Below are 44,419 nucleotides of genomic sequence, written 5' to 3'. Positions count from 1 at the left end.
GCCGCGCTGGCATCGGGCGCCCTGCCGCTGCAGGCGGCAGGCGTGCGGCTGCAGCGCCTGGCGGCCATGGCCGCGCGCTACCCGGCCGGCAGCGGCATCTATGCGCAGGAGGCGGCCGACCGCATCATCATGGCCGAGGCCAGGCGGCGCTGCCATTGAACGCCGCCTTTGTTCCCAACGTGACACCCGACTTTCAAGACGACCCGAGGAAGCATCCATGAACGACAAGCACATCAGCAGCAACAGTAGCAAGGGCGGCGTCCGCAGCCCGATTTCGTGGGTGCCCACCTTGTACTTCGCCCAGGGCCTGCCGTTTTACGCCGTGGCCCTGGTGGCCGGCCTGATGTTCAAGAGCATGGGCGTGCCGAACGACCAGATCGCCCGCTGGACGGGCCTGATCGGCTTTGCCTGGGTCTTCAAGTCGCTGTGGAGCCCCTTCCTGGAACTGGCGTCGAGCAAGAAGACCATGGTGGTGCTGTTCCAGTTCCTCGGTGGCCTGAGCCTGGGCCTGATCGCGCTGGCCCTGCAAACGCCGCTGTGGTTTGCCGCCTGCATCGCCGTGCTGTTCGTCGCCGCGCTGGCGTCGTCGACGCACGACATCGTCTGCGACGGCCTGTACATCGCCAGCCTGTCCGACAAGCAGCAGGCCGCCTACGCGGGCTGGCAGGGCGCCTTCTTCAACGCGGGCAAGTTCATCTCGCTGGGCGGCCTGGTGATCCTGGCCGGCTACCTGGAAAAGAATATCGGCGTCAAGCCTGCCTGGTCCGTGATTTTCCTGATCATCGGCGCCATGATGCTGTCGCTGGCCGCGTATCACCTGTGGGCGCTGCCGCAGGTGCGCAACGCTGCCGTGGCCGACAAGAGCGTGGCCGGCATCAGCCGCACCCTGTGGGACGTGCTGGTGGACTTCCTGAAAAAGCCCGGCATCTGGGGCATGATCGCCTTCATCATCCTGTTCCGCGCCGGCGAGGCGCAAGTGCAGACCATCGGCCCGCTGTTCCTGCGCGAAGCGCGCGAACTGGGCGGCCTGGGCCTGTCGACGACGGAAGTGGGCGCCGTGTACGGCACGGCCGGCACCGTCGCTTTCCTGCTGGGCAGCATAGGCGGCGGCTATTTCACTTCCTGGCTGGGCCTCAAGCGCGCCATGCTGTTCCTGATCCTGGCCATGAACTTGCCGAACCTGGTGTTCTACTACCTGAGCCACAGCCTGCCCACCGACCTGACCCTGATCACGGCCGCGCTCAGCGCGGAAATGTTCGGCTACGGCTTCGGCTTCGTCGGCCTGATCCTGTTCATGATGCAGGTGGTCTCCGTCGGCAAGTACCAGACGGCCCACTATGCGTTCGCCACGGGGGTGATGCAGCTCGGTTTCGTGCTGTTCAAGATGATCAGCGGCGACATCCAGACGGCGCTCGGCTACAAGACCTTTTTCCTGTGGGTGCTGGTGTCGGCCGTGCCCGTACTGATCCTGTCGCGCTTCATGCGCATCGGGCCCAAGGACACCGCCGTCCAACCCGACCTGACCAAGGCCGAGTCACCACAAGCGCCAGCCAGCGCCAGCTAGGATAGAACCACTTCATGGCACACATCGTTTTAAAGAATATCGTCAAGCTGTACGACGACAAGCATCCCGTCATCCACGGCATCGACCTCGACATCCGCGACGGCGAATTCGTCGTCTTCGTGGGCCCGTCCGGTTGCGGCAAATCCACCCTGCTGCGCATGATCGCGGGACTGGAAGACATCACGGACGGCGAGCTGCATATCGGCGGCCAGCTGGCCAACGACATCGCGCCGGCCGAGCGGGGCCTGGCCATGGTCTTCCAGAGCTACGCGCTGTACCCGCACATGACGGTGTACGAAAACATGGCCTTCGCCCTGAGCCTGGCCGGACATAAGAAAGCCGAGGTGCGCGCCGCCGTCGAGCGCGCGGCCGAGATCCTGCAGATCACGCCTCTGCTCAAGCGCAAGCCGAAGGACCTGTCGGGCGGCCAGCGCCAGCGCGTGGCCATCGGCCGCGCCATCGTGCGCAAGCCCAAGGTGTTCCTGTTTGACGAGCCGCTGTCGAATCTCGACGCGTCGCTGCGCGTGCAGATGCGCGTGGAAATCTCGCGCCTGCACCAGGAATTGAAGACCACCATGATCTACGTCACGCACGACCAGGTCGAGGCCATGACCTTGGGCGAACGCATCGTCGTGTTCAACGGCGGGCGCATCGAACAGGTGGGCAGTCCGCACGAACTGTATAACAATCCCGGCAACCTGTTCGTGGCCGGTTTCCTGGGCGCGCCGAAGATGAACTTCATCGCCTGCGAAGCCGTCGCCTGCGGCCCCGGCACGGTGACCGTGCGCCTGCCCGGCGGCGCCGTGATCGAGGTCGCGGCGCAGGGCGATGCCGTGGCGCCGGGCGGCCGGCTGACCCTGGGCGTGCGGGCCGAGCATGTGAGCCTGCAGGACGGGGGCGCAGCGGGCGACAACGCGGTCGATGTCACCGTCAGCCATGTCGAATATCTGGGCGACGTGGCCATCGTGTACGCCAGCATGCCAGCCGTGGCCGGGATGCCGGCCGAGATACTGGCCGTCAAGCTGCCGGCCGAGGATGGCTTGCGCCAGGCGGGCGACGCCATGCGCCTGCATCTGCCGCCGCAGCGCTGCCTGCTGTTCGATGCCGCAGGGCAAGCCCTGGCGCGCACGTTTGCCGCACCCGCTCAGCCGTTTATGTGACAATAGCCGCTTAGTATCATGCCGCTTCTGTTTGACTTATGCAGGCAGACTGGCAGAATGTGTGTTTTTTCGAGCTTCCTTGCCCCTCTGGCAATGCCACTGCACGATGTTGCGGCTGCCAGTGCCGGTGCGTATTTTTGTTATTGATTGAAGGATTGACCATGTCCCAATTCCGTCTTGCCCGTCTCAGCCTGCTCCTGGCCGCCATCGGCCTGAACTTCCTGCCATCCCTGTCGCACGCGCAGGATGCCAAGCCAGCTGCCGCCGCAGCTGCCGCTCCGGCAGATTCGGTGCGTCCAGAAGTGTTCAAGCTGCTCGATCCGACTGCCGTGAAGGCATCGATGGATGCCAAAAACTACGCCGACGTGCAAAGCCGCATCGACCAGGCTGCCGCCATACCGGCCCTGACGCCGTATGAAACGTTCGTGCTGAACCGCCTGCGCGTGGCGCTGGCCTCCACCACCAACAATGCGCCCATGGCCATGACGGCGCTGGAAGCGGTGATCGAATCGGGCAAGCTGGACAAGAAATCGGAAGGCGATTTCATCCAGGCACTGGCCAACTACCACTACAACGCCAAGGATTACCCGAACGCCATCAAATGGTTCACCCGCTACCAGACGGCAACGGGCGACGCGACTACCATGCGTCCCTACATCATCCGCTCCTATTACTTCAGCAACGATTTCGCGCGCGCGAAACAGGAGCTGATGGCCGACCTGACGGCCAAGCAGCAAGCGGGCAAGACGCCGACCATCGAGGAACTGCAATTGCTGGCCAATACGGGCTCGAAGAGCAAGGATCCGGCCACCTACCTGGTAGCCATGGAAAACCTGGTGCGCTACTACCCGTCGGACGACTACTGGAGCGACCTGCTGGGCCGCCTGCAGGGCAAGGCCGGCTACTCGGACCGCTTCGCGCTGGACGTGCTGCGCCTGCAATTCAAGGCCGTCGACACCATGCCGCCGCAGGACTACAGCGACATGGCTGAAATTGCCTTGCAAAACGCCTTCCCGACGGAAGCGAAAAAAGTCATCGACGCCGGCTTTGCCAAAGGCGTGCTGGGCACGGGCGCGAATGCCGCCAAGCACAAGAAACTGCGCGACCAGGCCGCCAAGGCCGCTGCCGACGATGCGAAAAACATCGCCAGCGGCGAAGCGTCGGCCATGAAGAGCAAGGATGGCACGGGTTTGATCAACCTGGGCTACGCCTTCGTGACGATGGACCAGTTCGACAAAGGTATCGACCTGATCCAGAAAGGCATCGCCAAGGGCGGCCTGAAGCGCGTTGAAGATGCCAAGCTGCGCCTCGGCTATTCCTACGCCATGGCAGGCAAGAAAGATGAAGCCATCAAGGTCCTGGAAACGGTCAAGGGCGGCGACGGCGTGGGCGACCTGGCCCGCTACTGGATCCTGTGGCTGAACCGTCCTGCCACGGCAGCGGCAGCACCGGCAGCAGCGGCACAGTAATTCCTACTCCCGGCCATATGCGCAAAGCGGTTCCCGGCTCAGGCCGGGGCTGCTTTTTTTTCGACCTTTTCCATCCTTCCATGCCGCCAGCCATCGCCCCCGCCACCGAACGCCTGATCAGCCTGGACGCCTTCCGCGGCTTCGTGATCGTCACCATGATCTGGGTCAACTACCTGGCCGGCATGCCCGGCATAGCCTGGTGGCTCGAACATGCGGGTCCCCGCGCCGACGGCATCACTCTGCCCGACCTGGTCTTTCCCGGCTTTCTGTTCATGGTGGGCATGGCCATTCCGTTGGCCTTGCAGCGCCATTGCGGCCAGGTCACGCCAGCCTTGCTGGGACGCCTGCTGTGGCGCTCCGCCAGCCTGATGCTGGCCGGCGTGGTGCTGGCGAATGCCTACCGCTACGATGCACAGGCGGCGCTGCTGCCGCACGCCGTGTATTTCCTGCTGTTTTATGGGGCCATGATACTGCTGTGGCGCCAGGGTGCGGGCAAGCTGGAGCTGGCCGCAGGCGGCGCGCTGATGCTGTTCCTGCTGGCGACGTTCCGCGGAGAACTGAACAGCGAGTTTTCCAGCACCTGGCTGCAACCGTCCTGGTGGGGCATCCTCGGCATGATAGGCTGGGCGTATCTGCTGTGCAGCCTGCTGTACCTGGCGTGCCACGGCAGCGGCACGGCGCTGATGGGTACGCTTGCCTTGCTGATCGTGCTGTACATGGGGGGCACGGCCGGCAGCCTCGATTTCCTGCCGGCAGGCGTGAACGCCTTCGTCAACGTGCCGCAGGTACTGGGTTCGACGGCGGCCAATGTGCTGGCCGGCACCCTGGTGGGCCAGCTGTTCCTGCGTGGCGCGGCCCTGAACCATGGCCAGAGGATACGTTTCATGGCGTGGTTCGCGCTGGGCCTGCTGCTGGCTGGCCTGCTGCTGCGGCCGTATCACCACATCAACAAGATTGCGGCGACGGAATCCTACACCCTGGTCTGCAGCGCCATCATCCTGGCCCTGTTCCTGGCGTTCTACGTCGTCATCGACGTGTGGCGCTGGCGCGCCTGGGCAGTGCTGCTGCTGCCCGCCGGCACCAATGCCCTGTTCGCCTACATCGTGCCCGACCTGTGGCAGCAGCTGGCGGCCGTGCTGCACCTGCCCCGCTTCTGGTGGCCTTACCTGGAAACGGGCGGCGCGGCCGGCCTGTGGAATGCCGCCGCCGTCACCGCCCTGATGATGCTGTTGACCGCCCTGGCAACCCGGTACGGCCTGAAGCTGAAGTTCTAGACTTTGATATAGATCTTGCGCTTGTCCATGCCGTAAGCGATCAGCCAGCACAGCAGCATGAAGCTGACGGCAAACAGCAGCGATCCCACCTGTGCCGGCGCCCACCCCGTGAACCCGTGCCGGTACAGCCACTGGTACAGGTTGCCGTCGCCGATGCGCACGGTAAACGCGATGATCACCAGCACTTCCGACACCAGGTAGATGAACAGGGTGTTCTTGCCGAACACTTCAAAGAAGTAGGTCCAGCCCGTCATTTGACGTACGTCAATGATGAACATCAGCAGGGCCAGCAGCAACAAGTCCAGGCCGATGCCCAGCATCACGTAAGAGCTGGTCCACAGCTTTTTGTTGATCGGAAACACCTCGTTCCAGCACAGGGCCACGGCCACGCAGATGACGCCGGCCACGGCCAGCTGAACCAGGCTGGCGCGCAGCCGCGCCGGCGCCGCCTGGCGCAGAAAACTGCCCGCCAGGTAGCCGGCGATGACGTTGACGATAGCTGGCAAGGTGCCCAGGATGCCTTCCGGGTCGAAGGCAATGCCTTCGCCGTGGTACAGGTGGCTGTCCCCCAGCAGGATCAAATCCAGCTTGGCCGGCGCATTGCCGTGCAAGCTGTAGTCGCCAAAGCATGCGAGGATGGCCCAGTAGCCGAGCAAGGCGCAGGCGCTGAAGAGCAGCGCGCCCCGTGTCTTCCAGTAATGCAGGATCAGGGCGGCGGCCAGGTAACACACGGCGATGCGCTGCAGCACGCCGGGAATGCGCGTGTGCGACAGGGACGACCAGGCAAACTGGCCCGCATCGTCGATCTTGAAGAAGGGGAACCAGTACAGCAGGAAGCCCAGCAAGAAGATCAGCGCGCTGCGCTTGCACAGCTTGGCCAGCACGGCGCCATGTCCCAGGTTTTCATACTTGCCCAGCGCAAAGGCCAGCGCATTGCCGACGACAAACAAAAAGCTGGGGAAGACCAGGTCCGTCAAGGTAAAACCATGCCATTCGGCATGCAGGAACGGCGCATACACGCTGCCCCAGTCGCCAGGCGTATTGACGACGATCATCAGGGCCACGGTCAGGCCCCGCAGGACGTCGAGGGCGAGATAGCGCTGGCTCATGGCTGCTTCTCCGTCAGGACGGGTGCCAGGGCCGTGCCCAGCACATGTTGCGCATCGCCGCTCAATTCCCAGAACATGCCACCGCGCAAGCCCTTGTCGCGGATATAGCGCACTTTTCCGGCCACCGATTGCGCATCCTCATAGCTGATGAAGACGCCGCTGTCGCGGTTGTACAGATACGGCACTTGCGACGCGCTGTTCCAGTAGCGCTGGAAGCCCCGCGCGCCTTTGCCATCGACCAGGTAGCCCTGTTCAAGCAGGTGCCGGTAAGTGAATGTCGGCGAGCCGTCATTGCCGCTGGCCGCACCCTGGCACGCCTGGTACAGGCCATCGCCGCGGGGACCGGCAGCGCACTGCTTCCAGCCATAGCCATAGAAGGGCACGCCCAGCACCAGCTTGGCGGCAGGCACGCCGGCGCGCAGGAAGCGCGTCACGGTCGCGTCCGCATGCAGGGCCTTGTCGCGCTGCGGGTCGGCAGGGTCGGCATACAGGGGCGCCAGCTGGCCATTCTCGGCATCCCACACGCCGCGGTAGTCATAGGTCATCAGGTTGATCCAGTCCAGCTGCGTGGCCAGGCGGGCCATCCAGCCGGGCGAGGCGTCGCTGTCGTCGGTCAGGCTGGCATGCGCGCCGGCGGCGATGGTGATCAGGTAATGGCGGCCGGCAGCCTGCTTGCCGGCGCGGTCGAATGCGCTGCGCAGCTCGCTGGCCAGGCGCACATAGTTTTCCTTGTCGTCGCTGCGGTGGCAAACCTTGCCTTCGATGCAGGGAATCCCTCCCGTGGCTGGATGTTCCCAGTCGATATCGACGCCATCGAGGCCATGCCGGCGCACCAGCTCCAGCGCGGAAGCGATAAACGCCTGGCGCGCAGCCGGCGTGGCGGCCACGTCCGAGAAACGGTTGGACCAGATCCAGCCCCCCACCGACAGCAGGACGCGCAGCCGTGGATTACTGTGCTTGAGCGCATTGAGCTTGCGCAAGTTCTCGGCATCGGCTTGCGGTGCCGGCAGCACGATGCTGCCATTGGCCGGCCGCGACGGCTTGCCGTCCGCATCCAGACAGGCGCTCACGCCGCCGCCATCGGGCGCGGGATTGCCGTGTTCGCCATCCCAGCAAATATCGGCAAACGCATACTGGATCAGGCTGACGTTGCCGGCGCGAATATTGTGCCCGTTAACGGGAAAATCGGCCGATTTCCAGCCGGGATAATAGGCCACCACTTCCGGCGCCAGGAGAGGCGCTGCGGGGACGGCGGTGGCTGCCAACGGCAGCGCGCAGGCGAAGCAAGCCAGCATTGCGTGTAATGTCATCGGATGTATCCCACCATATAAAGAAAACCATCTTGCAATAAAAAAATGGCGGAGCCAGCTGCGCTCCGCCATTGTCATGCCATCCCGGGTGTCCGCCGGGAGGCATTAACCAAGTAAAACGTCTTACATCTTGCCACGCAGGCCGAAGAATACCTGGCGACCGTTCTTGTAGAACGCGCGCGGCTGGTCTTTGGTCGATGCATACGACTTCAACAGCGGATCGTTCAAGTCCTTGCCTTCCAGCGACAGGGTCAGGAACTCGTTGATGTTGTAGTTGATGGAAGCGGAAACGGTGCCGACATCATCCTGGTAAATGGCGCTCTTGCGATCCAGGCCATTCAGGAAGGAGGAGCGGAAGCTGTAGTTCAGGCGTGCGCTCCATTTGGCGTTTTCAAAGAAGCCCGACAGATTGTACGAGTTCTTCGACGTGCCGACCATGTCGCAGTTGCCGTCTTCGGCGCAAGCCGATTTTGGCGCTGCTTCCGTTTCCTTGCCATCAGCATAGGTGTAGTTGGCGCTGAAGCCGAAACCATTGCTCAGATCCTGGGTGTACTGCAGTTCCACGCCACGCACGCGCGCCTTGGTATTGATGGCGGCGCTCATGTTGTAGTCGGTCACGCGACGCAGGGTCTGGTTGTAGAACTGCGCCACCGACGAACCGTAGGTCACATACGAAGCCAGTTTCATCTGATACAGGTTCACCGCGATCAGCGACTTCGGCATGAAGTACCATTCCACGCCCGCATCGACGTTGTTCGACATGATCGGCTTCAGGTTCGGATTGCCGCCGGAACCGGACATCGTCAAGTCGTTCAGGCTCAAGGCACCCAGGGCGCCGAAGTCAGGACGCGCCATGGTGCGGCTGGCCGCGCCGCGCAGCACGACATTCTTCGCCAGGTCCGTGCGCAAGTTCACGCTCGGCAGGAAGTTGTTGTAAGTGTTCGAGCTGAGGGTCGGTTTCCACACGTCGTTCGGCGAAGCATTGGCCACGTCGATCTTGGTGTTGACATAACGCACGCCGAAGTTACCTTGCACGTTAGCAAAGTTCAGATCGCCCATCACGTAGGCGGCGTTTGCCTTTTCCGTGATCTGGAATTCGCTCTGGTAAGCATGCTTGTTGAAGGTAACGTACTTGTCGCCCCATTCCTTCATCGAAGGACCGCTGAAGGTCCAGCCATTCTGCAGCACATTCGACAACGGGCTGGTCGGATAATTCGTCAAACCCTTCGGTGCATTCGCCAGCAGGCCGGCGGCCGGTGCTACCGCGCCATCGAGCCAGGTCAGCGAACGGTCATGCTTGGCAGTACGCACGCCGAAACGGATGGTCGGCACGGCCTCCCAAGTGGTGCTGTAGGCGCCATCGGCCTGGCCGTAGTTTTCCTTGTCGCGCGTGGTCGTGTCCGATGCCCAACCCGAGAAGAAATCGGCGCCCGTACGTGGATTGAACGTCGTGGCATTGTCGACGACGACAGTGGCCGGCGCATCGATGCCGTGCATGGTCAGGCTATTGCCCGCATATGCCAGCCACGCTTCATACGCGTAATCGCGGGCGTGGCCCGTACCGCGCGTGGTACCAACCTGGCCGGTAAACCGCAGGTCGGCGCTGGCGCGGTACTTGAAGTTAAAGTCGACAAATTTCGAATCGCTGTAGGAACCTGGACGGGCAATGATGTCTTGCACCGAGGCACCCATGGCCGAGCAGTCGGCGACCGGGCACTTCGACGGGAAGGCGATCGAGGTAATCGTGTTGCCCTTGACCGTGTACGACGACGGGATGGCGCCGCCTACGTTGGTCCAGTTGTTCGACAGGACTTGATACGGCGCCAGCATGAAGTTGGTGTTGACGTTGTCGGCATCGAGGCGGGTGTAGAAGCCGTTGACGTTGAAGCTCAGGTCGTTCGACACCTTGTATTCGACGTCGAGCGAGCCGCCCTTGCGCTGGCGCTTTTGCTCGAACAGCGAGGAACCCGTCAGGAAAGACAGGTACTTGCCTTCAACGGACGGGTCCGCAGCGATCCAGGCGGCAGCGGCACCTTTGTCAACTTTTTCCCACCACAGGAATTCCTGGCCCTGGCGACGCAGGGTGCGTTTCTCGTTAAACACCTGCAGCAAGATGCCCAGGTCGTTCGTTTCGTTTTTCCAGTTAATCAAGCCGCTGATCTGCGCATCGGTTTTCTTGGACGATTCCGTGTAAGCGCCTTCGATCGAACCCATCAGGGTCAGATTTTTCTTGAAGCTCAGGGGCTTGCGGGTTTCGATATTGACATTGCCGGCGGCGCCGCCTTCGATCAGGTCCGCTTGCGAGCTCTTGTGAACAGTCACGCGGCCGATCAGCTCGGATGGGAACATGGTATAGCTGACGCTGCGGCCACCGCCCGTGATATTCGAAATGTACCAGTCGCCGCTGGACACGGTGTGGCCGTTAAGCGTGGTCAAGGTCAGGTTCGATGGCGTACCTTTGAGGCTGACACGGTCATTGTCGCCAAAGCCGCCTTCGGAGCCGCCTGCCGTGGCGACGGACACGCCAGGGATGCGCTGCAGCGAATCGGCAACGCTCTTGTCCGGCATCTTGCCCACGTCTTCGGCCGTGACGACTTCGACCAGGGAGTCGGAATTACGCTTTTGATTGAGCGATTGGGCCAATGCGGCGCGCACGCCGGTTACCACCACAACACTTGAATCCGGCTGCACTGCTTCCTGCGCCTGGGCGGCAAAACTCGCACCCAGTACCATCAACCCCACGGCTGCCGCGATAGGCGTCAGGCGCGTTACACCGCTTGGTTTCAAATTGCGTTTCATGTACTCCCCCTTGATTTAGGCTCCAGGATTGGAACCTTTTCATTTTTAACGTAGGTCTTCTTTCCAGCCCGCCCACTCTTGCCGGCATGCTGCAGACCCTTCGGCACAACCACTTACAAAACCAATTCAACGCCAATATACTACTATCCAATACCAGAATACTACCAGTTAGAACTTTTTTTTTATAACGTTGTTTGCATCACACAGACCACTTCACCTGAATCAAACTGTAGCCCGTATGAGCGGCCTAAATACCAGCGAGGCCAGTCCTAAATTGCTGGCCGGATAATTCAAATTGGTTTTATAACGGTCTTTTTTGGTATTATCCAGCGACACAAAACAGATACAGAGCGCGTCTGCAACGCGCCGTAACGGAGACCCTCAGCGTATGACAACCCTGGCTCACATCATGCAAGGCCTGGGGCAGACGAGTAGCCTGCCCCTGTACCAGCAACTGCAGCGCGCGCTGCGCGAAGCGATCGACAAGCGCATCCTCGGACCCGACGAAGCCCTGCCGGCCGAGCGCCAGCTGGCCAGCGACCTGTCCGTTTCGCGCATCACCGTGCGCAAGGCCATCGATGGCCTCGTCAACGAGGGCTTGCTGGTGCGGCGCCCCGGCTCGGGCAATTTCATCAATACGCGCATCGAAAAGAATTTCGCCAAGCTGACCTCGTTTTCCGAGGACATGCGGGCGCGCGGACGCACGCCCCGCAGCGTGTGGCTCAAGCGCGCTGAAGGTACCGTCACGCCGGAGGAAGCCTTGCGCCTGCGGCTGTCGCCGGGGGCGCCCGTGTACCGCTTCCACCGCATCCGCTATGCGGACGAAGTGCCGATGTGCCTGGAATACGCGACCATCGTCGCCAGCTGCCTGCCCAACCTCGACGCCGTCGATATCTCCATGTATGACGCGCTGGAACAGGCGGGCAACCGCCCCGTGCGCGCCTTGCAGCGCCTCAGCGCACTGCTGCTGACGGGGGAGCAGGCCAGCCTGCTGCAGGCGGAGGAAGGCGACGCGGGCCTGTCGGTGGAAAGGCTGGGCTTTTTGCGCGATGGCCGCGCCGTGGAATTCTGCCGCTCCTACTTCCGCGGCGATATGTATGACTTCGTGGCCGAATTAAGTACCAATTAATACCGGATACGCGCATTTATGAATACCAGATAAAACCAATTATTGCAGTGCAATATATATGCAGGCATCGCGCCTGTATATGCACGGCAATGGTGCAATAATCGGCGCCGATTATGTAGCCGTCGTGCGGAACATATAAAAAAGACGGTGCAATGCGGCTTTGCGCGTTGCAGCAAAACGTGGTGTTTCCCGTCAGGAAGCGGGCGCGGCGCGGCGTCCCGCGCACAGCATGACGAGGCTTAGCGCCACGCACAGCCAGCCAAACAGCGGCCCCAGCCATCCCGCCCACGTGGCAACGGACGGGGGCGCCGGCAGCGGCGCCAGCAGGGTGCTGCCCGGCATGGCGCTGCTGGCCCGCTCCGCCAGTACGCGCCCATACGCATCGCTGACCGTCAGCACGCCCTCGCGCGCCGCGCGCAGCACCGCGTAGCCGTTTTCCACGCCGCGCACCACGGTCATGCGCGCCCCCATCCAGGCATCGAGCTGGAAATCCCAGGCCGGTACCAGCATCGTTTGCGCGCCGGCCCTGCCATATGCCTGCCCCAGGGGCGCGAAATGCATGTCCTTGCAGATGGCCAGGCCCATGGCGAGACCCGCCACGGGCTGCACGGCATACGCGCTGCCGGCAAGAAAATCGCGCTCGGGCGGCGCCAGATGATGTTTCTGGTAGCGGACGGGCGCGGCGCCGTCGGGCGCAAACAGCCAGGCCAGGTTGCGCCGGCCGGCCCCATCTTCCACGCCGATGCCCAGCACAATCCACACGCCCGCGCTGCGCGCCAGCGCCTGGAAACGCTGCTGCACGGCGTCCGCCTGCGCGGGCGCCAGCACGGCTATCTTTTCCGGCAACAGCACCAGAGTGGCGCCCTGCCCGGCCAGCTGCACCACGTGGCGCGCGTACTGGTCCCAGACGGCTTGCGCACGCGCGGGCGGCGTGGCCGGGCCGATGAAGTCATCGATGGCCACCAGTCCCGCCAGCGGCCTTGCCGGCGCCGGCGAACGCGGCGGCCAGCAGCAGCGCGGCGGCACCGGCCGCTGGCGCATATGGGCGCCCGCCCGCCAGCAGCAAGGCCAGCACGGATGGCAGCAGGCACAGCAAAAACAGCAGGCCAGGCACGCCTGCCAGCGCTGCCACTTGCAAAATGGCAAGGTTATCGGCCTGCGAATACGCGAGACTGCCCCAGTTACCATCGGGCAGCAGGGCCGCCATCAGGGTATCGATGGCCACCCACAGCACGGGATACGCGAGCACCGTCCAGCCGGAACGGTAGCGCAGCACGAGGCGCAGCGTGGCCAGCACCACCAGCAGCCACAGCAGAGCTTTGACGGCGATCACGACCAGCACAGCCGGCAAGGGCATGAGCAGGCGGAAATAGGCAAAGTTGGCCGACAGGCCCAGCACGGCTGCCACGAGCGTCATCCAGGCCGCATCGCCACGCGAGGAGCGCAGGGCCAGCCACAGCACGGGCAGCGGCGCGCACCAGGCCAGCCAGCCCAGCGGCTGCGGCCCCAGCACCCAGTACAGGGGCAGGCCCGCCGCCAGCGCGGCGGCGATTTGGGACAGGCGCTGGCGCAGCGCGGTACTGCCGGCAGCCGGCGCAGGCAAGGTGTCGGACATGCTCATGCTTTCAAGGGGAGCCAGATTTCCACGCCGCCGATGCCGCTGGCGGGATCGAAATGGTGGTCGTAGCGTTCGAAATCGGGAGCGTCGGCTACTTCCAGGCCGGACTGGGGCAGCCACTCGTTCCACACCGTGTGCCAGGTGGCGCGGATGGTGGAAATATGGCCACGGTGACGGAAGACGGCATAGCGTTGCGGGGCGATGCGCAGCCGCGTCCAGCCATCGGGGGCCTGGGAAAAGTCGGCCACGGGCATGGCGCACAGGTAATCGAAATTGCCCGCGTCGTCATTGTTGCAGCACACGCCATACACCAGCTGGCCGGGCGCCACATGGGGCAGGAAGCGCTGCCACAGGGCGGGGATGCCGGCAGAAGTTTCCGCGCGATAGCGCTCCACCAGACCCGCCACCAGCATGGCGGGCCCTTGCTCGAAACGGGGCGCTTCCAGGGCCACGCCCGGCGCCACATCCATCCGGATGGCCGCGACCAGCGCGAGATTGCCCACGTGGCGCTGTGCCCGCACCATTTCCGGCGTGCGCTGGAACTGTTCGCGGAACGCGCGCGTAAATGCCTCGTGAGAACTGTAGCCGGCCTGCAGCGCGACAGCGAGGATGTCTTGCGCGCCCTGTGCCAGCGCCAGGGCCGCCTCGCTGAGCCGGCGCGCCCGCACATAGCGCATCACGGAGTGGCCCGTGGCCAGGCCGAACGCGCGCGTCAGGTGGCACGGCGAGGCGCCGCCCACGTGGGCGATATCGCCGAGCGAGATATTGTCCGCGTAATGCGATTCGATATACCACAGTGCCTTGGCCAGATAGTGCATGAACGCTTCCCGTTGTACGAGCAGCAACTGTAGCATTTTCAGGCGGCGAGGATTTGACTGGAATTGCGCAATGCGGAATTCAATGCAGGCTTATTTGCGCGTGCGCTTTTCATGCACCAGCTGGCCGCTGCTGATGCGGGCCAGTTCGGCCATCTCCTGGGCCAGGAAGGCCAGCAGGTCGTCAATGCTGACGATGCCGGACAGCGCGCCCAGGCTATTGACCACGGGCAGGCGGCGGATGCCGTTGACGCGCATGCGTTCGATGATTTCGTAGACGTCTTCGTCTTCGCTGGCCGTGAGCAGCTGCGCGCTCATGATGTCGCCCACCAGCAGGCTGGCAGGGTCGAGGCCCAGGGCGATGACGGAAATGACGATGTCGCGGTCGGTGAGGATGCCGATGGGGACGCGCTCGCCGTTCGGCTGTTCGGCCACGATCAGGTCGCCCACGTGGTGCTGGCGCATCAGCAGCGCCGCGTCTTGCACGCTGGTGTCACGCTGGCAATGGATGGTGTGCAAGGTGCAGATATCGCCGATACGCATGTCGCCACTCCGTTTGAGGCAGAGTGTCCACGCTACGCCAGCCCGCCGCGGCGGGTTTGAGGCAGATCAATTGAAACGGGTCTTACTTTTCTTCGGGGGGCGGCAGGAAGCAGGCTTCGACGATCTGCAGGTCGTTATCCTTGGCGAACTCGCGCACGAAGTGAAACGCCATCGGCTCGATCTCGCGCAGCTTGGTGTTGACGACCACCGACTTGACGCCATTGACGACGGTCGGGCGCACGTAGGGCGAATACTGGAGGTGCGCATTGCGCCCGCCACCTTCGGGATTGAAACAGGACATCACTCCGCAAAGGCGCTCGGCCCAATCGCTGGGTCGGAATTGCTTGCCATTGCTGGTGAGACCAAGGATGAAGAACTCGTCTGAGAGTTCCCCTGTTTTTTGAGATAACTCGGCCATGTGGCTTGTCGGGACTGGATTGCGTGAATGGCCCCGGCGGGTAAGCCGGGCTGGTAATTCAACTACGTTTGCTGCGGTAAGCCAGTATTATATCTTATAGAAGACTTGGGTTCTACCTCGATCTGCCCTGACTATGCAAACAGGGGCCGGCACGCCTTGCGCGCCAGCCCCTATTTTAACCTTGTTCCACGCGCAAGGCGCATGGATGGCGCGTGTGCGCCCCTGTCAGCCGAGGAAAACGGCGCCCGACATCAACAGCAGCAGCAGCATCCACAGCAGCAAGGCGCGCCAGACCAGGCCCACCGTGCTCTGCAAGGCGCGCGCGCCCGGCTCTTCGCCTGGCAGGATATCGCTTTCGCTGTCGCTGTCATCGACGGCCAGGTCGGGCGTCGTCACCACGCGCGCCGCCGTTTCCGCTGGCGTGCCCAGGCGTACGCCCATGGCGCCGCCGCCTGCCGTCAGGATGATGCCGATGGCCTCGTCCTGCCAGCGCTGGGCGAAATTGCGCCAGGCGTAAATGGCATCCTCGAAATTGCCGACCACGGCAAACGCCACGGCCGTCAGGCGCACGGGAATCCAGTCGATCCAGTAAAAGGCGCGCGCGGCGAACTGGCCGAACGCTTCATTGCGCATGTGCTCGGGCTCGTTCCAGGCGCGCGCCAGGTATTCGGCCACGCGGTACATCACGGCGCAGGCGGGGCCCAGCGGCATGAGGAACCAGAAGAACACGCCAAACACGTTGCGATGCGTGGTGATCAGGGCTTTTTCCACGGCGATGCGGGCGATTTCGCTCGCTTCCATGCCCACCGTGTCGAGTTTGGTCCAGTCTGCCAGCAAGGTGCGCGCAGTCGCTTCGTCGCCGGCGCTCAGGGCCAGCTGGATGGAGGTAAAGTAATGGCTGTAATGACGAAAACCCAGGGTCAGGTAGACGATGAGCACGTTCCAGGCAAAGGCCAGCAGGGTCAGCTGATAATGCTGCAAGAGCCAGTAAATGCCCGCCGTCGGCACCATCAGCGCGCCGATCATGAGGAACCAGCCCATGCGGCCGTGGTTGGCGTGGCCGGCATTGAACCAGGTCTCCATGCGCATCGCCAGGCTCTTGATTTCGGCGTAGATCGGATTGTCCGCGCGCAAAGGTTTGAGCTGCTCGATCAGCAATGCGCAAAGTATGGAGAGAAATGTCATCAATGGTCCTTTTTGTCTTTTTCAGCAATACCGCAATGCCCGCTACGATAGCGCAGTGCAGTGCCGGAATCAAACTTATTACGTGCGCGGCGCCATTTTACGCCCGCAAGAGGTGAAACAGATTGCGCAGCATGCCGGCCGTGGCGCCCCAGATGTAGAAGCGCTCGTACGGCATGGCGTAGAACGAGCGCCGCCCGCCGGGCAATTCCACGGACAGGCGCTGATGGTTGAGGCCATCCATGAGGAAAGCCAGCGGCACTTCGAAGATTTCCGCCACCTCGGACGGGTCGGCGCGCAGCTCGAACGGCGGCGTCACCAGGCCCACGACGGGCGTGACCTGGTAGCCGGTGCCCGTCAGGTAGTCAGGCAGGCAGCCCAGCACTTCGACGTGCCCGCGCGCCAGGCCCACCTCTTCTTCCGTTTCGCGCAGGGCCGTGGCCACGGGCGAGCCGTCGAACGGTTCGCTGCGCCCGCCGGGAAAGCTGACCTGGCCCGCATGGCTGCTCAGGTGGTCCGTGCGCATGGTGAGCAAGATGGTCAAGCCTTCCGGCCGTTGCACGAGGGGAATGAGCACGGCGGCGCGCACGGGCACGGCACGGGCGGACAGGAAATCCTGGGTAATCTCGGGCTGCCATTCCGGCTGTTCGGCCAGGCGCCGGCGCAGCCAGTCCGGCGTCAGGCGCACGGCGTCCAGCGCCGCCTCGCCGGCGATCGAATCGATGGCGAGTTGTTTGGGATCAAATGCGATAGTGGCCATTACCCCTCCTTCATGATTAAAACCACCTGGCAAAACCGTCGCGAGCGGAAGGAAGCGGTGGCCGAGACGCGCAACCGTACTCCAAGTACGGTGAGCATCGCAGGCTACCCATGCCGACGCGCAGCAGCTTGGGCCAGGTGCCACCATAAAAAAAGGGGCGCCGAGAGGCACCCCTTTTCCCAACGCAGACGCTGATATTACGCGCTTGCTTTCGCCACAACGCGGCGATTTGGCAATTTTTCTTTGATACGCGCCGATTTACCCGAACGCTCACGCAGATAGTACAGCTTGGCGCGGCGAACATCACCACGGCGTTTCACTTCGATCGAAGCGATCAGCGGCGAGTACAGTTGGAACGTACGCTCAACGCCTTCGCCGGACGAGATCTTACGAACGATGAAGTTCGAGTTCAGGCCACGGTTACGACGGGAGATAACGACGCCTTCGTAAGCCTGGGCGCGCTTGCGCGTGCCTTCGACTACGTTGACGCTGACGATAACGGTATCGCCTGGTGCGAAGTCAGGAATCGATTTACCCAGACGGGCGATCTCTTCTTGCTCTAATTGTTGAATCAAGTCCATTTTTATAACTCCGAAAACCATCATGCCGGCGCACTGTGGATAGCAAGTATCCGCCCGGTAGAGGATGGGTAACACAATATGGGCAACATGCCCGGCACTACTGGCCACCCTGTCCGCCGTCCGGAGACGGCTTACAGGCTGGCCAAGAATTGTTCGTCGGCTCGGCTGAGCAAGCCGGCGGCGCGCGCACTGACCAGCAGGTCAGGCCGCTTGGTCGCGGTCGCTTCCAGCATGCGCTGGCGGCGCCACTTGACGATCTCGGCATGATTGCCACCCATCAAGACGGGCGGCACGGCCATGCCTTCATATGTTTCCGGCCGCGTATAGTGCGGCGAATCGAGCAAGCCATTGACGAAGCTGTCCTCGATGGCCGATGCCTCGGTGTTCAAGACACCCGGCAACAGGCGGATCACCGCATCCATCAGCGCCATGGCGGGCAATTCACCGCCCGACAGGACAAAGTCGCCGACGCTGATTTCCTCGTCGACACAACGGTCCAGCAAACGCTGGTCCACGGCTTCATAGCGGCCGCACAGGATCACCAAACCAGGTTCGGCTTTCAACTGCGTGACGCGCTCGTGCGTCAGCGGACGGCCTTGCGGCGACATGAACACCACGCGGGGCGCCGCCAGGCCGAGATCGGTCTGGCGTTGCTTCGCGGCGGCAATTGTCGCTTCGAGCGGACGGGCCATCATCACCATGCCGGGGCCGCCGCCATACGGACGGTCATCCACGGTACGGTGATTGTCGGTCGTGAAATCACGGGGATTCCACAGCGACAAGCCACATTTGCCCTGCTCGAAGGCGCGCCGGGTCACACCCGACTGCGTCAGCGCGGCAAACATTTCCGGGAACAGGGTCACGACATCAAATTGCATCGCTCACCATCCTGCAATGTTTGCCCGGCGCATGGTTAAGCGCAGGCGGTTTAATAATCGAGGCCCCAGTCGACTGTGATCTTGTTGGCGGCCTTGTCAACGTTAATGACAAACTGGCCGACAAACGGGATCAGGCGCTCAGGCGCCTTTTCAGCGGCGTCATCGGAATTGGCGACGGGCGTAATGCGCAAGATCGACTGCGGACCATTGCTCATCATGTCAGTCACTTCGCCGAGGCACTCGCCTTGCAAATTCTCAACTGTCAGTCCGATCAGATCGGACCAATAAAATTCATCGGCCGTCAGCGTCGGGAAATGGCTACGCGGAATTTGCACAGAGACGCCTTTCAGCGCTTCTGCGGCATCCCGCCCGACCACACCCACCAGCTGGGCCACGACGTCGCCGCCGTGTAACTTCGCTTGCCTGACTTGAACATCATGCAAGGTCGGCTTATCAAACCACCAGGTTTTGACGTTTAATAATGCATCCGCGTCGTCGGAGAAAGGAGTGATCCTGACCCCGCCAGCAATGCCATAAGCACCGGAGACATAGCCTACCTGTACCAGGTCATCGGGGACTTTCACCCCGGATGCAGTCTTGACCGTCAAACCAGTGATCTAATTAAGCTGCTGCTTTGTTGTTGCTAGCTACCAGGCGAGCAACGGTTGGCGACAATTGTGCGCCAACGCCTTGCCAGTAGGCCAGACGGTCTGCGGTGATACGCAGTGGAACTTCGCCACCTTGCGCCATCGGGTTGTAAAAACCGATACGCTCAATGAAGCGACCATCGCGGCGATTGCGCGAATCAGTAGCGACGATGTTGAAGAACGGGCGCTTCTTGGCGCCTCCACGAGCTAAACGAATAACGACCATAATATTTCCAAAAAGTGTGCTGAGGCGGAAAAAGCCGCAAATTATAGCGCGCTTTACCGCCAGGCAGCAAGCGTTATGATGACGGGCGTGTAATTTGGGCTAATCAAACATTATGACCAGTCATGGCCGAAGACGCAATAGGCGCGTGCGTCTATCGTGCCCGCCATGCCACGCCCAGGCCATGATATTGCGCGATAGCATGGCCTGAACGCTGCAGGAAAGTGCTATCGTTGCAGCAGGCAATGACCGATACTGGCAATCTTTACTGATCAGCAACTCTGGAGTCCCATGACCGCCGCCACCATTTTGCAACAGCCGCACAAGAACAAGGCCTTCACCACCTTGCTGGCCTTCCTGCTGGGCACCCTGGGTGCCCACCGCTTCTACCTGCATGGCGCCAAGGACCGCTGGGGCTGGCTACACCTGGCCGCCGTACCCGCCTCGCTGCTGCTGCGCCAGTTGTTTCCCGAGGCCGACTGGTTTTACCAGATACTGCCGCTGACCCTGTCCGCCCTGGGCGGCTTCCTGGAAGCGCTGGTACTGGGCCTGATGCCGGACGACAAGTGGGACGCGCGCTACAACGGCGCCTCAGGCCGCCAGTCGGACACGGGCTGGCCCCTGGCCGTGGTACTGGTCGCTACCTTGATGCTAGGCGCAGGCGTGCTGATCGCCACCATGGCCCGCCTGTTCGACTTGCTGTACACAGGCGGTGCCTACGGTTAATTTCCATGCAGAAATGACCTCGCCGCACGCGTCGCGCACGCACATGTAAGTGTTGGTAAGCAATCATGATTTTCCTCTATACTGCATTCACAATGCCGACATTACTGGCACATACGACACCCCACAGGAGAAGATCATGATTCGTCGCCCACTCATCCTCGCAGTCGCCGTCACGGCCCTGTTCAGCACCTCGGCCTACGCGCAAAACCTGTCGCCGAAGGCGCAATACGCATACGACACCAAGCAAGCCAACACGCGCTATGCGGACGACAAGAAATTGTGCGCCGAAGAAACCAGCTCGAAAGCCCGCATGCAGTGCCTGCGCGACGCCAAGGGCGAATACGACCAGGCCATCATCAATGCCAAGGCCGCGCAAAAGGCGGGCAATGCGTATGCGGGCCAGAACAGCAAGCCAGCCCAGCAGCAAATCTGCGCCGAGTGCGGCAAGGTGCTGGCAGTCAACGTCGCTGAAAAGGCCGGCGAAGGCGGCGCCCTGGGCATGATCGGCGGCGGCGTGGCCGGCGCCCTGCTGGGTCGCCAGGTTGGCGGCGGACGCGGCAAGGACCTGGCCACCCTGGCCGGTGCCGCCGGCGGCGCTTTTGCCGGCAAGCAAGTCGAAGGCCACATGAAGAACAGCAAGGTATGGACCGTCACCGTGCAATATGAAACGGGCGCCAAGGCCGACTTCGCGTTTGACCAGGACCCTGGCCTGGCCGCTGGCGACCTGGTACGCAATTCCGGCAACGGCATCGCCCGACGTTAAGAACGCAAAGAAAGCGCCCATGGCGGCGTTGCCCGGGTTTGGCCGACATTGCCGTACTGGCAGCGGACGCAGACAAGGCGCCTTGCCCTGAGCGCTTTCTCAGGCGTTCTTAATATAGAAAAAGCGCTGGAGAGTGATCTCCAGCGCTTTTTTTGCATTCAGCCGGCAATCACCGGCAAGCATGCTTAGAACTGCTCTTCCGACAAGGCCATCACGCCGGCGCTGCCGTCGATGATGGTGGCGCGCAAGCCCGGCGCCTGCGACAGGATGTGGTCGGCAAAGAAGCGCGCCGTGGCGATCTTCGCCTTGTAGAACGAAGCGTCGCCGCTGCCCTCGCCCAGCTTTTGCTGCGCCGCCACGGCCGCGCGCGCCATTTGCCAGCCGCCCAGCACGATGCCGGCCAGTTTCAGATAGGGCACGCTGCCCGCGAACACGGCTTTGATGTCCGACTTCATGTTCGCCACCACATACTCGACCACGGCTTCCAGCGCGGCACTGCCTTCGGCCAGGTGGCGCTGCATGGCCTGGAAGTCGGCGCCCGAGAGTTCGCCCAGCTGGGCTTCCGTGGCGCGCACCTGGGCGATGATGGCTTTCGCCACGGCGCCGCCGTCGCGCACCGTCTTGCGGCCCACGAGGTCGTTGGCCTGGATGGCCGTCGTGCCTTCGTAGATCGTCAGGATCTTGGCATCGCGGTAATGCTGGGCCGCGCCTGTTTCCTCGATGAAACCCATGCCGCCGTGCACCTGCACGCCGTCGCGCGTGACGTCCTGCGACATTTCCGTGGACCAACCCTTGATCACGGGCACCAGGTATTCATAGGTCGCCAGGCTTTCCGCGCGCACGTCCGCGTCGGGATGGTGGTGCGCCACGTCGCTGATGGCCGCGCCCACGTAGGCCAGCGCGCGCGCCGCCTCCGTCTGCGAGCGCATCGACATCAGCATGCGGCGCACGTCCGGGTGGTGGATGATGGACACGGGACCGGGAGACCCCGCCAGGTCGCGCGACTGCACGCGGTCCTTGGCGAACGCCACCGCCTGCTGGTAGGCGCGCTCGGCCAGGCCGATGCCCTGCAAGCCCACGCCGAAACGGGCCGCGTTCATCATGATGAACATGTATTCGAGGCCCCGGTTTTCCTCGCCCACCAGGGTGCCGATGGCGCCGCCGTGGTCGCCGAACTGCAATACGGCCGTCGGACTGGCCTTGATGCCCAGCTTGTGCTCGATGGAGACGCAATGGGCGTCGTTGCGCGCACCCAGGCTGCCATCGGCGTTGACGAGGAATTTCGGCACGATGAACAGCGAAATGCCTTTCACGCCGGCGGGCGCGTCCGGCGTGCGGGCCAGCACCAGGTGGACGATGTTTTCCGCCATGTCGTGTTCGCCGTAGGTGATGAAAATCTTCGTACCGAAGACTTTATATGTGCCATCGCCCTGCGGCACGGCGCGCGTGCGCACGGCTGCCAGGTCGGAGCCCGCTTGCGGCTCCGTCAGGTTCATGGTGCCCGTCCACTTGCCCGACACCAGGTTTTCCAGGTAGGTGGCCTTCTGTTCGTCGCTACCGGCCGTCAGCAGCGCTTCGATGGCGCCGTCGGACAGCAGGGCCACCAGGGCAAACGAGATGCTGGCCGAGTTGAGCATTTCGATGCAGGGCGTGGCCAGCAGCTTGGGCAAGCCCTGGCCGCCGAATTCGGTCGGATGCTGCACGCCCTGCCAGCCCGCTTCGCCATACGCCTTGAACGCTTCCTTGAAGCCTTTCGAGGTAGTGACCTGGCCGTCGTGCCAGAAGCTCGGTTCCTTGTCGCTGGGGCCGTTCAAGGGGGCCACCACGCTGCCGCAGAACTTGGCGTTTTCTTCCAGCACGGCTTCGGCCGTGTCGGGCGTGGCGTCTTCGCAACCGGGCAAGGTGTGGATTTCGGCCAGGCCGGCCAGTTCGTTCATCACGAACAACATGTCTTTCAGCGGGGCTTGATAGCTCATCTTCTTTTCTCCAAGAAAAAAGCCACGCGCGGCTCGCCGTGTGGGGCGGGCCGGCGTGGCTTTGTCAGTAACAAAACCGGAAGGGGTGTGACTTAACCCAGTTCTTTGACCAGTTGCGGCACGATCTCGAACAGATCGCCCACGATGCCGTAGTCGGCCACGGCAAAGATCGGCGCTTCCGGATCCTTGTTGATGGCGACGATGGTCTTCGAATCTTTCATGCCGGCCAGATGCTGGATCGCGCCCGAGATACCGACGGCGATGTACAGCGATGGCGCGACGATCTTGCCCGTCTGGCCCACTTGCCAGTCGTTCGGCACGAAGCCGGCGTCGACGGCGGCGCGCGAAGCACCCATGGCGGCGCCCAGCTTGTCGGCCAGCGGCTCGAGGATGTGGAAGTTCTCGGCCGAACCCATGCCACGGCCGCCCGACACGATGATTTTCGCGGCGGTCAGTTCAGGACGGTCGGACTTGGCCAGTTCGCGACCCACGAAGGCCGATTTGCCCGCGTCGGCAACGGCAGCGACGGTTTCCGTGGCAGCCGAACCGCCGGTGGCAGCCGCCGCATCGAAACCGGTCGTACGCACGGTGATGACCTTGACCTTGTCGCCAGATTGCACGGTGGCAATGGCGTTACCGGCGTAGATCGGACGCTCGAACGTGTCAGGCGAGTCGACCTTGGTGATTTCCGAGATTTGCGCCACGTCCAGCTTGGCGGCCACGCGCGGCAGGATGTTCTTGCCGTAGGCGGTGGCTGGCGCGAGGATGTGGCTGTAGTTGCCGGCGATGGCCAGCACTTGCTCGGCCACGTTTTCGGCCAGGCCGTCGGCAAAGTATGGCGCGTCGGCCACGATGACTTTCGTCACGCCGGCGATTTGCGCGGCGGCAGCGGCGGCAGCCGCAGCGTTCGAACCTGCAACCAGTACGTGCACGTCGCCGCCGCACTGGGCAGCCGCGGTCACGGTGTGGTGGGTGCTGCCCTTTAAGGTAGCGTTGTCGTGTTCAGCAATAACTAATGCGACCATGATATGTCCTGTAATTGTTCTGGATAGACGGCAAAGCCGCTTAGATGACTTTGGCTTCGGTACGCAGCTTGGCGACCAGGGTGGCCACGTCCGGCACCTTGATACCGGCCGAGCGCTTGGCTGGCTCGACGACTTTCAAGGTTTTCAGGCGTGGCGCGACATCGACGCCCAGGTCTTCCGGCTTGACGGTCTCGAGCGGCTTTTTCTTGGCCTTCATGATGTTCGGCAAAGTCACATAGCGTGGCTCGTTCAGGCGCAAATCGGTGGTGATGATCGCTGGCAAGGTCAATGCCAGGGTTTCCAGGCCACCGTCGACTTCGCGGGTGACGGTGACTTTGCCGTCTTCCAGCACGACTTTCGAAGCGAACGTGGCTTGCGGCCAACCCAGCAGGGCTGCCAGCATCTGGCCGGTCTGGTTGCTGTCGTCATCGATTGCTTGCTTGCCCAGGATGATCAGTTGCGGCTGCTCTTTCTCGGCCAGGGACTTGACCAGCTTGGCCACGGCCAGCGGTTCCAGTTCAGTCGTCGTTTCCACCAGGATGCCGCGGTCGGCGCCGATGGCCATGGCCGTGCGCAGGGTTTCCTGGCACTGCGTCACGCCGCAGGAGATGGCGACCACTTCAGTGACCTTGCCGGCTTCTTTCAGGCGCATCGCTTCTTCCAGCGCGATCTCGTCGAAAGGGTTCATCGACATTTTGACGTTGGCGGTATCGACGCCAGTGCCGTCACTCTTGACGCGGACTTTGACGTTATAGTCGACCACGCGTTTGACGGGTACCAAGACTTTCATAGCTATGCCTTTGGGAAATTATAAAAATGACGGATCAAGTGCTGATTGTGCGTTCGATTATAAGAGAAATTTGAATCTTGAACCGAATTTAAGCACGATCGTGCGATTTTTTGTTAGAGCAATCCATCTAAACTGTGCGCTTGCAGGGATTTCAGGGGAGTCTGCCGCTACGCTGCAGGGCAGCAAAAGGGCACGAAAGTGACGCAAAAGCGCGGCACGGCGAACGCTTCACCAGGCCGCGCCACGGCGGCCCCGGCTGGCAGAATTATTTACGTTGCATCAAGAAAACAAATTCGGTACCCGTCTGCACATGCGACAGCAGGGCATTGCCCGTTTGCTTGGCGAAAGCCTGGAAGTCGCGCACGGAACCAGGATCGGTTGCCATGATGCGCAGCACTTCGCCGCTTTGCAGCTCTGACAAAGCCTTCTTCGCCTTCAGAATCGGCAACGGGCAGTTCAAGCCCCGCGCATCGAGTTCTTTGTGAAATTCCATAATCTCGGTATCAAGTAGTGTGTCGCTCATCATCAATATCCCACCATTTTTGTTGTACTGATTTTCGACATACTACTCTAAATCAGGGGTATTGACGCGCTGCACCAAAATAGTTCATCGGCTGTTGTGGTGTCACAACGGGATTCAAAAAGAAATAACGGCCCGCAAACACCGTCTGCGGGCCGTTTTCAAGAGGCCGTGGGGCGAAAACCCCGCATGCCTGCTAGCTTACGCCTTATTTCGCGCGTTCGCCCACCCAGGCCGGCACACCGGCCAGGGCGTTCGCCAGACCGCTCGGATCCGTGCCGCCGGCCTGCGCCATATCGGGGCGTCCGCCGCCTTTTCCGCCCACTTGCTGTGCAACGAAGTTCACCAGCTCGCCCGCTTTGACCCTGGAAGTCGCGTCCGCCGTCACGCCGGCGATCAGGCTGACCTTGCCGTCAGCCACGCTGGCCAGCACGATGGCAGCCGTTTTCAGCTTGTCCTTCAGCTTGTCCATGGTTTCGCGCAAGCGGGCCACGTCGGCGCCGTCCAGCACGGCAGCGAGCACCTTGATGCCGTTCACGTCGACAGCCTGCGTGACCAGTTCATCGCCCTGGCCCGACGCCAGTTTCGATTTCAGCGCGGCCAGTTCCTTCTCCAGCGCCTTCACGTAGTCCTGCACCTGGACGATGCGGACCGTCAGTTCTTCCGGCTGCGCCTTCAGCGCGCTGGCTGCCTCAACCAGGCGGCGATTGATGGTCTGCACCAGCGCCAGCGCGCCCTCGCCCGTCACCGCTTCCACGCGGCGGATACCGGCGGCTACGCCGCTTTCGCCGATGATCTTGAACAGGCCGATGTCGCCCGTGCGCTGCACGTGGACGCCGCCGCACAGCTCTTTCGAGCTGCCGATATCGAGCACGCGCACTTCGTCGCCGTATTTCTCGCCGAACAGGGCCATCGCGCCATGCTTGACGGCATCGTCAAACGACATCAGGTGCGCTTGCGTGGCGCGGTTTTCCAGGATCTCTTTATTGACGATGGTTTCCACGGCGGCGATCTGTTCCGCCGTCATCGGTGCATTGTGGCTGAAGTCGAAGCGGGTCTTGTCCGGATCGACGAGCGAGCCCTTTTGCGCCACGTGGCTGCCCAGCACTTCGCGCAAGGCCTTGTGCATCAAGTGCGTGGCCGAATGGTTGCGGATGGTGCGTGCGCGCTTGGCCGTGTCCACTTCGGCCGAGACGGCGTCGCCCACCTTCAGCACGCCCGACTCGAGCACGCCGTGGTGGCCGAAGACGTCAGCCTGGATCTTCAGGGTGTCGCTGACGGCAAAGCTGCCCGCGCCCGAGGCGATCACGCCCTGGTCGCCCACCTGGCCGCCCGATTCCGCATAGAACGGCGTCGTGTCGAGCACGACGATACCCGCTTCACCGGCCTTGAGTTCCTGCACGGGCGTGCCGGCTGCGTACAGCGCGACAACCTTGCTGCTGAACGTCAATTGATCGTAGCCGACGAAGGTGTTTTTCTCGCCCGTGTACTCGACCTTGCTGTCCTTGTGCGTCTTGCCGCCCTTGCGCGACAGTTCCTGGCTTTCCTTCAGGGCCGCGTCGTAGCCGGCCTGGTCGAAGCTGATGTCGCGCTCGCGGCAGATGTCGGCCGTCAGGTCTGGCGGGAAGCCATAGGTTTCGTACAGGGTGAAGGCGGTGGCGCCGTCGATGCCCGTGGCATCCTTGGCCAGCTGCGCTTCCAGCACTTTCATGCCCGTTTCCAGGGTCTCGCCGAAACGCTCTTCCTCGGCTTTCAGCATGTTGGCGACGTTGTCCTTGGCTTCTTCCAGCTCGGGATAGGCGCCGCCCATCTCGATGGCCAGATCGGCCACCAGCTTGTAGAAGAACGGTTTCGTCTGGCCCAGCTTGTGGCCATGGCGCAGGGCGCGGCGGATGATGCGGCGCAGGACATAAGCGCGGCCCTCGCTGCCCGGAATGATGCCGTCGACGATCATGAAGGCGGCGGCGCGGATGTGGTCGGCGATCACGCGCAGCGACTTGTTTTCCAGGTCGGTGGCGCCCGTTTCGCGCGCGGCGGCCTTGATCAGGTGCTGGAACAGGTCGATTTCATAGTTCGAATGCACGTGCTGCAGCACGGCGGCCAGGCGCTCCATGCCCATGCCCGTGTCCACGCATGGCTTCGGCAACTTGTGCATGACGCCCGCTTCGTCGCGGTTGAACTGCATGAACACGAGGTTCCAGATTTCAATGAAGCGGTCGCCGTCTTCGTCAGGCGAACCCGGCGGGCCGCCAGGGATCTCGGCGCCGTGGTCGTAGAAGATTTCCGTGCACGGACCGCATGGGCCCGTGTCCGCCATCTGCCAGAAATTGTCGGATGCGTAGCGCGAACCCTTGTTGTCGCCGATGCGGATGATGCGCTCGACGGGCACGCCGATTTCCTTTGCCCAGATGTCGTACGCTTCGTCATCTTCGATGTACACGGTGACCGTCAGTTTTTCAGCCGGCAAGCCATACACCTTGGTCAGCAGTTCCCACGCGTATTGAATCGCGTCGCGCTTGAAATAGTCGCCGAAGCTGAAGTTGCCCAGCATTTCAAAGAAGGTGTGGTGGCGCGCCGTGTAGCCGACGTTTTCCAGATCGTTGTGCTTGCCGCCGGCGCGCACGCAGCGCTGCACGGACGTGGCACGCGTGTACGGACGGCTGTCCGTGCCCGTAAACACATCCTTGAATTGCACCATGCCGCTGTTCGTCAACAGCAAGGTCGGATCGTTGCCTGGCACCAGGGAGCTGGAACGGACGATGGAATGGCCCTTGGACTCGAAAAATTTCAGGAACTTGTCGCGGATTTCAGATGATTTCATGTTTTTTTGGCAAAGAGTGGCGGCAGCTTTAAAGGGAAGATTATACGTGATATGGGTACGGGAATTGGCGCCGGGCACGGGCATTGTTGCAAGCCTGCCCACAGGTGCCGCCCTGCCCGTTCAGGCCGGGTCGTGGTGGCTGGCGCAGGCGTGCGGTGCCGGCGCGCCCTTGGCCGCAGCGGAAGGCGCGCTGGCGCCGGCAGCCGCATTGCAGTCGGCGCAGCGGCCGTACAGGGTCAGTTCGTGGCGCTCGACGACAAAACCCTGCGGCGCCATGCGCTTCAAGTCGCCCGGGCAATCATGTACGTCGAACACGCGCTGGCACGTGGTGCACTGGAAATGGTGATGATGGTGATTGGCGGCCGTGTTCGACTCATAGCGCGGGTTTTCGCCCGGCAAGGTCACCACGTGCACTTTTTCTTCCAGCACCAGCGATTTCAAATTGCGGTAGACGGTGGCGATGCCCAGCTGCGTCACCTGCAAGCTGGCCTGTTCGAGGATTTCCTGCGCCGACAGAGGGCGCTGGGCCGACTCGATGGCGGCTTGAATAGCGGTTTTTTGACGTGTTGTGCGTTCCATAGCCGACAGAATACACCATCCGCCTTCTTCCCCTGCCCGGAAAAACTGTCACACAGTAATGATAATGGGTTATCATTATCATCTTCTGGCAGCCACCCCATCCGGCAATGGCCTGCCCCAGCCCCGCAAACACCGATAGCGAATAAGGAATTCTTGCCCATGTCCGTCCGTCCTCAACAACCGACTCCCCTCGCGCTGGCCATCATGCTGGCCTTTGCCGCCCCTGCCAGCGCACTGGCGCAGCAGGCGACCACCTTGCCCGCCGTCACCGTCTCGGCCAGCGCCCTGGCCTTGGGCAGCGACGACATGAGCACGCCCGTGACCGTGCTGGAAGGCGAGGAACTGGTGCGCGCCCGCGAAGCGACCCTGGGTGAAACCCTGGCTGGCCAGCCCGGCATCACGTCCAGCCATTTCGGCGCTGGCGCCAGTCGCCCCATCATCCGCGGCATGGATGGTCCGCGTGTGAAAGTGCTGTCCGATGGCGCCGAAGTGCAGGATGCCTCAACCATCAGCCCCGACCATGCTGTCGCGGCCGAACCCATGCTGTCGGAACAGATCGAAGTGTTGCGCGGCCCGTCCGCGCTGGCCTACGGCGGCGGCGCCGTGGGCGGCGTCGTCAATGTGATCGACAAGAAAATCCCCACGCGCGTGCCGGCCAAGGGTTTTGAAGGCAGCGCGGAAGTGCGCGCCAACTCGGCCGCGCGCGAAAAGGCGGGCGCCTTTGAAGTGACGGGCGGCTCCGGCAACATCGCCTTCCACGCGGAAGGCGTCAAGCGCGATGCGAAGGAATACAAGGTCGGCAGCGGCTGGGAAGGCGGCTCGACAGTGGCCGGCAGCTACAACAAGACGGACACGGGCAGCGTGGGCGTGTCGTGGGTGGGAGCGCGCGGCTTCCTGGGCCTGGCCTTCACCAGCCAGCACGCGGAATACGGCTTGCCTGGCCACAACCATGAATTTGAAAGCTGCCACCCGCACGGCACGCATCTGCACTGCGGCGGCCATGAAGGCCACGGCCACGGCGATGAAGAAGAGCACGACCATGACCACGAACACGGCGCCGTGCCGTACGTGAAACTGAAAAGCGAGCGCTGGGACGTGCGCGGCGAATTGCGCGACCCCGTGCCCGGCTTCGCCAAGCTGCGCCTGCGCGCCGCGTTCACCGACTACAAGCACGATGAAATCGAAGGCACGGAAATCGCCACCACGTTCAAGAACAAGGGCCACGATGCGCGCCTGGAAATGGAACACCATCCCCTGTTCGGCTGGCGCGGCGTGGTAGGCCTGCAAACGTCGAAGCGCGATTTCTCCGCCCTGGGCGAGGAAGCGTACGTGGCGCCGACGGTCACGAAGAAACACGCGGCTTTCCTGGTCGAGGAATACAAGCTGGACCAATGGCGTTTCGAAGCGGGCTTGCGCCACGAATGGCAAGACATCACGGTCGACAGCGCCACCTTGCAGGACCGCAGCGCCAAGGGCACATCGATCTCCTTGGGCGCCGTGTGGAAATTCGCGCCCCAGTACTCGCTGGGCTCGACCATTTCGCGCACGCACCGCCTACCCAGCGCCGAGGAACTGTATGCGCACGGCGTGCACATGGCCACGGCCACATATGAGCTGGGCAATCAAAACCTGGGCAAGGAAACGTCGAACAATATCGACTTGACCTTGCGCAAATATGCGGGCGCCACGACCTTCTCGGCCAGCGCCTACCGCAACAAGGTGGACAATTACATCTTCGGCAGCACGCTGGACAGCCACGAAGGCTTCCAGCTGATCCAGTACGCCCAGCGCGACGCCACGTTTACTGGCGTGGAAGGCCAGATCCGCCAGCAACTGAACCCCATGTTCGGCGCCAGCGTGTTCGGCGACTACGTGCGGGCCAAGCTGGCCGACGGCGGCGGCAATTTGCCACGCATCCCGGCCCAGCGCGTCGGCGTGAAGGTCGATGCCAACTGGCAGGCGTGGAGCGGCGTGGCCGAGTTCTACCGCGTGGGCAAGCAGGATAAGGTGGCAGCATTCGAAACGGCAACGCCGGGCTACAACATGCTGAACCTGTCCGCCAACTACGACACGCGCATCGGCACCACGCCAGCCCAGTTCTACATCAAGGCGAACAACCTGACGAATGAACTGGCGTACAGCCACACCTCGTTCATCAAGAATGCGGCGCCGTTGACGGGACGTAACTTGACGGTTGGGATGCGCGTCACGTTCTAAGCTGTTTCGTAGGTCGGGTTAGCGCAAAGCGCGTAACCCGACCTCGAACTGCTGGGGTCAGACCCGACGGGTCTGACCCCGGATTTACGCTTCTGTCAGGCGCTGTGAAGCTAAGAGCTTATTTGCCAGCTTTAATCAGATCGATCCTGTCCGTACAAAAACCGTCCACGCCCCAGGCCAGCAGCTCGCTGGCCCGCTCGGGCGTGTTGACGGTGTAACAGAACAGTCCCAATCCCTCCTCTTTGACTTCCAGCGCCAGCGCGCGCGTCAGCTGCTGGTGGTCGCAATGGAGCGCCACCACGCCCAGTTCGCGCGCCTGTCGTTTCCAGCCATCCGGTATCTGTTCGACCAGCCAGCCCCGCGCCAGTTCCGGCGCCGCCTCGCGCGCCGCCTGCAAGGCTTCGATGCTGAACGACGACAGCAGCGGCAATAATTCTCCTGCAGCGATTTCCTGCGCAAAATGCTCGCGCGTGGCCCGCGCCACCGTTTCGCCCGTGGCCACGTCAAAGCCGGGGGCCGGCTTGATTTCAATATTCATCCAGATGCGCTGCGCCTTGCAATAGCTGACGACGGCGTCAAACGTGGGTACGCCCTCGCCCGCGAAAGCGGGGCCGAACCAGGCGCCCGCGTCCATCGCCCCCAGCTGCGCGGCCGTGTAATCGCTGACATGGCCGCTGCCGGCCACGGTGCGTCCCAGCTCGGGGTCGTGCACGACGACGGGCACGCCATCGGCCGCCAGCATGACGTCGAACTCCACGGCGCGGTAGCCGTAGGCGAGGCCGCAGCGCAGGGCGGCCAGGGTGTTTTCAGGCGCCAGGGTGCCGCCGCCGCGGTGCGCCAGGGTGCGTGGGTAAGACCACATGATGTTCCTTTATAACTAACTCCATCGATACAAGACTGTCTTGCCATACTATTGCGTGCCCGCCCTGAAAAGTAAAGCGGCCCGTTTGGCGACGTGCCGCGGCGAATGGCGGCGCGTCCAGGCCGTTTCGTCGCAGCCCGGTTGCGCCCCGGCCTGCGCTGGCACACAATGCCTCATCGTTACCAGCAGACAACTACATGAAACCCGACGTCCCATCCGCCGATGCCCCCGCCAAGCGCCGCTCGCCCTATTACCGCATGCTGCCCGACGCGCGCTATGCGCTGGCGCTGAACGTGATCTGCGCACTGGTCATTACCTTCATCCTCAATCCAGGCAGCCATTTTGGCCAAAACCTGATCGCCTCGATGTGCATCGGCACGATTGCCTTCCTGCTCATCGACGGCATGCGCCTGACCTTGTGGGGCGAAGGCCAGCGGCCCAGATTCCTGCCCTTCATGCTCATCATCCTGATTTCCGTGCCCGTGGCGCAAATACTGGGCTTGACCCTGTTCAGCTGGCTGACGGGCGTGGACGTGGGCGGCTTCGAAAACCTGCTGCCCTCGCAGATGATGGGTACGCTCGTCTTCACCCTGCTGGCCACGGGCGGCGCCGTGCTGTTTTTCTCCAGCCGCGAAAAGATTGCCCGTCTACAAATGGCGGCAGCCCAGGAAAAGGCCCGCGCCGAATCCGTGGCGCGCCAAGCTATGCAGGCCCAGCTGCAGCTGCTGCAGGCGCAGATCGAACCGCACATGCTGTTCAATACCCTGGCCAACCTGCAGGGCCTGATCAGCTTTGATCCGGACCGCGCCCAGTTGCTGCTCGACCAGCTGATCCAGTATTTGCGCGCCACCCTGTCCTCCTCGCGCGCCGACTCCACCACCCTGGAGCAGGAGTTCTCCCTGATGCAAGCCTACCTGGGCCTGATGTCCATCCGCATGGGCGCGCGCCTCAGCTATGCGCTGGACTTGCCCGAGGCCTTGCGCCAGATCAAGGTGCCGCCCATGCTGTTGCAGCCGCTGGTGGAAAATGCCATCCAGCATGGCCTGGAACCGAAGATAGAAGGCGGCCACATCCATGTGCAGGCATCCACGGACGGCAGCGTGCTGACCCTGACCGTCAGCGACGATGGCCTGGGTCTCGACCATCCGGGCCAGACCAAGGGCACGCACCTGGGCGTGGCGAATATCCGCGAACGCCTGCACGGCATGCATGGCGATACCGCCAGCCTGTCGCTGGCCGCCAACCATCCGGCAGGCGCGACCGCCCGCCTGACACTTCCCCTTCCACCCACCACCACGAGTCCACTCGCATGAGCCAGCACACCCCACGCGCCCTGATCGCCGAAGACGAACCGATACTCGCCGCCGCCCTCGCCCACGCCTTGCAGCGGCTGTGGCCCGAGCTCGACATTGTCGCCACCTGCCCCAACGGCGTGGATGCATTGCGGCAAGGCCTGGCGCTGCAGCCCGACATACTCTTTCTCGACATCAAGATGCCAGGCAAGACGGGCCTGGAAGCGGCCGAAGAACTGGCCGAACAGTGGCCCGAAGGCGTGCCCTTCCCCCACATCGTGTTTGTCACCGCGTACGACGAATACGCGCTGGCCGCCTTCGAGCAAGCCGCCGCCGACTACGTCTTGAAACCCGTCAACGATGCGCGCCTGGGCAAGACGGTGGAACGCCTGCAGCAGCGCTTGCGCGACAGTGCCGGCACGCCGCCCGCCGCGACGGCAAGTGCCGCAATATCGGCGTCGTCGGCATCGGCATCTTCAGCATTGCCAGCATCAGCATCAGCGGCGATCCAGGCGAACGCGGCAGGCATCGCCGCTGGCGACGACAATATGGCCCGCCTGCTGGCCCAGCTGCAAGCAATGCTGCCGCCCGCCCCTCGCCTGCAAATGATACGGGCGGCCGTCGGCAACAGCGTGCGCATGATCGCCCTGGCCGACGTCGTGTATTTCGAAGCGCTGGACAAATACATCAACGTCGTGTGCCACGACAGCGAGGCACTGATACGCACGAGCCTGAAGGAATTGCTGCCCCAGCTGGACCAGCAACAGTTCTGGCAAATTCACCGGGGCACCATCGTCAATGCCAGCGCCATCGCCACGGCCGTGCGCGACGAGGCGGGCAAGCTGTCACTGACCCTGCGCCAGCATCCGGCGCAACTGCGCGTCAGCCCCTTGTATGCCCATCTGTTCCGCCAGATGTAAAACGCGCAAGCGCCAAGGCCTAGTGCAGCTGATGCTTCAGGTCCGATAATTCATCGTGGACTTTCTGCACGGCGCTTTTCATTTCCGGCGTCAGGCTGGACGCCGTGCCGCACGCCCGCTTGGCGCGGTCGCCCAGGGATTCCATCTGGTCGACGGCTTGCCGGATGCGCGCATCGTCTTGCGTGTCGATGGCTTGCCGCACGGCGCTCTTTTGCTGGTCCAGCTGGTTGATGCAATCTTTCAAGTCCATGGGCATGCCCTGCTGCTTGCCGCACAGCTGGGCCGCCTGGCCGATCGCGTGTTCGATGGCGCCAAAGCGCCGTGCTACTTCCTTTGCCTGCATCATGATGTGTCCTCCCATGCTATCTGGAGTTGGATCATCAGGCCGGCCCCGGGTTCCCCACCGTCCGCCATGGCATTGAAATTTCCATGTGGCACTTTTTTGTAAGTGCTTGTGACATTTTAGATAATTATCAAATTCCTCAGCTACATTGGCGTACCCGAACCACCACGCCATCCATGACCTCGTTGCCGCCCCTGCCCCGCCGTGCCCCCAGCCTGCTGCTGATCATCCTGCTGCACGCGGGCCTGGCATATATCTTCGTGCAGTCGCGGCCCGCCAGCACCACGGACGACAACCTGCCGCAGGGCCCCGCCATCACCTGGCTGCGCTACACGGCGCCCGCACCGCCCAAGCCCCTGCCTTTGCCCAGCCCCAAACCGCCAGCCCCACGCGTGGCCCGCCTGCCTGTGCCGGCCCCCATCAGCCGCCCCTTGCCGCTGCCCACCGTCGAGCAGGCGCCAGCACCAGCACAAACTCCAGCGCCAGCGCCGGCAGTGCCGGAAGCGGTCACGCTCGCCGTGCCGCACAGCGCGGCCGATATCCTCGCGCAAGCCAAGCGCGACGTGGGCAAGATCGACAAGGAATTGCGCAAGGAATTCCCGCAGCGGGGCGGAGAGAAATTCGAGGACACGGGTTTCAAGCGCATGCAGCAAGGCTTTGCCGAAGCCTACGCGGCCGTGCCGCCGAAATGGTACGAAGCGTCGAAAATCGAGGAGGTGGGCGCGAATGCGGCCAAGGGCAGCCGCACCTATAAGATCACCAGCGCGCTGGGCACCCTGTGCGTGACCACGCGCGCGGGCAAGAACGGCGAAACGATGATCGGCAACTGCCCCAAATAGCCGGACTCAGCCCACCGCTTCGCGCGCGCCCAGCGGCTGCAGATGGCGCAGGCGCAGGGCGATCAGCACACCGCCGCCCAGGCACAGGCCCAGCATGACGACGACACCAGTCCAGCCGTCGAAGCCCCACATCATGCCCGAGGCGGAACCGATCAGGCTGGAGCCCAGGTAATAGAACAGCAGATAAAAGGCCGAAGCCAGCGCCTGCGGCGCGCGGGCGCGGCGGCTGACCCAGCTGCTGGCGATCGAGTGCGAGGCAAAGAAGCCGAAGGTGGCCAGCGCCATGCCGATGACGATCAGCGGCAGCGAGTCGAACAGGGTCAATAAAATACCGGACAGCATCACCGACAGCATGATCCACAGCACGCCCCGGCGCCCCAGGCGGTCCACCAGGCGGCCCGCCCAGACGGAGCTGAAGATGCCGATCAGGTACAGAAAGGCCAGCAAGCCGACCGTGCTCTGGCGCAGGCCAAATGGCGCGGCCAGCAGGCGGTAGCCGATGTAGTTATACAGGCTGACAAAACAACCCATCAGCACGAAGGCCAGGCAGAACAGCCACGGCAAGCCCTGGTCGGAAAAATGCTGGCGGATGGCGTGCGGCAAGGCATTCCAGCCCTTGGTGCTGGGCACGAAATTTTTCGACGCAGGCAGGCTGCGCCAGAACTCGGCCGCCGCCAGTACGCCGGCCACGCCCAGCACGCCCAGGGCCCAGCTCCACGACAGGAAATCGCTGAGCATGGACGCCACCAGCCGTCCCGACATGCCGCCAAACGCGCTGCCGGCAATATACAGCCCCATCGACAGGCCCAGCGACGGACCCTCGATTTCCTCGCCCAGGTAAGCCATGGCCACGGCCGGCATGCCGCCCAGGGCCACGCCCAGCGCTGCGCGGATGGCCAGCAGCTGCGCATAATCCTGCGCGAACGCGGACAAAATGGTCAATAGTGCGGCGGAAAACATCGACGCCACCATCAGCGGTTTGCGGCCCACCCGGTCCGAGACAGCGCTCAGCAGCACCAGCGAAATGGCCAGCAAGCCGCTCGACACGGACAGCGACCAGCTACTTTGCGCCGGCGTCAGGTGGAACTGGTGCGACAGCAGCGGGAACAGGGGCTGGATGCAATACAGCAAGCTGAAGGTGGAAAAGCCGCCGAAGAACAGCGCGCGGTTGCTGCGCTTGAATTCGATGGACCCCTTGGCGATGGCCGTGCGGGGTGCCGGAGCGGGAGGAACCGGGATGGCGGAAGGTGCAGCGGAGGAAAAGGCAAGCGATGAATCAGACATGGCCGTGTTTCGGATAGGAAGCGAGTTTTCATCTTAGGATTGCCAACTCATATCGTCCAATATATATTTAAGGCCCAACTCATACTTTAAAACGATTACTGGACGATTATGGAACTGCGCCACCTGCGTTACTTCGTCGCCGTCGCCGAAGAGCTGCACTTCACGCGCGCGGCCGAGCGCCTGCACATCGGCCAGCCGCCGCTGAGCCAGCAAATCCAGGCGCTGGAAGCGGAGCTGGGCGCGCAGTTGTTCGAGCGCAACAAGCGTTCCGTGCGGCTGACGCAGGCGGGCACGCTGTTCCTCGACGATGCGCAGCGCATCCTGGCCCTGTCGGAACAGGCGGCCGTGACGGCGCGCCGGGCGCAGCGGGGCGAAGCGGGCGAACTGCGCATCGGCTTTACGTTTTCCACGCCGTTCACGCCGTATTTCGCTACCGTCATCAACCGCTACCGCCAGCTCTTTCCGCACGTCACATTGACCCTGCACGAGATGGCGACATTGCATCAGCTGGAAGCGATCTCGGACAGGACGATGGACCTGGGCTTCGTGCGCCCGCCGGAAACGGCCTACCCGGCCGACGTCCGCCTGACGCAATTGCGCCAGGACCCGCTGTTCCTCGTCTTGCCCGTCGCCCACGCGCTGGCGGCCAAGCGCAGCATCGCGATTGCCGACATGGCAGGCGAAGGCTTTGTCATGTATCCCAAGAATGCGGGCACGGGGATTTATCCGCAGATTTTCCGCCTGTGCAAGGCGGCCGGCTTCGTGCCCCAGGTGGCGCAGGAAGCGGGCGAAGCGTCGACCATCATCGGCCTGGTGGCGGCCGGCTGCGGCATTTCCGTGCTGCCCGCCTCGTTCGACCGCATCCGCATGGACGGCGTGTGCTACCGTCCCATCGCCGACCCGCAGGCGACCACCAGCCTGCTATTGGCGCAACGGGAAGAAGAGACGTCGCCGCAGGTGGCGGCGTTCGTGAAGCTGGCCGAGGAAGCGGCGCTGGAAGAAAAAGAATAGGCCGGCAGGCGCCGGCCCACGTACTGCATTACGAGTAGTCGGCGTCCAGCTCCGAACCCGCATAGTTTTCCAGGTCCTCGAACAGGCTTTTCATGCTGGCCCGCGTGAGGATCTTCTGCACCACGGTGCAGCTGCGGCGATACGAGGCGATGCGGTCGAGCAGCACGGGATGGTGCTGCACGGGCACCTTGGCCACCAGGGCGGCCCAGCCTTCCTCGAAGTCGGGCTTGTTCTTGCGCACGGAACGCACGAAGCGTTCAAACTCTTTCTGCCCCGTACGCGCGATGACGCGCCCGCCGCCTTCGATGGCGAAGATGATGGCCAGCGCGATGACGCCCTCGGCATTCAAGTCGCTGTCGCTGACGGGGCCGTTGTCGTGGTGACGGCGCAGCCAGCTGGCCAGGCGCACGACGGCTTGCACTTCCTTGCGCTGCTGCAACTGCACCGCATACTTTTCATAGCCGGCCCAGTTCTGGTTCGGGTCGGCCTGGCAAATATCGATGAACAGCTCGCGCAGGCGGCGCTGCAAATACACGGGGTCCTGGTCGTATTCGCCCACGAGAGCGTCTTCGGGCAGCTGCGACAGTTCCTTGATCAGGCGAAAGCCCACCTGGAACGCGTGCTCGGCGCCATGCTCGACGAGGAAATCGAGGGCGGCCTGGTCGCCATCATGCGCGACGGCCTGCTCCAGGCCCAGGGACACGCCGCCCACCGTCAGGTACAGCGCCTTCTGGATGCCGTCGGCCGTGCGTTCATTCGTGAACTTCTCGGCCACCATGGCCGTGATGCCCGTCAATTCGTCGGCCAGGTTCAGGGCCGCGTCCTCGCGCGGGTCGTTCGGCAACAGCTTGATGGCGCGCACCAGGCGCGGAAGATTCTCTACAACAATTGCTGGCAGCATCAGTCGTTCCCTGCTTTCATCACGAGAAAATGCCCGTGCCCAGGCTGCGGCGCGTGCTGGAACGTGGCGCGCTGCGCGTGCTCGGCACTTGCTTGCGCAGGCGGTACAGCAATTCCTTGGTACTACGCTGCAACATGGTCGGCTCTTCGTCTGGGTCGTCCGAGTATTCGGCATCGGCCAGGTCCGCGCTGTGGCGGAAATCGGGGAACAGCTCGAACAGCGAGCGGTCCCAGCCGTCCTCATTCGCCTGCGCCAGCTCGATGGCCAGCGGCACGACGTCGTTGTCGGACGAGGTCACGCCCGTCACATACGGACCCTTGATGACGATTTCGCCCGCCACTTCGAGGATTTCCTTCGGCGCCATCGAGAACAGGATGGCAAACGCCGTGGCGCCCCAGTCGGTGGCGGACGCTTCGAGCAGCAGCTCGCGGCGGCGCTCGGCGTCGTCGGTGGAAAACACCACGCCGTGGATGTGCGCGAACAGCGCTTCGGCGATGCGTTCCGGATCGTCCTCGATCTGGTCGTCGCTCCAGGTAGCGGCGATGAAGGCCAGGCTGTCGGCCCAGGCTTTCGGCGGCACCAGCAAGGTGGCCAGCGACATCTTGCCGCCGTCAAAGCCGGCCAGGTGCAGGGCCGTCACTTGCGGCGGGATGGCATTGAGCACTTCCACCACGGCCAGGTCGCCGTACTGGTCGGCCGCGTCGGCAAACGCCTGCTCGGCGTGGCCCAGCGAACCGGACAGCACCAATTCCGTGACCTGTTTGGTCAGCGCGGGAAGATTGCTTTTTTGCTCCGCATTTTGCTTGTCATTATCTGCCATGGTCATCTCCATCCTGGTCGAACATCTGGGCGAAATCGTCGGTGGCTTCGTCTTCGTCGTGCTCGTCGTCGCCGTCGTCATTGGCGGCCAGCTGGTCGAGCGACTGGTCGTCGTCGTCCCACAGGCGCGGATTCTTGTGCAGGAAAGCCGTGATGATGGCCTGGCGCGCCAGGTCCGGGAAGCTCTCTTCGATGGCCGCGTACATCTTGGCCGCTTCCGGCGCGGCGCAGGCGGCCATGGAAAACACGCGGGCCGGGTCGCCGAACTCGTAGTCTTCGCTTTCGGCCAGCAAGCCTTTCGGATCGCTGAACGTGATGTGGTCGACCAGCGCGAAGGCCAGCATGTTCACGTCTTCGATGCCGCCGCCGCTCGCGTACTCGCCAACCAGCGCGTCGACCATGCTTTTGTAGTTCTTGCGGTTCGGCGGGTCGCCGAGGATGCCTTCGATCTGGCCTTCCAGCTCGCGCGACTGATACGCGAATTCAGGGTGTACTCTTCTCATGCTGTGCTTTCCAATGTGATGCGCGGCGCTGGATTAACAGCGCCGTTGTTGTTGTTTTTCAAGTAATTCTGGCCGGCAGATGCGGGCCGCATCGATTTAATCGGCAGGTAATACTGTGCCGTGCAAACGGAACACGCCGCACCACAGGGCATAGGCTTCCGCTTCCGGGTCGATGATGATGCGGTGGTTCACGCTCTGGTCGTATTCGGCGCGTTTGGCCGGGTCGGCCAGGATTTCATACGCCTTGGTGACGCTCTTGAAGCGCGCCTCGGCGCCGGGGGCCTGGTTGCGGTCGGGGTGGAAGCGCATGGCCAGCGAACGGTAAACCTTCTTGATTTCATCGTCGCTGGCATTGGGTGCGACACCGAGGACGTTATATAAATTTTCCATATGAGGCTCCGGAGGCGCGAATTTCTACTAATTAAAGGCGAATTATCCTATAGAACGGCGTCCGCGTCGCTTGCATGCTGGGAAATGGGGGCAAATACGTGCTTATAAAGCGCTTGCGGTACGGTAAAATGCTTTTTACTGTCACTCTTCCGCATTGATCAATGAGCAACGATAACCCGAATACCGCCGCGCCAGCGCTGGCGCCCAATTTCTTGCGTAACATCATCGAAGCCGACCTGGCTGCCGGCGCCCACGTGCGTCCCGGCCTGCCCCAGGTGATCACGCGTTTCCCGCCGGAGCCGAACGGCTACCTGCACGTGGGCCACGCCAAGTCGATCTGCGTCAACTTCGGCCTGGCGCGCGATTACGCCGGCCAGTGCAACCTGCGCTTCGACGACACCAATCCGGCGAAGGAAGAGCAGGAATACGTCGACACCATCATGGACAGCGTGAAATGGCTGGGCTTTGACTGGGAACCGAAGAATGGCGACGGCCAGAGCCACCTGCACTACGCGAGCGACTATTTCGACCAGCTGTACGCGATGGCCGAGTACCTGATCACGGCCGGCTTTGCCTATGTGGACAGCCAGAGCGCCGAAGACATGGCCGCCAACCGGGGCAATTTCGGCCAGGCCGGCAAGAATTCGCCGTTCCGCGACCGTCCGCGCGACGAATCGCTGGCCCTGTTCCGCGCCATGAAGGCGGGCCAGTTCAAGGATGGCGAGCACATCCTGCGCGCGAAGATGAGCGAAGATGCCATGAGTTCGCCGAACATGAACTTGCGCGACCCGGCCATCTACCGCATCCGCCATGCGCACCATCACCGCACGGGCGATGCCTGGTGCATCTATCCGATGTACGACTACACGCACCCGATTTCGGACGCGCTGGAAAACATCACGCATTCGATCTGCACGCTGGAATTCCAGGACCACCGCCCGTTCTACGACTGGCTGCTGGAAACCCTGTCGGCCGGCGGCTTCTTCCAGCAACCGGTGCCGCACCAGTTCGAATTCTCGCGCCTGAACCTGACCTATATCGTCACCAGCAAGCGCAAGCTGCGCCAGCTGGTGGAAGAAAAAATCGTCGACGGCTGGGACGATCCCCGCATGCCGACCCTGGTGGGTATGCGCCGCCGCGGCTACACGCCGGAAGCGATTCAATTGATGTGCGAACGCACGGGCGTGACCAAGTCCGACGGCTGGATCGACTACAGCGTGCTCGAAGGCTGTTTGCGCGAAGACCTGGACCCGAAGGCGCCGCGCACCGTGGCCGTGCTGCGTCCGTTGAAATTGATCATCGACAATTTCCCTGAAAACGAGAGCGTGGAATGCACGGCGCCCGTGCACCCGCACTTCCCGGAGCGTGGCTTGCGCACCTTCCCCATCTCGCGCGAGCTGTGGATCGAGGAAGACGACTTCATGGAAGTGCCGAACAAGGGTTACTTCCGCCTGTATCCGCCCATCGACGACAAGCCGGGCAGCAAGGTGCGCTTGCGCTACGGCTACGTGATCGAGTGCACGGGCTTTGACAAGGATGATAACGGCAAGGTCATCGCCGTGCATTGCACCTATTTCCCGGACAGCAAGTCGGGCACGGAAGGCAGCGCCAACTACAAGGTCAAGGGCAATATGCACTGGGTAAGCGCGGCGACGGCCATTCCCGCCGAAGTGCGCCTGTACGACCGCCTGTTCACGGACCCGCAGCCTGACGCGGGCGGCAAGGACTTCAAGCTGGCCCTGAACCCGCTGGCCAAGGAAGTCGTGCAAGCGTGGCTGGAACCGGGCGCGGAACTGGCCCAGCCGGAACAGCGCTTCCAGTTCGAGCGCCACGGCTACTTCGCGGCCGACCGCGTGGACAGCCAGCCGGGCAAGCCCATCTTCAACCGCATCGTCACCCTGAAAGACAGCTGGCAGCCCGCGAAATAAGGGCTGGACGGCACACACAAAAAACCGCTGCGGCGGTTTTTTTTCGTTTCATGGAGAAATATTGCCTGTTGACTATATTCACGATAGTTTTGTATATTAGGCAGCTATTGAGCAATTTGCAATTCCGATAGTGCTTGTACAACCCAGCCTAGCCACCGCCACCCAGGCGGCACCCGATTCCTTTTCCTGATGCGGATGGCGATGTCTTCTACTGCCGGCGAACACCCTTTATCTGCGGAAAAAAGACCGCTCTGGCTGCTTGGCTTCGTGATGTCGGTGATGGCGGGCCTGCTGTTCTACGTGGCAGCCTCGCTGTCGATCGAAAGCGATGCCAGCGACCTGTTCAACAATCTGGCCCGCAATACGCAGAAAAACATCGAATCGCGCGTCAAGTCGTATGCCAACCTGCTGCGCGGCACGGCCAGCCTGTTCCACGCCAACGAACACGTGAGCCGCGAGCAATTCCACCGCTACGTGGCAAACATGGCCTTGCAACAGAACTACCCGGGCGTGATGAATCTCAATTACACCCAGGAACTCGACGGTGCGCAGCGCGCCGCCTTCGAAAAGGCCATGCAGCACGACTATCCGCCCGGGAGCGACGGCTACCCCCCGTTTGCCATCGATCCGCCCGCCCCGCGCGACCGTTATTCCGTGCTCGTGTACATCGAACCGATTGCCAGCGCCCCGGAAAAGTTTGGCTACGACATCGCCTCGCGCCCCCTGATCGCCGAAGCGCTGGCGCAGTCGCGCGATTCGGGGCAGATCAGCAATTCCGGCGTGCCCGTGCCCATGGAAGGCCGGCCGCAGCTGACGGGCATGGCCATGCGCCTGCCCGTGTACCGCTACGGCATGCCCACCGGCACGGTGGAACAAAGGCGCGCAGCTTACCGGGGTTCCGTCGGCATCGGCTACGACCTGGTGACGATGATGCGCAGCGCGCTGGCCGACATGCCGGTACGCAATGTCCGCCTGACCCTGTTCGATATCGGCCCGCAGGCGCGCGCGCCCCTGGACTTGCCGCACGACATGCGTCCCATCTTCGACAGCACGACGGCGGGCATGCATGCGCCATGGTGGCTGCCCGGCAACTCAGGGCGCTACCTGAGCAGTACGATGCTGATCGAGCACAATGGCCGCATGTGGCAAGCGCTGTTCAGCGTGCGCAAGAGCGACCTGTACACGCGCTTCGACGCCTTCCTGCCGTGGCTGGCCCTGCTGACGGGCTTTGCCAGCACCATGCTGCTGTATATGCTGTTCCATACCCTGGCGTCGTCGCGCCGGCGCGCCATCCAGATGGCCACGGGCATGACGGAAGAATTGCGCGCCAGCCAGATCCGCCTGCAACTATCTCACCAGAAACTGCGCCGCCTGGCGGCCCATGCCGACCAGATCAAGGAAGAGGAACGCAAGCGCATCGCGCGCGAAATCCACGACGACCTGGGACAGAACCTGCTCGTGCTGCGCATCGACGCCGACATGCTGGCTTCGCGCACGCAGCGCCGCCACCCGCGCCTGAACGCCCGCGCCCGCTCGACCCTGGAACAGATCGACGCCACCATCAAGAGCGTGCGGCAGATCATCAACGACTTGCGCCCGACCGTGCTGGACCTGGGCGTGAATGCGGCCGTCGAATGGCAGGTGGCGCAGTTTCGCCTGCGCACGGGCATCGCCTGCGAAGTGAGCGAAAGCCATGACGACATTTGCCTCAGCGACCAGTGCGCCACGGCCCTGTTCCGCATCCTGCAGGAATCGCTGAGCAATATTTCCCAGCATGCCAATGCCAGCCGCGTGCAAGTCAAGCTGGAAAAGTGCCGCGATACGGTGTCGATGAGCGTCAGCGACAACGGCGTGGGCGCGGCCATCGACGGACGCAACAAACTGGGCTCGTTTGGCCTGGTGGGCATCGAAGAGCGCATCAAGTTGCTGGGCGGTACTTTCCACATCGAAAGCAGCCCCGGCGCCGGCATGAGCGTGCACGTCAGCGTGCCGCTGGGCGCGGACGCCACCGCATTTCCCTACCAGGAGGAAAGCAGGGCCAGCGCCTGACGGAGACGCCCGCTTGAAACAAGCTCAGCTTGCGTATTTTGTGATTAGATGCAATATTGATGTAGAACAATTAGCCTGACAGTCACCATCCAGGCGCCCTTCCACCTGCCAGGAGTTCTCGCCACCAGCCAGCCATTTTTTCACCGTTTTTCCCCCACGCAGCGCTTTTACGATACCCACGACTAAAGGACACCCATGGATACCAACGACAGTTTCAAGGCAATTGCCGATTTGAATTTGGACGCGATCAAGGTCAAGCTGATGCACCGGGAATCCGGCGAAGGATGGAGCCTGGAGAAGGCCAATGCGGTGGAGTTCGAATACCGGCGCTTCCTGATCCTGATGAAACAGTTTCCGGAAGAAGAAACGGCGCCGCTGATGG

General features: G+C 62.7%; 42 protein-coding genes (1 of these 42 running past the window's edge). 15 read left to right on the top strand and 27 right to left on the bottom strand.

Translation table 11 applies throughout. The annotated features are described in order from the left end of the window. Positions 1-217: 217 nt before the first annotated feature. The 4 genes from GCN75_RS17570 (at position 218) to GCN75_RS17555 (ending at position 5,467) form a co-directional block, all read left to right on the top strand. On the top strand, positions 218-1,564 hold the full coding sequence (locus GCN75_RS17570; protein ID WP_152283607.1) for an MFS transporter: 1,347 nt from the start codon (positions 218-220) through the stop codon (positions 1,562-1,564). A gap of 14 nt (positions 1,565-1,578) precedes the next feature. Next, positions 1,579-2,724, top strand: coding sequence for an ABC transporter ATP-binding protein (locus tag GCN75_RS17565; RefSeq protein WP_152283606.1), 1,146 nt, complete (start codon positions 1,579-1,581; stop codon positions 2,722-2,724). A 161-nt stretch (positions 2,725-2,885) separates the two neighbouring features. Continuing rightward, positions 2,886-4,193 (top strand): tetratricopeptide repeat protein, encoded by a 1,308-nt coding sequence (locus GCN75_RS17560; RefSeq protein ID WP_152283605.1) that lies wholly within the window; start codon positions 2,886-2,888, stop codon positions 4,191-4,193. An 80-nt stretch (positions 4,194-4,273) separates the two neighbouring features. After that, entirely contained in the window at positions 4,274-5,467 is a 1,194-nt protein-coding gene (locus GCN75_RS17555) for a DUF5009 domain-containing protein (protein ID WP_193317551.1), read from the top strand. Here the strand turns inward: GCN75_RS17555 and GCN75_RS17550 are convergent. From GCN75_RS17550 to GCN75_RS17540, 3 genes are all read right to left on the bottom strand, one after another. After that, entirely contained in the window at positions 5,464-6,576 is a 1,113-nt protein-coding gene (locus tag GCN75_RS17550) for an acyltransferase family protein (RefSeq protein WP_152283603.1), read from the bottom strand. The genes GCN75_RS17555 and GCN75_RS17550 overlap by 4 nt on opposite strands. Then, positions 6,573-7,886 (bottom strand): glycoside hydrolase family 18 protein, encoded by a 1,314-nt coding sequence (locus tag GCN75_RS17545; protein WP_152283602.1) that lies wholly within the window; start codon positions 7,884-7,886, stop codon positions 6,573-6,575. Before GCN75_RS17545 ends, GCN75_RS17550 begins: the two co-directional genes overlap by 4 nt. A 123-nt stretch (positions 7,887-8,009) precedes the next feature. After that, complete coding sequence (locus tag GCN75_RS17540) at positions 8,010-10,685, bottom strand: TonB-dependent receptor (RefSeq protein ID WP_152283601.1); 2,676 nt, start codon at positions 10,683-10,685, stop codon at positions 8,010-8,012. Between the two features lie 388 nt (positions 10,686-11,073). Between GCN75_RS17540 and GCN75_RS17535 the strand changes: the two genes are divergently transcribed. Next, a complete protein-coding gene (locus GCN75_RS17535) occupies positions 11,074-11,814 on the top strand; it encodes a GntR family transcriptional regulator (protein ID WP_152257226.1) in 741 nt (246 codons plus the stop codon). Positions 11,815-12,006: 192 nt separating this feature from the next. Here the strand turns inward: GCN75_RS17535 and GCN75_RS17530 are convergent, their stop codons facing one another. From GCN75_RS17530 to rpsP, 11 genes are all read right to left on the bottom strand, one after another. Beyond that, positions 12,007-12,777: a carbon-nitrogen hydrolase family protein gene (locus GCN75_RS17530; RefSeq protein ID WP_193317550.1), complete on the bottom strand. Its 771-nt coding sequence runs from the start codon at positions 12,775-12,777 to the stop codon at positions 12,007-12,009. Next, entirely contained in the window at positions 12,764-13,435 is a 672-nt protein-coding gene (locus GCN75_RS29215; protein WP_193317549.1) for a hypothetical protein, read from the bottom strand. Before GCN75_RS29215 ends, GCN75_RS17530 begins: the two co-directional genes overlap by 14 nt. Further along, positions 13,432-14,250 (bottom strand): AraC family transcriptional regulator, encoded by an 819-nt coding sequence (locus GCN75_RS17525; protein ID WP_152283599.1) that lies wholly within the window; start codon positions 14,248-14,250, stop codon positions 13,432-13,434. The genes GCN75_RS29215 and GCN75_RS17525 overlap by 4 nt, the downstream gene beginning before the upstream one ends. 90 nt (positions 14,251-14,340) lie before the next feature. Next, positions 14,341-14,790: a CBS domain-containing protein gene (locus GCN75_RS17520; RefSeq protein WP_152257229.1), complete on the bottom strand. Its 450-nt coding sequence runs from the start codon at positions 14,788-14,790 to the stop codon at positions 14,341-14,343. A gap of 82 nt (positions 14,791-14,872) precedes the next feature. Then, entirely contained in the window at positions 14,873-15,208 is a 336-nt protein-coding gene (locus GCN75_RS17515; RefSeq protein ID WP_029496213.1) for a DUF3579 domain-containing protein, read from the bottom strand. Between the two features lie 225 nt (positions 15,209-15,433). Then, positions 15,434-16,393: a CobD/CbiB family protein gene (locus GCN75_RS17510; protein ID WP_152283598.1), complete on the bottom strand. Its 960-nt coding sequence runs from the start codon at positions 16,391-16,393 to the stop codon at positions 15,434-15,436. Between the two features lie 97 nt (positions 16,394-16,490). Then, positions 16,491-17,150 carry a CoA pyrophosphatase gene (locus tag GCN75_RS17505; protein WP_152283597.1) on the bottom strand — a complete coding sequence of 220 codons (660 nt, stop codon included), beginning with the start codon at positions 17,148-17,150 and terminating at the stop codon, positions 16,491-16,493. 197 nt (positions 17,151-17,347) lie between these two features. Then, entirely contained in the window at positions 17,348-17,731 is a 384-nt protein-coding gene (gene rplS, locus GCN75_RS17500) for a 50S ribosomal protein L19 (RefSeq protein ID WP_035825414.1), read from the bottom strand. A gap of 131 nt (positions 17,732-17,862) precedes the next feature. Beyond that, positions 17,863-18,609: a tRNA (guanosine(37)-N1)-methyltransferase TrmD gene (trmD, locus tag GCN75_RS17495; RefSeq protein ID WP_152283596.1), complete on the bottom strand. Its 747-nt coding sequence runs from the start codon at positions 18,607-18,609 to the stop codon at positions 17,863-17,865. Positions 18,610-18,659: 50 nt separating this feature from the next. Further along, entirely contained in the window at positions 18,660-19,217 is a 558-nt protein-coding gene (rimM, locus tag GCN75_RS17490; protein WP_152283595.1) for a ribosome maturation factor RimM, read from the bottom strand. A 13-nt stretch (positions 19,218-19,230) separates the two neighbouring features. After that, positions 19,231-19,482 (bottom strand): 30S ribosomal protein S16, encoded by a 252-nt coding sequence (gene rpsP / locus GCN75_RS17485; RefSeq protein ID WP_010395524.1) that lies wholly within the window; start codon positions 19,480-19,482, stop codon positions 19,231-19,233. A 288-nt stretch (positions 19,483-19,770) separates the two neighbouring features. Here rpsP and GCN75_RS17480 point away from each other — a divergent pair, with 288 nt between their 5' ends. Continuing rightward, a complete protein-coding gene (locus GCN75_RS17480) occupies positions 19,771-20,205 on the top strand; it encodes an NINE protein (RefSeq protein WP_152283594.1) in 435 nt (144 codons plus the stop codon). Between the two features lie 136 nt (positions 20,206-20,341). Continuing rightward, entirely contained in the window at positions 20,342-20,968 is a 627-nt protein-coding gene (locus GCN75_RS17475) for a glycine zipper 2TM domain-containing protein (protein ID WP_152283593.1), read from the top strand. A 185-nt stretch (positions 20,969-21,153) separates the two neighbouring features. Here GCN75_RS17475 and GCN75_RS17470 read toward each other — a convergent pair whose 3' ends face one another. From GCN75_RS17470 to GCN75_RS17445, 6 genes are all read right to left on the bottom strand, one after another. After that, the gene (locus GCN75_RS17470) at positions 21,154-22,944 is read right to left on the bottom strand and encodes an acyl-CoA dehydrogenase (RefSeq protein WP_152283592.1); all 1,791 of its coding nucleotides are present in this window, start codon (positions 22,942-22,944) and stop codon (positions 21,154-21,156) included. Between the two features lie 92 nt (positions 22,945-23,036). Continuing rightward, the gene (locus GCN75_RS17465; protein ID WP_131373968.1) at positions 23,037-23,969 is read right to left on the bottom strand and encodes an electron transfer flavoprotein subunit alpha/FixB family protein; all 933 of its coding nucleotides are present in this window, start codon (positions 23,967-23,969) and stop codon (positions 23,037-23,039) included. Between the two features lie 40 nt (positions 23,970-24,009). Then, positions 24,010-24,759: an electron transfer flavoprotein subunit beta/FixA family protein gene (locus tag GCN75_RS17460; RefSeq protein WP_034759884.1), complete on the bottom strand. Its 750-nt coding sequence runs from the start codon at positions 24,757-24,759 to the stop codon at positions 24,010-24,012. Positions 24,760-25,024: 265 nt separating this feature from the next. Then, positions 25,025-25,282, bottom strand: a complete 258-nt coding sequence (locus GCN75_RS17455; protein WP_225317265.1) for a sulfurtransferase TusA family protein — start codon at positions 25,280-25,282, stop codon at positions 25,025-25,027. Positions 25,283-25,487: 205 nt separating this feature from the next. Continuing rightward, positions 25,488-28,100 carry an alanine--tRNA ligase gene (gene alaS, locus GCN75_RS17450; RefSeq protein ID WP_152283591.1) on the bottom strand — a complete coding sequence of 871 codons (2,613 nt, stop codon included), beginning with the start codon at positions 28,098-28,100 and terminating at the stop codon, positions 25,488-25,490. A gap of 120 nt (positions 28,101-28,220) precedes the next feature. Continuing rightward, on the bottom strand, positions 28,221-28,679 hold the full coding sequence (locus tag GCN75_RS17445; RefSeq protein WP_152283590.1) for a Fur family transcriptional regulator: 459 nt from the start codon (positions 28,677-28,679) through the stop codon (positions 28,221-28,223). A gap of 159 nt (positions 28,680-28,838) precedes the next feature. Here GCN75_RS17445 and GCN75_RS17440 point away from each other — a divergent pair, with 159 nt between their 5' ends. Beyond that, on the top strand, positions 28,839-30,896 hold the full coding sequence (locus tag GCN75_RS17440) for a TonB-dependent receptor domain-containing protein (protein ID WP_193317548.1): 2,058 nt from the start codon (positions 28,839-28,841) through the stop codon (positions 30,894-30,896). A 118-nt stretch (positions 30,897-31,014) separates the two neighbouring features. Here the strand turns inward: GCN75_RS17440 and ugpQ are convergent, their stop codons facing one another. Next, positions 31,015-31,758 carry a glycerophosphodiester phosphodiesterase gene (ugpQ, locus tag GCN75_RS17435; RefSeq protein WP_152283589.1) on the bottom strand — a complete coding sequence of 248 codons (744 nt, stop codon included), beginning with the start codon at positions 31,756-31,758 and terminating at the stop codon, positions 31,015-31,017. Between the two features lie 197 nt (positions 31,759-31,955). Here ugpQ and GCN75_RS17430 point away from each other — a divergent pair, with 197 nt between their 5' ends. Both GCN75_RS17430 and GCN75_RS17425 read left to right on the top strand, forming a co-directional pair. Next, positions 31,956-33,071: a sensor histidine kinase gene (locus tag GCN75_RS17430; RefSeq protein WP_152283588.1), complete on the top strand. Its 1,116-nt coding sequence runs from the start codon at positions 31,956-31,958 to the stop codon at positions 33,069-33,071. Beyond that, entirely contained in the window at positions 33,068-33,970 is a 903-nt protein-coding gene (locus GCN75_RS17425; protein ID WP_152283587.1) for a LytR/AlgR family response regulator transcription factor, read from the top strand. Before GCN75_RS17430 ends, GCN75_RS17425 begins: the two co-directional genes overlap by 4 nt. A gap of 19 nt (positions 33,971-33,989) precedes the next feature. Here GCN75_RS17425 and GCN75_RS17420 read toward each other — a convergent pair whose 3' ends face one another. Continuing rightward, positions 33,990-34,316, bottom strand: coding sequence for a hypothetical protein (locus tag GCN75_RS17420; RefSeq protein ID WP_152283586.1), 327 nt, complete (start codon positions 34,314-34,316; stop codon positions 33,990-33,992). Positions 34,317-34,489: 173 nt separating this feature from the next. On the opposite strand from GCN75_RS17420, the gene GCN75_RS17415 reads away from it, so the two are divergent. Continuing rightward, positions 34,490-35,152, top strand: coding sequence for a hypothetical protein (locus GCN75_RS17415; RefSeq protein WP_152283585.1), 663 nt, complete (start codon positions 34,490-34,492; stop codon positions 35,150-35,152). Positions 35,153-35,158: 6 nt separating this feature from the next. Here GCN75_RS17415 and GCN75_RS17410 read toward each other — a convergent pair whose 3' ends face one another. Further along, positions 35,159-36,436 carry an MFS transporter gene (locus GCN75_RS17410; protein WP_226941445.1) on the bottom strand — a complete coding sequence of 426 codons (1,278 nt, stop codon included), beginning with the start codon at positions 36,434-36,436 and terminating at the stop codon, positions 35,159-35,161. A 108-nt stretch (positions 36,437-36,544) separates the two neighbouring features. Between GCN75_RS17410 and GCN75_RS17405 the strand changes: the two genes are divergently transcribed. Next, positions 36,545-37,447 carry a LysR family transcriptional regulator gene (locus GCN75_RS17405; protein ID WP_152283584.1) on the top strand — a complete coding sequence of 301 codons (903 nt, stop codon included), beginning with the start codon at positions 36,545-36,547 and terminating at the stop codon, positions 37,445-37,447. 28 nt (positions 37,448-37,475) lie between these two features. Here GCN75_RS17405 and GCN75_RS17400 read toward each other — a convergent pair whose 3' ends face one another. From GCN75_RS17400 to GCN75_RS17385, 4 genes are all read right to left on the bottom strand, one after another. Next, positions 37,476-38,348 (bottom strand): hypothetical protein, encoded by an 873-nt coding sequence (locus tag GCN75_RS17400; protein ID WP_152283583.1) that lies wholly within the window; start codon positions 38,346-38,348, stop codon positions 37,476-37,478. A 19-nt stretch (positions 38,349-38,367) separates the two neighbouring features. Then, positions 38,368-39,168 (bottom strand): hypothetical protein, encoded by an 801-nt coding sequence (locus GCN75_RS17395; protein WP_152283582.1) that lies wholly within the window; start codon positions 39,166-39,168, stop codon positions 38,368-38,370. Beyond that, positions 39,158-39,670, bottom strand: coding sequence for a hypothetical protein (locus GCN75_RS17390; protein ID WP_152257247.1), 513 nt, complete (start codon positions 39,668-39,670; stop codon positions 39,158-39,160). Before GCN75_RS17390 ends, GCN75_RS17395 begins: the two co-directional genes overlap by 11 nt. Before the next feature lie 96 nt (positions 39,671-39,766). Continuing rightward, positions 39,767-40,060, bottom strand: a complete 294-nt coding sequence (locus GCN75_RS17385) for a DnaJ domain-containing protein (protein ID WP_010395442.1) — start codon at positions 40,058-40,060, stop codon at positions 39,767-39,769. A 161-nt stretch (positions 40,061-40,221) separates the two neighbouring features. On the opposite strand from GCN75_RS17385, the gene GCN75_RS17380 reads away from it, so the two are divergent. The 3 genes from GCN75_RS17380 to GCN75_RS17370 all read left to right on the top strand — a co-directional run. Next, complete coding sequence (locus tag GCN75_RS17380) at positions 40,222-41,988, top strand: glutamine--tRNA ligase/YqeY domain fusion protein (RefSeq protein WP_152283581.1); 1,767 nt, start codon at positions 40,222-40,224, stop codon at positions 41,986-41,988. 270 nt (positions 41,989-42,258) lie between these two features. Then, the gene (locus GCN75_RS17375) at positions 42,259-44,037 is read left to right on the top strand and encodes a sensor histidine kinase (protein WP_226941444.1); all 1,779 of its coding nucleotides are present in this window, start codon (positions 42,259-42,261) and stop codon (positions 44,035-44,037) included. 195 nt (positions 44,038-44,232) lie between these two features. Beyond that, positions 44,233-44,419 carry the 5' end (the start) of a glycine-rich domain-containing protein gene (locus GCN75_RS17370; RefSeq protein WP_152283580.1) on the top strand. The gene runs 527 nt beyond the window's last position, so the window shows 187 of its 714 coding nt (coding positions 1-187); its start codon is at positions 44,233-44,235; its stop codon lies beyond the right edge, outside the window.

It is taken from the genome of Janthinobacterium violaceinigrum (assembly GCF_009208555.1).
In the GTDB taxonomy this organism is placed as follows: Bacteria; Pseudomonadota; Gammaproteobacteria; order Burkholderiales; family Burkholderiaceae_D; genus Janthinobacterium; species Janthinobacterium violaceinigrum.
Note: the sequence above shows the minus strand (reverse complement) of the source record. Positions and strands in the feature narration are given on the sequence as shown.

What these genes read in the sequence shown, in the direction of transcription:
- GCN75_RS17570 (WP_152283607.1), top strand. Translation starts at nt 218, where the DNA reads ATGAACGACAAGCACATCAGCAGCAACAGTAGCAAGGGCGGCGTCCGC.
- GCN75_RS17565 (WP_152283606.1), top strand. Translation starts at nt 1,579, where the DNA reads ATGGCACACATCGTTTTAAAGAATATCGTCAAGCTGTACGACGACAAG.
- GCN75_RS17560 (WP_152283605.1), top strand. Translation starts at nt 2,886, where the DNA reads ATGTCCCAATTCCGTCTTGCCCGTCTCAGCCTGCTCCTGGCCGCCATC.
- GCN75_RS17555 (WP_193317551.1), top strand. Translation starts at nt 4,274, where the DNA reads ATGCCGCCAGCCATCGCCCCCGCCACCGAACGCCTGATCAGCCTGGAC.
- GCN75_RS17550 (WP_152283603.1), bottom strand. Translation starts at nt 6,576, where the DNA reads ATGAGCCAGCGCTATCTCGCCCTCGACGTCCTGCGGGGCCTGACCGTG.
- GCN75_RS17545 (WP_152283602.1), bottom strand. Translation starts at nt 7,886, where the DNA reads ATGACATTACACGCAATGCTGGCTTGCTTCGCCTGCGCGCTGCCGTTG.
- GCN75_RS17540 (WP_152283601.1), bottom strand. Translation starts at nt 10,685, where the DNA reads ATGAAACGCAATTTGAAACCAAGCGGTGTAACGCGCCTGACGCCTATC.
- GCN75_RS17535 (WP_152257226.1), top strand. Translation starts at nt 11,074, where the DNA reads ATGACAACCCTGGCTCACATCATGCAAGGCCTGGGGCAGACGAGTAGC.
- GCN75_RS29215 (WP_193317549.1), bottom strand. Translation starts at nt 13,435, where the DNA reads ATGAGCATGTCCGACACCTTGCCTGCGCCGGCTGCCGGCAGTACCGCG.
- GCN75_RS17525 (WP_152283599.1), bottom strand. Translation starts at nt 14,250, where the DNA reads ATGCACTATCTGGCCAAGGCACTGTGGTATATCGAATCGCATTACGCG.
- GCN75_RS17520 (WP_152257229.1), bottom strand. Translation starts at nt 14,790, where the DNA reads ATGCGTATCGGCGATATCTGCACCTTGCACACCATCCATTGCCAGCGT.
- GCN75_RS17515 (WP_029496213.1), bottom strand. Translation starts at nt 15,208, where the DNA reads ATGGCCGAGTTATCTCAAAAAACAGGGGAACTCTCAGACGAGTTCTTC.
- GCN75_RS17510 (WP_152283598.1), bottom strand. Translation starts at nt 16,393, where the DNA reads ATGACATTTCTCTCCATACTTTGCGCATTGCTGATCGAGCAGCTCAAA.
- GCN75_RS17505 (WP_152283597.1), bottom strand. Translation starts at nt 17,150, where the DNA reads ATGGCCACTATCGCATTTGATCCCAAACAACTCGCCATCGATTCGATC.
- rplS (WP_035825414.1), bottom strand. Translation starts at nt 17,731, where the DNA reads ATGGACTTGATTCAACAATTAGAGCAAGAAGAGATCGCCCGTCTGGGT.
- trmD (WP_152283596.1), bottom strand. Translation starts at nt 18,609, where the DNA reads ATGCAATTTGATGTCGTGACCCTGTTCCCGGAAATGTTTGCCGCGCTG.
- rpsP (WP_010395524.1), bottom strand. Translation starts at nt 19,482, where the DNA reads ATGGTCGTTATTCGTTTAGCTCGTGGAGGCGCCAAGAAGCGCCCGTTC.
- GCN75_RS17480 (WP_152283594.1), top strand. Translation starts at nt 19,771, where the DNA reads ATGACCGCCGCCACCATTTTGCAACAGCCGCACAAGAACAAGGCCTTC.
- GCN75_RS17475 (WP_152283593.1), top strand. Translation starts at nt 20,342, where the DNA reads ATGATTCGTCGCCCACTCATCCTCGCAGTCGCCGTCACGGCCCTGTTC.
- GCN75_RS17470 (WP_152283592.1), bottom strand. Translation starts at nt 22,944, where the DNA reads ATGAGCTATCAAGCCCCGCTGAAAGACATGTTGTTCGTGATGAACGAA.
- GCN75_RS17465 (WP_131373968.1), bottom strand. Translation starts at nt 23,969, where the DNA reads ATGGTCGCATTAGTTATTGCTGAACACGACAACGCTACCTTAAAGGGC.
- GCN75_RS17460 (WP_034759884.1), bottom strand. Translation starts at nt 24,759, where the DNA reads ATGAAAGTCTTGGTACCCGTCAAACGCGTGGTCGACTATAACGTCAAA.
- GCN75_RS17455 (WP_225317265.1), bottom strand. Translation starts at nt 25,282, where the DNA reads ATGAGCGACACACTACTTGATACCGAGATTATGGAATTTCACAAAGAA.
- alaS (WP_152283591.1), bottom strand. Translation starts at nt 28,100, where the DNA reads ATGAAATCATCTGAAATCCGCGACAAGTTCCTGAAATTTTTCGAGTCC.
- GCN75_RS17445 (WP_152283590.1), bottom strand. Translation starts at nt 28,679, where the DNA reads ATGGAACGCACAACACGTCAAAAAACCGCTATTCAAGCCGCCATCGAG.
- GCN75_RS17440 (WP_193317548.1), top strand. Translation starts at nt 28,839, where the DNA reads ATGTCCGTCCGTCCTCAACAACCGACTCCCCTCGCGCTGGCCATCATG.
- ugpQ (WP_152283589.1), bottom strand. Translation starts at nt 31,758, where the DNA reads ATGTGGTCTTACCCACGCACCCTGGCGCACCGCGGCGGCGGCACCCTG.
- GCN75_RS17430 (WP_152283588.1), top strand. Translation starts at nt 31,956, where the DNA reads ATGAAACCCGACGTCCCATCCGCCGATGCCCCCGCCAAGCGCCGCTCG.
- GCN75_RS17425 (WP_152283587.1), top strand. Translation starts at nt 33,068, where the DNA reads ATGAGCCAGCACACCCCACGCGCCCTGATCGCCGAAGACGAACCGATA.
- GCN75_RS17420 (WP_152283586.1), bottom strand. Translation starts at nt 34,316, where the DNA reads ATGATGCAGGCAAAGGAAGTAGCACGGCGCTTTGGCGCCATCGAACAC.
- GCN75_RS17415 (WP_152283585.1), top strand. Translation starts at nt 34,490, where the DNA reads ATGACCTCGTTGCCGCCCCTGCCCCGCCGTGCCCCCAGCCTGCTGCTG.
- GCN75_RS17410 (WP_226941445.1), bottom strand. Translation starts at nt 36,436, where the DNA reads ATGTCTGATTCATCGCTTGCCTTTTCCTCCGCTGCACCTTCCGCCATC.
- GCN75_RS17405 (WP_152283584.1), top strand. Translation starts at nt 36,545, where the DNA reads ATGGAACTGCGCCACCTGCGTTACTTCGTCGCCGTCGCCGAAGAGCTG.
- GCN75_RS17400 (WP_152283583.1), bottom strand. Translation starts at nt 38,348, where the DNA reads ATGCTGCCAGCAATTGTTGTAGAGAATCTTCCGCGCCTGGTGCGCGCC.
- GCN75_RS17395 (WP_152283582.1), bottom strand. Translation starts at nt 39,168, where the DNA reads ATGGCAGATAATGACAAGCAAAATGCGGAGCAAAAAAGCAATCTTCCC.
- GCN75_RS17390 (WP_152257247.1), bottom strand. Translation starts at nt 39,670, where the DNA reads ATGAGAAGAGTACACCCTGAATTCGCGTATCAGTCGCGCGAGCTGGAA.
- GCN75_RS17385 (WP_010395442.1), bottom strand. Translation starts at nt 40,060, where the DNA reads ATGGAAAATTTATATAACGTCCTCGGTGTCGCACCCAATGCCAGCGAC.
- GCN75_RS17380 (WP_152283581.1), top strand. Translation starts at nt 40,222, where the DNA reads ATGAGCAACGATAACCCGAATACCGCCGCGCCAGCGCTGGCGCCCAAT.
- GCN75_RS17375 (WP_226941444.1), top strand. Translation starts at nt 42,259, where the DNA reads ATGTCGGTGATGGCGGGCCTGCTGTTCTACGTGGCAGCCTCGCTGTCG.